At 63.9% G+C, this 57,671-nt stretch carries 45 protein-coding genes and 2 pseudogenes (1 of these 47 running past the window's edge); 28 read left to right on the forward strand and 19 right to left on the reverse strand.

Annotated features, from left to right (window positions below):
• From CFR78_RS11655 to CFR78_RS11670, 4 genes and pseudogenes are all read right to left on the reverse strand, one after another.
• A pseudogene (locus CFR78_RS11655) lies at positions 1 to 750 on the reverse strand (IS3 family transposase); the annotation flags it as partial.
• A 59-nt stretch (positions 751 to 809) separates the two neighbouring features.
• Positions 810 to 1,115: pseudogene (locus CFR78_RS11660) on the reverse strand (B12-binding domain-containing radical SAM protein); the annotation flags it as partial.
• Between the two features lie 580 nt (positions 1,116 to 1,695).
• Entirely contained in the window at positions 1,696 to 2,394 is a 699-nt protein-coding gene (gene arsH, locus CFR78_RS11665) for an arsenical resistance protein ArsH (RefSeq protein WP_034932738.1), read from the reverse strand.
• 103 nt (positions 2,395 to 2,497) lie between these two features.
• Positions 2,498 to 2,854 carry an ArsR/SmtB family transcription factor gene (locus CFR78_RS11670; protein ID WP_034932736.1) on the reverse strand — a complete coding sequence of 119 codons (357 nt, stop codon included), beginning with the start codon at positions 2,852 to 2,854 and terminating at the stop codon, positions 2,498 to 2,500.
• Between the two features lie 131 nt (positions 2,855 to 2,985).
• Here CFR78_RS11670 and CFR78_RS11675 point away from each other — a divergent pair, with 131 nt between their 5' ends.
• From CFR78_RS11675 to CFR78_RS11695, 5 genes are all read left to right on the forward strand, one after another.
• Positions 2,986 to 3,405 (forward strand): RcnB family protein, encoded by a 420-nt coding sequence (locus CFR78_RS11675; protein WP_167331807.1) that lies wholly within the window; start codon positions 2,986 to 2,988, stop codon positions 3,403 to 3,405.
• A 311-nt stretch (positions 3,406 to 3,716) separates the two neighbouring features.
• Positions 3,717 to 4,352, forward strand: coding sequence for an ABC transporter ATP-binding protein (locus CFR78_RS11680; protein WP_084149791.1), 636 nt, complete (start codon positions 3,717 to 3,719; stop codon positions 4,350 to 4,352).
• Complete coding sequence (locus CFR78_RS11685; RefSeq protein ID WP_034932734.1) at positions 4,349 to 5,158, forward strand: ABC transporter permease; 810 nt, start codon at positions 4,349 to 4,351, stop codon at positions 5,156 to 5,158. Before CFR78_RS11680 ends, CFR78_RS11685 begins: the two co-directional genes overlap by 4 nt.
• 425 nt (positions 5,159 to 5,583) lie before the next feature.
• On the forward strand, positions 5,584 to 5,844 hold the full coding sequence (locus CFR78_RS11690; protein WP_034932732.1) for a hypothetical protein: 261 nt from the start codon (positions 5,584 to 5,586) through the stop codon (positions 5,842 to 5,844).
• 100 nt (positions 5,845 to 5,944) lie between these two features.
• The gene (locus CFR78_RS11695) at positions 5,945 to 8,485 is read left to right on the forward strand and encodes an amino acid adenylation domain-containing protein (protein ID WP_110581186.1); all 2,541 of its coding nucleotides are present in this window, start codon (positions 5,945 to 5,947) and stop codon (positions 8,483 to 8,485) included.
• On the opposite strand, the gene CFR78_RS16025 is transcribed toward CFR78_RS11695, so the two are convergent.
• The gene (locus CFR78_RS16025; protein WP_146221283.1) at positions 8,466 to 8,801 is read right to left on the reverse strand and encodes a hypothetical protein; all 336 of its coding nucleotides are present in this window, start codon (positions 8,799 to 8,801) and stop codon (positions 8,466 to 8,468) included. The two genes, CFR78_RS11695 and CFR78_RS16025, sit on opposite strands and share 20 nt — an antisense overlap.
• Before the next feature lie 402 nt (positions 8,802 to 9,203).
• Here CFR78_RS16025 and CFR78_RS16030 point away from each other — a divergent pair, with 402 nt between their 5' ends.
• Together CFR78_RS16030 and tkt are read left to right on the forward strand one after the other, a co-directional pair.
• Complete coding sequence (locus CFR78_RS16030; RefSeq protein ID WP_146221284.1) at positions 9,204 to 9,626, forward strand: hypothetical protein; 423 nt, start codon at positions 9,204 to 9,206, stop codon at positions 9,624 to 9,626.
• A 258-nt stretch (positions 9,627 to 9,884) separates the two neighbouring features.
• The gene (gene tkt, locus CFR78_RS11705; RefSeq protein ID WP_051672164.1) at positions 9,885 to 11,972 is read left to right on the forward strand and encodes a transketolase; all 2,088 of its coding nucleotides are present in this window, start codon (positions 9,885 to 9,887) and stop codon (positions 11,970 to 11,972) included.
• Between the two features lie 241 nt (positions 11,973 to 12,213).
• Here the strand turns inward: tkt and CFR78_RS11710 are convergent, their stop codons facing one another.
• The gene (locus CFR78_RS11710; RefSeq protein WP_034932763.1) at positions 12,214 to 13,110 is read right to left on the reverse strand and encodes a LysR family transcriptional regulator; all 897 of its coding nucleotides are present in this window, start codon (positions 13,108 to 13,110) and stop codon (positions 12,214 to 12,216) included.
• 115 nt (positions 13,111 to 13,225) lie between these two features.
• On the opposite strand from CFR78_RS11710, the gene CFR78_RS11715 reads away from it, so the two are divergent.
• Positions 13,226 to 13,963 carry an SDR family oxidoreductase gene (locus tag CFR78_RS11715; protein WP_034932761.1) on the forward strand — a complete coding sequence of 246 codons (738 nt, stop codon included), beginning with the start codon at positions 13,226 to 13,228 and terminating at the stop codon, positions 13,961 to 13,963.
• Between the two features lie 29 nt (positions 13,964 to 13,992).
• On the forward strand, positions 13,993 to 14,910 hold the full coding sequence (locus CFR78_RS11720; RefSeq protein WP_034932728.1) for an SDR family oxidoreductase: 918 nt from the start codon (positions 13,993 to 13,995) through the stop codon (positions 14,908 to 14,910).
• 126 nt (positions 14,911 to 15,036) lie between these two features.
• Here the strand turns inward: CFR78_RS11720 and CFR78_RS11725 are convergent, their stop codons facing one another.
• A complete protein-coding gene (locus tag CFR78_RS11725; protein ID WP_034932726.1) occupies positions 15,037 to 15,873 on the reverse strand; it encodes an oxidoreductase in 837 nt (278 codons plus the stop codon).
• Between the two features lie 61 nt (positions 15,874 to 15,934).
• The gene (locus CFR78_RS11730; RefSeq protein ID WP_371440481.1) at positions 15,935 to 17,197 is read right to left on the reverse strand and encodes a serine hydrolase domain-containing protein; all 1,263 of its coding nucleotides are present in this window, start codon (positions 17,195 to 17,197) and stop codon (positions 15,935 to 15,937) included.
• Between the two features lie 113 nt (positions 17,198 to 17,310).
• Here CFR78_RS11730 and CFR78_RS11735 point away from each other — a divergent pair, with 113 nt between their 5' ends.
• A complete protein-coding gene (locus tag CFR78_RS11735) occupies positions 17,311 to 18,231 on the forward strand; it encodes a LysR family transcriptional regulator (RefSeq protein ID WP_034932721.1) in 921 nt (306 codons plus the stop codon).
• A gap of 18 nt (positions 18,232 to 18,249) precedes the next feature.
• On the opposite strand, the gene CFR78_RS11740 is transcribed toward CFR78_RS11735, so the two are convergent.
• A complete protein-coding gene (locus CFR78_RS11740) occupies positions 18,250 to 19,158 on the reverse strand; it encodes a LysR family transcriptional regulator (RefSeq protein ID WP_034932719.1) in 909 nt (302 codons plus the stop codon).
• A 124-nt stretch (positions 19,159 to 19,282) separates the two neighbouring features.
• Between CFR78_RS11740 and CFR78_RS11745 the strand changes: the two genes are divergently transcribed.
• Positions 19,283 to 20,386 carry an alkene reductase gene (locus CFR78_RS11745; RefSeq protein ID WP_034932717.1) on the forward strand — a complete coding sequence of 368 codons (1,104 nt, stop codon included), beginning with the start codon at positions 19,283 to 19,285 and terminating at the stop codon, positions 20,384 to 20,386.
• Positions 20,383 to 21,330, forward strand: a complete 948-nt coding sequence (locus CFR78_RS11750; RefSeq protein ID WP_034932715.1) for an alpha/beta fold hydrolase — start codon at positions 20,383 to 20,385, stop codon at positions 21,328 to 21,330. Before CFR78_RS11745 ends, CFR78_RS11750 begins: the two co-directional genes overlap by 4 nt.
• Before the next feature lie 219 nt (positions 21,331 to 21,549).
• On the opposite strand, the gene CFR78_RS11755 is transcribed toward CFR78_RS11750, so the two are convergent.
• Positions 21,550 to 22,464: a LysR family transcriptional regulator gene (locus CFR78_RS11755; protein WP_034932713.1), complete on the reverse strand. Its 915-nt coding sequence runs from the start codon at positions 22,462 to 22,464 to the stop codon at positions 21,550 to 21,552.
• Positions 22,465 to 22,581: 117 nt separating this feature from the next.
• Between CFR78_RS11755 and CFR78_RS11760 the strand changes: the two genes are divergently transcribed.
• The 3 genes from CFR78_RS11760 to CFR78_RS11770 all read left to right on the forward strand — a co-directional run bounded on the left by CFR78_RS11760 (position 22,582) and on the right by CFR78_RS11770 (position 25,339).
• On the forward strand, positions 22,582 to 23,415 hold the full coding sequence (locus CFR78_RS11760) for an SDR family oxidoreductase (protein ID WP_034932711.1): 834 nt from the start codon (positions 22,582 to 22,584) through the stop codon (positions 23,413 to 23,415).
• Between the two features lie 61 nt (positions 23,416 to 23,476).
• Positions 23,477 to 24,220 (forward strand): SDR family oxidoreductase, encoded by a 744-nt coding sequence (locus tag CFR78_RS11765; protein WP_034932709.1) that lies wholly within the window; start codon positions 23,477 to 23,479, stop codon positions 24,218 to 24,220.
• Positions 24,221 to 24,289: 69 nt separating this feature from the next.
• The gene (locus tag CFR78_RS11770; RefSeq protein ID WP_034932707.1) at positions 24,290 to 25,339 is read left to right on the forward strand and encodes an NAD-dependent epimerase/dehydratase family protein; all 1,050 of its coding nucleotides are present in this window, start codon (positions 24,290 to 24,292) and stop codon (positions 25,337 to 25,339) included.
• Between the two features lie 254 nt (positions 25,340 to 25,593).
• Here CFR78_RS11770 and CFR78_RS11775 read toward each other — a convergent pair whose 3' ends face one another.
• A complete protein-coding gene (locus tag CFR78_RS11775) occupies positions 25,594 to 27,810 on the reverse strand; it encodes a pyrroloquinoline quinone-dependent dehydrogenase (RefSeq protein ID WP_371440479.1) in 2,217 nt (738 codons plus the stop codon).
• Positions 27,810 to 28,190 (reverse strand): hypothetical protein, encoded by a 381-nt coding sequence (locus tag CFR78_RS11780; protein ID WP_034932704.1) that lies wholly within the window; start codon positions 28,188 to 28,190, stop codon positions 27,810 to 27,812. Before CFR78_RS11780 ends, CFR78_RS11775 begins: the two co-directional genes overlap by 1 nt.
• A 1,153-nt stretch (positions 28,191 to 29,343) precedes the next feature.
• Between CFR78_RS11780 and CFR78_RS11790 the strand changes: the two genes are divergently transcribed.
• The 5 genes from CFR78_RS11790 to CFR78_RS11810 all read left to right on the forward strand — a co-directional run bounded on the left by CFR78_RS11790 (position 29,344) and on the right by CFR78_RS11810 (position 35,996).
• Complete coding sequence (locus tag CFR78_RS11790) at positions 29,344 to 30,588, forward strand: TolC family protein (protein WP_371440482.1); 1,245 nt, start codon at positions 29,344 to 29,346, stop codon at positions 30,586 to 30,588.
• On the forward strand, positions 30,585 to 31,739 hold the full coding sequence (locus CFR78_RS11795) for an efflux RND transporter periplasmic adaptor subunit (RefSeq protein WP_034932699.1): 1,155 nt from the start codon (positions 30,585 to 30,587) through the stop codon (positions 31,737 to 31,739). The genes CFR78_RS11790 and CFR78_RS11795 overlap by 4 nt, the downstream gene beginning before the upstream one ends.
• Positions 31,739 to 34,813, forward strand: coding sequence for an efflux RND transporter permease subunit (locus CFR78_RS11800; protein WP_034932698.1), 3,075 nt, complete (start codon positions 31,739 to 31,741; stop codon positions 34,811 to 34,813). The genes CFR78_RS11795 and CFR78_RS11800 overlap by 1 nt, the downstream gene beginning before the upstream one ends.
• Before the next feature lies 1 nt (position 34,814).
• Complete coding sequence (locus CFR78_RS11805) at positions 34,815 to 35,486, forward strand: response regulator transcription factor (RefSeq protein WP_034932696.1); 672 nt, start codon at positions 34,815 to 34,817, stop codon at positions 35,484 to 35,486.
• Between the two features lie 66 nt (positions 35,487 to 35,552).
• Positions 35,553 to 35,996 (forward strand): RrF2 family transcriptional regulator, encoded by a 444-nt coding sequence (locus tag CFR78_RS11810; protein WP_258366085.1) that lies wholly within the window; start codon positions 35,553 to 35,555, stop codon positions 35,994 to 35,996.
• Positions 35,997 to 36,024: 28 nt separating this feature from the next.
• Here CFR78_RS11810 and CFR78_RS11815 read toward each other — a convergent pair whose 3' ends face one another.
• The 6 genes from CFR78_RS11815 to CFR78_RS11840 all read right to left on the reverse strand — a co-directional run bounded on the left by CFR78_RS11815 (position 36,025) and on the right by CFR78_RS11840 (position 47,566).
• Positions 36,025 to 37,401: an ATP-binding protein gene (locus tag CFR78_RS11815; protein WP_110581188.1), complete on the reverse strand. Its 1,377-nt coding sequence runs from the start codon at positions 37,399 to 37,401 to the stop codon at positions 36,025 to 36,027.
• Positions 37,401 to 38,177 (reverse strand): response regulator transcription factor, encoded by a 777-nt coding sequence (locus CFR78_RS11820; protein WP_225063402.1) that lies wholly within the window; start codon positions 38,175 to 38,177, stop codon positions 37,401 to 37,403. Before CFR78_RS11820 ends, CFR78_RS11815 begins: the two co-directional genes overlap by 1 nt.
• A gap of 198 nt (positions 38,178 to 38,375) precedes the next feature.
• Positions 38,376 to 39,920: an efflux transporter outer membrane subunit gene (locus CFR78_RS11825; protein WP_034932752.1), complete on the reverse strand. Its 1,545-nt coding sequence runs from the start codon at positions 39,918 to 39,920 to the stop codon at positions 38,376 to 38,378.
• A gap of 26 nt (positions 39,921 to 39,946) precedes the next feature.
• Positions 39,947 to 43,249, reverse strand: coding sequence for an efflux RND transporter permease subunit (locus CFR78_RS11830; protein ID WP_007398574.1), 3,303 nt, complete (start codon positions 43,247 to 43,249; stop codon positions 39,947 to 39,949).
• Position 43,250: 1 nt separating this feature from the next.
• Positions 43,251 to 46,412 carry an efflux RND transporter permease subunit gene (locus tag CFR78_RS11835; protein ID WP_110581189.1) on the reverse strand — a complete coding sequence of 1,054 codons (3,162 nt, stop codon included), beginning with the start codon at positions 46,410 to 46,412 and terminating at the stop codon, positions 43,251 to 43,253.
• Positions 46,412 to 47,566 carry an MdtA/MuxA family multidrug efflux RND transporter periplasmic adaptor subunit gene (locus tag CFR78_RS11840; RefSeq protein WP_007398576.1) on the reverse strand — a complete coding sequence of 385 codons (1,155 nt, stop codon included), beginning with the start codon at positions 47,564 to 47,566 and terminating at the stop codon, positions 46,412 to 46,414. The genes CFR78_RS11835 and CFR78_RS11840 overlap by 1 nt, the downstream gene beginning before the upstream one ends.
• Here CFR78_RS11840 and CFR78_RS16040 point away from each other — a divergent pair.
• Positions 47,552 to 47,905 (forward strand): hypothetical protein, encoded by a 354-nt coding sequence (locus CFR78_RS16040; protein WP_146221286.1) that lies wholly within the window; start codon positions 47,552 to 47,554, stop codon positions 47,903 to 47,905. The two genes, CFR78_RS11840 and CFR78_RS16040, sit on opposite strands and share 15 nt — an antisense overlap.
• Before the next feature lie 430 nt (positions 47,906 to 48,335).
• On the opposite strand, the gene CFR78_RS11845 is transcribed toward CFR78_RS16040, so the two are convergent.
• On the reverse strand, positions 48,336 to 49,697 hold the full coding sequence (locus tag CFR78_RS11845; protein WP_181417532.1) for a purine-cytosine permease family protein: 1,362 nt from the start codon (positions 49,695 to 49,697) through the stop codon (positions 48,336 to 48,338).
• Positions 49,698 to 50,137: 440 nt separating this feature from the next.
• Between CFR78_RS11845 and CFR78_RS11850 the strand changes: the two genes are divergently transcribed.
• The 7 genes from CFR78_RS11850 to CFR78_RS11880 all read left to right on the forward strand — a co-directional run.
• Entirely contained in the window at positions 50,138 to 50,923 is a 786-nt protein-coding gene (locus CFR78_RS11850; protein ID WP_034928713.1) for an SDR family oxidoreductase, read from the forward strand.
• 53 nt (positions 50,924 to 50,976) lie between these two features.
• Entirely contained in the window at positions 50,977 to 52,110 is a 1,134-nt protein-coding gene (locus CFR78_RS11855) for a pyridoxal phosphate-dependent aminotransferase (protein WP_034928710.1), read from the forward strand.
• Between the two features lie 34 nt (positions 52,111 to 52,144).
• Positions 52,145 to 53,569: an amidase family protein gene (locus tag CFR78_RS11860; protein ID WP_051672032.1), complete on the forward strand. Its 1,425-nt coding sequence runs from the start codon at positions 52,145 to 52,147 to the stop codon at positions 53,567 to 53,569.
• A gap of 83 nt (positions 53,570 to 53,652) precedes the next feature.
• Positions 53,653 to 54,657: a BMP family protein gene (locus tag CFR78_RS11865; protein WP_034928708.1), complete on the forward strand. Its 1,005-nt coding sequence runs from the start codon at positions 53,653 to 53,655 to the stop codon at positions 54,655 to 54,657.
• Positions 54,654 to 56,177 (forward strand): ABC transporter ATP-binding protein, encoded by a 1,524-nt coding sequence (locus CFR78_RS11870; RefSeq protein ID WP_110581191.1) that lies wholly within the window; start codon positions 54,654 to 54,656, stop codon positions 56,175 to 56,177. Before CFR78_RS11865 ends, CFR78_RS11870 begins: the two co-directional genes overlap by 4 nt.
• Positions 56,174 to 57,229, forward strand: coding sequence for an ABC transporter permease (locus CFR78_RS11875; protein WP_051672030.1), 1,056 nt, complete (start codon positions 56,174 to 56,176; stop codon positions 57,227 to 57,229). Before CFR78_RS11870 ends, CFR78_RS11875 begins: the two co-directional genes overlap by 4 nt.
• Positions 57,222 to 57,671 carry the 5' portion of an ABC transporter permease gene (locus tag CFR78_RS11880; protein ID WP_034928703.1) on the forward strand. It continues 444 nt past the right edge of the window, so 450 of the gene's 894 nt are visible here — the first part of the coding sequence; its start codon is at positions 57,222 to 57,224; its stop codon lies beyond the right edge, outside the window. Before CFR78_RS11875 ends, CFR78_RS11880 begins: the two co-directional genes overlap by 8 nt.

The following is a 57,671-nucleotide window of genomic DNA, read 5'->3' on the forward strand; positions in this document are numbered from 1 at the left end:
AGGACAGGACCTTGCGCGTGAACCAGTCCATGATCGCCACGAGATAGAGAAATCCCCGTTTCATGGGAATATATGTGATATCGGAACACCAGACCTGGTTAGGCCGATTGATGACCAGATCCCGTAGCAGATATGGATATTTCCGATGCTCCGGATGGGGCACGGTCGTGCGCGGCTTCTGGTAGATCGCCCGAAGGCCCATGATCGCCATGAGCCGCCGGACCCGCTTGCGGCCCACTTCATGTCCCAGGCGGCGCAGATGCCATGTCATCTGCCGTGAGCCATAATAGGGCGTTTCCAGGAACTGGGCGTCGATCAGCCGCATCAGCTCCAGATTGGCCTCGCTCTGTGGCACAGGCCGATAGTAGACGCCCGACCGGTTGAGTTGCAGCAGCGTGCATTGCCGGATTATCGGCAGACGCGCTCGCTTCGGGTCAATCATCTGCCGCCTCTGATCACGCCCAACCGAGCAGAGGCATCGCGTAAAAAATCCCGTTCCACGAGAAGCTCGCCTATCTTCGCGTGCAGTTTCTCCACATCAGCAGGGCTGACCGGGGGCTCCGCCACCGTCTTCCCGGAGAAGGTCGCCGCCATCCCCTCGATCGCCTGCCGTTTCCACTGGGCGATCATCGTCTGATGCACCCCATGTTTCGAAGCCAGTTCCGCCAGCGTCAGTTCCCCACGGATCGCTTCCAGGGCAACCCGTGATTTGAACTCCGCCGCATACCTCTTGCGCGTAACCTTGCCCATAAAACCCGTTCTCTCTCAGATCGGATTATAGCTTATCGCCCTGTCCGAAAAATGGGGACCACTTCTACCGGCCTGCCACGGGCGCGGCATGTTTCGATAATATGCAGGGTATCATTGCGTTGCGGCAGCATCCCGCCGGTCATCACGATATCGGCCCAGGCGAGATCGGCATCATCCAGTGTTTCGGTATTGCGGTTGACCAGCCTGACTTCCCAGTTTTCCGGCAGCAGGGCCGCCACGGTAATCAGGCCAAGCGGGGCAGCCGGATAGCGCGCGCCAGTCAGATCGCAGGCTTCCGTATAATTCCAGAACGAGTTTGCGTTAAAGAGCGGAAAGACCATCAGCACCCTGCACATGTCGGTCATCGTGCGGGAGCCTGCTTTCCCGGGGTGTGGCCCTGATCGGGGCGGATGCCGGCCGGTCCATTTCCACAGACCATGCGCCCGCGCAGGACGCCGCTTGACGGGAAGGGTGACATGGGGGGGACCCCTTTCGTAGTGGTATCGATCACGTAAGCGGGAATGACATCCGTGGCGGGCGGTATCGCGCCGCGGGCAGATGGCGGGGCGGGTCTGGCAGGGCGGGCCATCATTCTTCGGGCAGGCGGCTCCGGTTATCCCGCAAGGGCAGGGAGAGAGCGCGGGTTACAGGGCGCAACCGGGATGCGGCGCGTATCCGCGCACCGGCCGGGTGCGGGCACGCAGGCACACTGCCATGCGCCGGTGCCCGCCATGCGGGCCCGGCCTGTACTGCGTGGCCGGAGGGATGTTACTGTTTATGGCGCTTTTCAATGGGGGACATTCCATAACGCTACGCTTGCAACAAAGTATTTCTTTTTGTTTTTTACAAGCGCGCCGATAAAGCGACAAGATGATTGCATGAAGATTGGGATTTATTAATCCAGATCGCAGGGGCGGGAGGACCGGCCCCACCGCCCCTTCCGCTTCACGGTGCCTGAGAGGGGTCATGTGCCGGGCGCCGCTCGCTGTAACGATCCACAAGGTAGCTGGCCCTGTCACGCAGAAGCCATGTGAACTTCATCAGTTCCTCCATGACATCCACCATCCGGTCATAGAGTGGTGAGGGCTTCATCCGGTCATCGTCGCCAAACTGCGTATAGGCCATCGGCACGCTGGACTGGTTGGGTATGGTGAACATCCGCATCCACCGGCCCAGAACGCGCAGGGCATTGACGGAATTGAAACTCTGCGAGCCGCCCGAGACCTGCATGACCGCCAGCGTACGCCCCTGTGTCGGGCGGATCGCCCCCTGCGATAAGGGAAGCCAGTCGATCTGGTTCTTGAATACCGCCGTCATGTTGCCATGCCGTTCGGGGCTGCACCAGACCTGGCCTTCGGACCAGATCGACAGGTCCCGCAGTTCCTGCACCTTCGGATGCGTGGCGGGCACGGAATCTGCCACCGGCAGGCCGGTCGGGTCGAATACCCGCGTCTCGGCCCCCAGCATTTTCAGGATGCGTTCCGCCTCCAGCACCAGCAGGCGGCTGAAGGAGCGGGGCCGCAACGAACCGTACAGCAGCAGGATACGGGGCGGATGGTCAGAACGTGGCAATGCGTCCAGCCGTGCGGGATCGATCGCTTCGAGATACCCCGGGTGCAGGGCGGGCATTTCGGGTCTGGACATGGGTCCGTCTGGTCCTTCGGTCGTGTCAGGAATGGGGGCAGGGGCGTGTGCCGCACGCAGGGGGACGGGCGGGGCGCGCTTCCCGCCCTGGCGCCGTACGGGCCTATCCGGCGCCTGTCTCCCCGCCCGGACAGCAGGAACCCAGATGTGCGACAAGGGGCGCGCAGAGTTCGGGATTGCCCGCGCAGCAATCCCTGACAAGAAAGAGCATCAGGTCCCGCAGCCGGGCCAGGCTGGCGCGATAGACAATCAGGCGGCCACGGCGTTGTGACGCCAGCAGGCCGGCGCGGGTCAGGGTGGCAAGATGGGCGGAAATGGTGTTCTGCGGAACGTCAAGATGCCGCGCGACATCACCGGCGGGCAGCCCGTCGGGTTCATGGCGCACCAGCAGGCGGAAGATTGCCAGCCGCGTGGACTGTGACAGGGCGCTGAGCGCGGCAAGGGCCGATTCCGTATCCATATATCCTTGATTATGGATATATTAGGCCATGTCAATCCCGGCCATTGCATGGTCCATGCCGCAGGGTTTCCCACATTCACACAAAAGCCATGAGGGCCTGCGTTCCTTATATGCATGATTATGGAGGCAACATGACAAGACGATTTCCGGCCGCCATCCTGTCGGTCTGCCTGATCACGGCCAGCACGGCGGCATCCGCCGACCCGCCATGGGCGCGCGGGGAACAGGGTCATCATGGCGGGGAACGCGGCCATGGCCACATGCGGGACTGGCGGAAAGGGGAGTATTATTCCCGTTGGCGGGAGCAGCGGTGGCGGGTCCAGGACTGGCGCCGCTACCGTGGTCTGTGGGCGCCCCCATCCGGCTGTTACTGGATGCAGTCCGGGGGGCAGTACCTGCTGGTGGTGGCGGCAACCGGACTGATCGCGGGCGTGGTCGCCGCCACGGCCGGGGCGGTGCCCGCCGTTCCGGTGGCGCCTGCCTACCCGGCACCAGCCTATCCGGCCGTACCGGCCTACCCGGGGCAGCCAGCCTATCCTCCACCCTACTGAATGCGCCATTGATCGCAACGCCACTGCCAACTGGCGACGACCGCCCGCCAATCCGGGTCGGTCCGGAACCATGGCGGTGCCGGGTGATGCAGGGGCGGGTTCCCATGCTGCGGCAACCCGCCCGTAACAGGGCACGGGTTGCGGCCCGATCGTACCTTCCCCCCGGGTGGTGACATCCGGGACGGGGCGGCGGGGGTTCTGATGTTTCCATATATCGAAAAATGAAGATATATGGAAAAGTCCTGTGCCCGGATGGCGATGTGGCCGGTGCCTGCGCGCGAACAGGCAGGACCAGCCGTTCAGGAGGGCAAATGAGTGACGCGACCTATCCCCCCATGGCCGGGACATCGGGGCTGGCGGTGCAGGCATTGCGCTGTGCCCATGGCGGCCCGTTTACCTTCGTGGTCCCGAGGGGCGGATGCGTGGCGGTTACCGGGCCATCGGGAAGCGGGAAAACGGTGCTGCTGCGCATGATCGCGGATCTTGACCCGCATGAAGGCGTGGCGCGGATTGACGGGCTGGCCTGTCCGGCCATGCCCGCGCCGCAGTGGCGCCGTCTGGTGCAGTATGTCCCGGCGGAACCCGCGTGGTGGTCCGATGCCGTACTGGACCATATGGCGGATACGGATACGGTACGCGATCTGGTCGGGCGGCTGGGCCTTCGGGCGGACTGCCTGCACAGGCCACTGTCACGCCTGTCCACGGGGGAACGCCAGCGGCTGGCGTTGATCCGGTCACTGCTGCTGCACCCCCGTGCCCTGCTGCTGGATGAACCCTGTTCCGCACTGGACGCCGCCACGACGGACAGGGTTGAGGCCGTCCTGCACGCGGTACGGGAACAGGGTACGGCCATTGTCCTGGTTTCCCACGACATGCAGCAGGCAGGGCGCATGGCCGCAGGGCGGTTCCAGATGGCGCAGGGACATATGGAGGAAATCACGCCATGAGCCCCATCGTGCTGACGACAGGGGACATGCTGCTTGCCGCTGCCCTGATTGCCGCCGGCGCAGCCCTGTCGTTCCTGCTGTCGCTGGGGGTGCAGCGGACGCTGCTGGTCTGTGCCGTGCGCATGGCGGTACAACTTGCCCTGGTTGGCAGCGTGCTTCTGTTCGTGTTTGGCCATGCGTCCGTGTGGCTGACCGTCGGGCTGCTGGCATTCATGTTCGCCGCCGCCACCTGGGAAGCCGGGTCGCGCCAGCAGGTCCGCCTTGCGCCGGGCTGGCATTTCGGGATTGCGGGCATCGCCACGGTGGCCGGGACGGTTGTCGTGGCACTGGTCGGGCTGCTGACCGCGCTCCAGCCCCATCCGTGGTATGTGGCCCGTACGGCGGTTCCGCTGACCGGCCTGCTGCTGGGCAATGTCATGAATGCAACCAGCCTGTCGATGAACACGCTCCTGTCCACCATCATGCGTGAACGCCTGGCGATCGAGGCGCGGATCATTCTGGGGGCAACCCGGGCGCAGGCCATGAATGGCATGATCCGTCAGGCAATCCGGACGGCCCTGCTGCCCACGCTGAACCAGATGGCGGCTGCCGGGATCATCACCATGCCCGGCATCATGACAGGGCAGATCCTGGCGGGCATGAACCCGCTGGAGGCATCCAGATACCAGATCCTGCTGATGTCGCTGATCGTCAGTGGCAACCTGATCGGCGCGACATCCGCAGCCTGCCTGACAGCCTGGCGCCTGACGGACAGCCGGGGGCGGCTGCGGCTGGAACGGCTGCGCGCCCGATCCGCAAAGGGCTGAGGCGGGGGCACCGGACCATCATGCCGGTTGCGCCATCACGGTGAATGCGGAATGTGAACCGCAACGCACATCCGGATCAGTCGGTGGCCGGGCGGCACCGCATCCATGCCACCGCGCGGGCCTGCGCGCACCGGCGGGTATCGCACCCGTGACCTGGCGGATGGCCCGGTCTTGCACCATGGATGCAACAACCTGAATACCAGCAGGAAGATACTTTATCGCGCGTATATTTTATTGCCTGTACATTATGTATAATAATTCTTAATATCATAAATAGAGTACAAAGATACCGATTGAAAATTTTCCCGATGATTGCTCCCTGTCCTGAAACTTAACGGACATGCCTACGTTTTTACAGACGCCCGTCATGTAACGTGGCCACATTCTTGAAAATTCATGCCCGCTTTCGAACAGGAAGTCGTACCATGCCATTCTTTTTCACAAGATGGGATGCCACGCATGAGGGCGCCCATGCGCCACATGCGTGCAAACCGGACCTTTACCGTGAAAGCGGCATTTTTTTATTTATGGATTACGCGCAAAGCGAAGCGGTTTTTATCTTTTATTATAAAATACAGGAAAATCATTCAGGCACACCCATCCCCGACGGCAATGGACATTTCGCCATGCCGGCGGCAGTCAGGCGCTTCCCTGAATACAGTTCATATTTACCAATGGCCCCGTAAAACATGATGAAATCATGAATAATGACTTGATGTATATTTCATAGATCAGGCCGGGAACGAAGCATCCCGCCATGAATCCGTCCATGGGGTTTTGTACGCTATGCTGTCCCAGAAAGCATCCAGCCTTGCGGTCATTGATGAAGACATCCGGCATCAGGCCACACGGCGCATCCATCACCTGTTTGTCCGTCAGGCCCGCCTCCGGCCCGAGGGCGTGGCGCTCATCCATAAGGGGGACAGGTGGTGTTACCGCGATCTGGAAGAACGCTCCAATCAGCTGGCCCGGCATTTACGCGGTCACGGCGTATGTGCGGGAACACTGGTGGCCATATGCCTGGAGCGCTCGCCTGAACTGGTCGTGACCATCCTGGCCATCATGAAGGCGGGCGGGGCCTATGTTCCGCTGGACCCCGCCTATCCCGCCGGGCGCATCGAAATGATGCTTGCGGACTGCCTGCCCGCCCTTGTGGTGACGCAGTCCGCCCTGCCGCATGTGCCCGGCTTTTCCGGCTCGCGCCTGGCCCTGGATATCGAGGCGGGGATGATTGGCGCATGGAGCACGGCGCCCCTTGATGAAGGGGCCAACACCGTTGATCTGGCCTGTATTTTCTATACATCCGGCTCAACCGGCCGCCCGAAGGGTGTCGTACTGCGCCATACCGCGGGCGCGGTGATCGAAAGCCTGGCGGAAACGTTCCTGCCAGGGGACCTGGCATGTGGCGCGGCAACGACCTCGGTCTGCTTTGATCCCTCACTGCTGGAAATCTTCCTGCCCCTGAGTACCGGCGGAACCGTCCTGCTGAAGCGTGACCTGCTTGAACCTTTTTCCCCGGCTGAAAACCCGACCTGGCTGAATGGCGTTCCCTCCGCCCTTGCCCTGCTGGCCCGGGCGCGCCGCATCCCGGATTCCGTCCGCGTCATCAGCGTGGGGGGTGAAAAGCTGACAGCGGCACTGGCGCGGGAAATTTACGCCAGTTCATCCGTGCGGGCGGTCAGGAATCATTATGGTCCGACCGAAACGACCATCTGCGCCACCATCGCCCATGTGCCGCGCGATATTCACCTTGATCCCCCCATCGGGCGGTCCATAGCAGGGGCAAGGCTATACATACTGGATGAAAACGGGCGTGCGGTCACATCCGGTGAAACAGGGGAGCTGTTCATAGGTGGCCCGTTACTTGCCGTTGAATACCTGAACCAGCCCGCCCTGACGGCTGAACGTTTTGTGCCGGACCCATTCGTGCCGGGCGAAAGGATGTACCGTACCGGCGATATCGTGCGGCAAATGGATGATGGCAACCTGCTTTTCGTGGGCCGGTGTGGACGGCTGGTAAAATTCCGCGGGTTCCGGATCGAGCTTGACGAAGTGGAATCCACGCTGGCCCGTCTTCCCGGTATCCGTTCGGCAGCGGTCATTGCAATCGAGCATGAACACAAGACCGAACATCTCGCGGCCTTTGTGGTATCGGATCGGCCCATGACGCTGGCGGATGCAAGACGGGCACTGCGCACGATGCTGCCCGCCTACATGCTGCCGACCCGCCTGACGGTGCTGGACAGCCTGCCCCTGACCCCGGTGGGCAAGATCGATCGCATCGCACTGGGTGCGATGGACGTGGTGGGAACGCAGGACATGGCACGCTCCGATATCGCCCTGCGCCCGGTGGAAGAAGTCATTGTCGGCGTGTTCCGCGATATCCTCCGCCAACCCCTGCTGAGCCAGCATGATGATTTTTTTGATCATGGCGGGGACTCCCTGCTGGCGGAACAGGCCGCCACGCAGCTGGAGGAACTGCTGGGCCATGCCGTTCCGGCCGCGCTGCTGTATCACGGGCGCAATGCCGGAGCACTCGCGCCGATCGTGCAGCGCCAGGACAGGCGCCCGGCCCATGTCATGGCGCTTCAGGCGGGCGGGGGGGGCGTTCCCATATTCTGCCTTCCCGACATTTTTGGCAGGCCCCTCAGTTTCCTGACCTTCGCCCGATATTTTCGGGATGAACGCCCGGTTTACGGACTGGCGGCCGGCCCGCTGGAAGCCGACCTGATCAGGCGGCCCGTGCTTGGGGAACTGACATCCGCCTATGTAGCCGAAATACGGAAAATACAGCCAGCCGGTCCCTATGTCCTGATGGGATATTCCGCAGGGGCGATTCCGGCGGTCGACCTGGCCTGCGCGCTGGAAAACAGCGGCTGCGCGGTTACATTGATCCTGGTTGATCCCCGCGCGCGGCACATTGCCGTGGATATCCGGGACTGGCTGCGTCGTTACAGGCAGGCGGCCTGTACATGTATCCGGTCAGGATACCGGCAGGCCCGGAACGGATACCGGCAGCGGGAACTGCCGGACTGGATACCTGAAGCCTATCGTGAACTGGCCGTAGCCCTTGCCCGGGCAGAGACCGACTGGATACCCCGCGCGTTCGGTGGCCGTACGGTCATTGCGTTCTGCCGGCCCCGCTCACGCCTGACCGGTGCGCTCCTGTACTTCCGCACCACCATCCTGCGGCGTGCCCCGTATGGCTGGAACCGGGTGCTGAAAGGGAAAACCGTAACAGAAATATTCGATGTCGGTCATTACGACATCATGCGTGATCCGTTCATCCAGAACCTGATCCGGATGGTCAGGTTACATCTTGCATAAGGCCGGAACAGGTCAGGTCGCGCCGTTTTATTTCATGAAAATGCAATGGCGCATGAAAACAATAAAACAAAGGACCGGAACCATGAAGTACGAGCATATCTTCCTTCCCATGCCCAGGCACCTTCTGCAGGCGGACATATCGGTTGACCATGAATTCGGTCCCTGCCTTTTCAGGTACGCGGGCATGATGTCGGGCCATGCCGGGGACGGTGGAACAGACGCCTTCCCGGCCCATGATCCCGTCATGACCTGCGGGCCATATGCACTGGATCTGCACGACTACAGGATTCCCGATACCCAGCGTAAAGCCGACCATGCAATGTTTGACCGGTATTTTGGCATTGCGCGCGTTAACATGGATGTCAGTTCCGTTGATATGCTTGGCGCCTCATGCATTGTTGTCATGTCGGCCTTCATGGCCGTCAAACAGGCTGAATGGTCATATAATCCAGAACAGTCACGCTCCATCATCCACGGTATCCGTACCGTTCTGGAATGGGTCCTGCTACACCATGGGCCCGATCCGGGCCTACGTGGTCACGATACATTCCACCACGCGCGTGCCGCATCCCCGCTGGCCCCGGATTCACAGGGGAATGATGCCGCGCCCGCCCGTATTCTCAACCGATGGAAAGTCGGGCATCAGATTTTTTTTATCCTCATCCAGGGGATCCTTCTCTGTTCGCGCATGATTTCCACCGTATCGGACCCCGGAAAAGTGGATACCCTCATACAGGGCCTGCGGGATGTCCTGATCGCATCGCGCTCTGCCATGGAACTTGCGGGGGATATGCTGCCCGCCGATTATGTTTCCATCGTGCGCCCCCATATGTCACGGATGTCACCGTCGTTCAGTGGGCTGTTTCTTGAAGACCATGCCGTCATGCTGGTCGAGTTCAGGAAAATAAACCAGAAAATTGGCGCGGACAGCCGAAGCGCGCTGGTCGGCATCATATCAGAACTGTACGAAGCCCATGCGGGTGTGTGTGAACATGTAACGGGCAAGGACAGGCAAAGCCTGATGTCCGCCCGGCACAAAAGCGCAGGCCTGTCCGCGTCGCAGGACCTGCGTACCAAATGGCTGAAGCGCGCGATATCAAGATTTGAATCTCCTGACCAACCTGCCTCCTGTCCCTTTTAACGGGACACCTTATGTCGGGTTTGGGCTGACACATTAATAAATATACGTGGCGCCAGCCGCAGGCGCCCCTGTCCGCTTCCGATGACGGTCGGCCGGCCCGTTTTCATGCCTGCCCCCCCATGGCGCCGGTTTCCACCTCAAGAAAGCGTGTTCGGCCCTTATGACCGGGGAACAGGAAGGTTGATGTGGGTCAAGTAGTTAACCCGTATTTCATGACATTGTGAGCCGCAGGATCAGACAGAGCTGGAGCGCGGCCCAATGGATACCGTCAGTCACATGCCTCATCTGGATACATCGTCAGGCGGCATGGACCTCCTGGCCATCAATACCATCCGTACACTGGCGATCGATGCCATCCAGAAAGCCAATTCCGGCCATCCGGGTACGCCGATGGGCCTGGCGCCCGCGTCCTACGTGCTGTGGCGCGATATCCTGAAATACGACCCGGCGGCGCCGGGGTGGGTCAATCGTGACCGTTTTGTACTGTCGGTCGGCCATGCCTCGTCCATGCTCTATGCAACACTTTTCCTGGCGGGCGTGCGCGAGATGGCGGCCAGTGGCCATGTGACCGATCGCCCGGCCGTAACGCTTGATGACCTGCGGCAGTTCCGCCAGCTTGGCTCACGCACGCCGGGCCATCCCGAATACGGTGTCACGACGGGGGTGGAAACGACAACCGGGCCGCTGGGGCAGGGGCTGGCGGTTTCGGTCGGCATGGCAATCGCACGGGCCTGGCTGGGCAGGTATTTCAACCGGCCCGGCCATGACGTGTTCGACCATCACATCTATGCCTTTTGCGGCGAAGGCTGCCTTATGGAAGGCATCAGCGCCGAGGCCGCCTCCCTGGCGGGGCACCTGCAGCTGGGGCATCTTGTCTGGCTGTATGACTGCAACAGGATATCCATCGAGGGCAATGTCGACATCACCTTCACCGAAAACCTGGCGGCGCGTTTCCGCGCGGCCGGGTGGGATGTGCTGGAAGTTGCCGATATAAATGATCTGGAGACATTGCGCGCCACCCTGCGCGCCGCGCGCGATGACCTGACAAGACCCACTTTTGTCATCACGCACAGCGTTATCGGCTATGGCGCGCCGCATAAGGCGGGCAAGGCATCCGCGCATGGTGCCCCGCTGGGCGTGGAAGAGGTGCGCGAGACGAAACGCGCCTATGGCTGGCCGGAGGATGCGCAGTTCCTCGTGCCGGATGGCGTGCTGGAGCACATGCGCTCGGGCATGCAGGGCGGGCGGGCGCATGGGGCATGGCGCACCATGATGGATTCCTATCGCGCGGCCTGGCCGGATCTTGCCGCCGAACTTGACCGCATGGAACACGGTGGCGCGGACATGACGCGGATCATGAAGGCAGCGTGCCCGGATTACGCGCCCGATGCGGCTGGCAAGGCAACGCGCGAGACGTCGGGCGAGGTGCTGAACGCCGTTGCACAGGTCATGCCGTTCCTGCTTGGTGGTTCGGGCGATCTGGCCCCGTCGAACAAATCCGCGCTGACATTCGGGGGAACAGGCTGGTTTGAATCCCCCGCGTGGCAGGGTGATTACAGCGGCCGGAACTTCCATTTCGGTATCCGCGAGCATGCAATGGGCGCGATCTGCAACGGCATGGCGTCCTATCGCCTGCGTCCGTACGCCGCCACCTTCCTTGTTTTCATGGATTACATGAAAACACCCATCCGCCTGGCCGCCATGATGGGCCTGCCGGTCATCTATATCCTGACACATGATTCCATCGGCATGGGCGAGGACGGTCCAACCCACCAGCCCGTCGAGCATCTGCTCCAGCTACGCGGCATCCCGAACCTGCTGACCATCCGGCCGGCTGATGCCAATGAAGTGGCCGTCGCATGGCAGGTGGCCATGGAATCCTCCACCCGCCCGGTTGCATTCGCGTTGAGCCGACAGGCGCTGCCCACGATTGACCGTTCGCGCTACGGCGCGGCGGACGGGCTGCGCAGGGGCGGCTATGTGGTTGCCGACATGCCCGACCCGCAGCTTATCCTGATCGCGACGGGGGGTGAACTGCACCTTGCCATCAATGCCCATGAAAAGCTCCGGGCCGAAGGCGTGGCCACGCGTGTCGTCTCACTGCCATGCTGGGAACTGTTTGAAGAACAGCCCCAATCCTACCGGGAGTCCGTCCTGCCACCGGAAATGACCCGGCGCATTACGATCGAAGCCGGCAGCGGGATTGGCTGGGAGCGCTATGCGGGGGCGCAGGGCAGGATCATTGCCATGCAGTCCTTCGGGGCTTCCGCGCCCTATCAGGACCTGATGCGGAAATTCGGCTTTACGGACGATGCCGTGCTTGCGGTCGCGCGCGCCATGCTCTGAACCGGCATGTCCCGGCCATGAACGCATGGCGTATCAACCATCAGGGGGAGGCAAGGCGTCCTGCTCCCCCGCCCGCACGTCCCGTCAGGGGGGCGCTGGGCTGATGGCACGGGTTGCCGTCCGCGCCCGCGCATGGTCCCTGGTTGGCCTGACCGACATGCGCGATGCGCAGGCCGGGTCCCTTTTCCGCCGGGTTCTGTGCCCATGATGGAAACGGATTTCCCGGCGGGACGGGTCGGCATCAGGGACGGGTGCGATGGAAAATCTCGGCAACCCAGTCAATGAAAAGGCGCACACGCGGCGACATCTGCCGGTTATGCGGGTACAGAAGTGCGACGGGGGATGGGGTGGGCGGAAACGCCGCCAGGATGTCCACCAGTGTTCCGGCCATGAGGTCGTGCGCCGCGTGATAGCGCGGGATCTGGATGATGCCCAGCCCCGCCCGGGCAGCTGAAACATAGCTTTCCGCCGCGTTGACGGCCATGTGGAGGGGCAGGACCATATCACGCTGCTTTCCGTCAATGACGAATTCCAGCGGCAGGATGCGCCCCCGCAGGCTGGACTGGAAGCCGACCATGAAGTGGCCCTCCGCCAGCGCATCCGGGTGGGCCGGGATGCCATGGGCTTCCAGATAGGCCGGGGCGGCAAGGGTCACTTCCTCCAGCATGCCCAGTTGCCGGGCCACCATCCCGCTGTCTTTCAGTTCGCCCACCCGCAGCACGCAGTCCATGCCTTCACGGACGGGATCGACCAGCCGGTCGCCCTCGCTCATATGCAGTTCGATATCCGGATAGGCGGCAAAGAATGCCGGCAGGGCCGGGAGCAGGAAATGGCGCGCGAGCGTGCCATGCACATCGATCCGCAACGTGCCTTTGGGCCGGACAGTGCCGAATGCCGCCTCGGCATCCTCGATCTCGGCCACGATATGCCGGCAGCGGCGGTAATAGGTTTCGCCTTCCGGTGTCGGGCTGACCTGGCGCGTCGTGCGGTGCAGCAGGCGCACGCCAAGCCGGGCTTCCAGCGCCTTGATGACATCGGTCGCGGTCGAACGCGGCAGGTTCATGTCCTCTGCCGCCTGGGTAAAGCTCTCGCGGTCCACGATGCGCATGAACAGGCGCATGACGTCCAGCCGGTCCATGGACTGTTCCCTTTTTCCGAATGGCCTGTCCGGATTATGCGGGATTATCCGGCGGCCGAAAAGGGGCAGGGTTCCCTTCATGGTCCAGATGACCACAGGCAGAAGGAAAATGGATATGACACAGGACAGGAAAGTCGCGATCGTCACGGGCGCATCACGCGGGATTGGCGCCGCCATCGCTACACGACTGGCGAAGGACGGTCTGGCGGTTGTCATCAATTACGCGGGCAACGCTGCGCAGGCGGAGGAACTTGCAGGGCAGATCCGTAAGATTGGCGGCGAGGCCCTGCCGGTCAGGGCCGATGTGTCCGACCCGGCGGCCGTGACCGCGCTGTTCGATGCGGCGGAAAAAGCCTTCGGCGGGGTCGATGTGCTGGTCAACAATGCCGGGATCATGACGCTGGGCCGGATTGCCGATGTGGATGATGCCGCCTTTACGCGACAGGTTGACATCAACTTCCGCGGCACGTTCAACACGCTGCGCGAGGCGGGGAAGCGGCTTCGGCAGGGCGGGCGCATCGTCAATCTCTCGACCAGCGTCGTGGGGCTGAAATTCGAGAATTACGGCGTCTATGCCGCCACAAAGGCGGCGGTCGAGACCCTGACGGCCATCATGGCCAAGGAACTGCGTGGCCGGAACACCACGGTCAACGCGGTCGCACCGGGGCCGACCGGAACCGCGCTGTTCCTGGATGGCAAAAGCCCGGAACTGATCGAAAAACTCTCGAAGATGAACCCGCTGGAACGGCTGGGCACGCCGGATGACATCGCGGCGGCCGTGGCCTTCCTCGTGGGGCCGGATGGCGCGTGGATCAATGGCCAGACCCTGCGCGCCAATGGCGGCATGGTCTGAGGGCAGCGGTCGTGGAAGGAAAAAGCAGCATGGGCAGGCAGGTTGTCCTGATTACCGGGGCGTCGAGCGGGTTTGGCGCCATGACCGCGCGGGCGCTCGCCACTGCCGGGCACTGTGTCTATGCCGGTATTCTGGACCCCACGGGCAGGGGGAAAGCGGCGGTGGAGGACGCGGCCCGATTTGCAACGGACTGGAAGGTCGACCTGCGCACCGTCGAACTGGATGTGCTTCAGGACACACAGGTCGGGGCGGCGGTCAACCGGATCATCGCGGAACAGGGCCAGATCGACGTCGTGATCCATAATGCGGGCCATATGTGTTTTGGCCCGGCGGAAGCGTTCACGCCAGAGCAGCTGGCGGCGCTGTATGACGTCAATGTCCTGTCCACCCAGCGCCTCAATCGCGCGGCCCTGCCGCATATGCGCAAAAGGGGGCAGGGGCTGGTCGTGTGGGTCTCGTCATCCAGCACGCGGGGCGGCACGCCGCCCTTTCTCGGCCCCTATTTCGCGGCAAAGGCGGCAATGGATGCGCTGGCCATTTCCTATGCCGGTGAACTGACCCGCTGGGGGATCGAGACGACCATCATCGTGCCGGGCGCCTTTACCAAGGGCACCAACCATTTCCGTGATGCCGGTGCCCCGGCCGATCAGGCCGTGGCGCTGGCCTATATGGATGGGCCATACAAGGGCGTGGAGGAAAAGGCGCTAGCAGGGCTGGCGGCCCTCGAACCGGCCGATGCCGACCCGCAGAGCGTGGCCCGGGCGATCGAGACTGTCGTAGATACTCCGCGTGGCAAGCGCCCGTTCCGGGTGCATGTTGATCCGGCACAGGACGGGGCGGAAATCGTCAACGGCGTGGCCGACAGGATGCGGGCAGAACTGCTACGGCGCATCGGTCTTGAGGATCTGCTGCATATCGCAGCACCCAAACCATCGGCATCGCCCTGATCGTGCGTTAGGCGGTGTCTGAAGCCGCCTGTCTTTGCAGAGTAGGGCAGAAACAATAAATGTGCTCCGGGTGTCGTCCTTTATGGAAACGCGACACCCGGAAAATTTTATGTCCGTTTATCGGGGTCACGCATCCGTTGAACAGGACAGCGTCCGCCAGCGCTCGAATTCCGCCTGCAGGCGTGCCAGTTGATCGCCGACAAGCCGCACCGCGTCACTGCCCAGCAGCAGGTGCACAGGCGGCGCCTCGACCTTCAGGATTTCCAGCATTGCCCGCGCGGCCCGTTGCGGATCACCCAGATGAGGTCCGTCATTTTCGGCACGGCGTTCATGGAGCTGGGCAAAGACCGCATTATAGTCAGGGATGTGACGTTCCGCCCTGACCATGGACCGTCCGGCCCAGTCGGTCCGGAAGGCACCGGGTTCCACGGCTGTGACATGAATTCCCAAACCGGCCACCTCCTTGCCCAGGGCCTCGGTCATGCCTTCGAGGGCAAACTTGCTGCCATGGTAAAGACCCAGCCCCGGCATGGTGATCATCCCGCCCATCGAGGTCACATTGAGGATATGACCGGCCTTGCGCGCGCGCATATGCGGCAGGACCGCCTGGATCATTGCAATGGCGCCAAAGACATTGACCTCGAACTGCCGTCGTATTTCGTCCAGCGATGCCTCCTCGATCGTGCCTTCCAGCCCGTAGCCCGCGTTGTTGACGAGCACGTCGATCGGTCCCCGATCCGCTTCAATCCGGTCGATGGCGGGCTTGATGGCGGCATGGTCCGTAATGTCGAGCATAATGCCGGTTGCGCGGGCCCCAAGGGCCTCGAATGCCTCACGCGCCCGTTCGGTCCGGACGGTGCCTGTGACATCATGGCCGTCAGCCAGGGCCTGCTCGGCCAGGGCGCGCCCCAGACCGCTGCTGACGCCGGTAATGAGAAGGCGGCGCGTCTGTGTTTGTGTCATATCTGGTTGTGTTTCCATGTGTGTTACGAAGGTTCCCGGTCGGATAAGGGATGGCCGCAGGTCAGGCCGCATGGACCGCACGGCGCAGCGCCAGCGGAAACGGCCCGGTCATGCCGGCGACTGCCGTATTGGTGAGCGCCACGACACTCAGTTCGCGTACCGGATCGACCCAGAAGCCGGTTCCATACAGGCCCGACCAGTTCCATGAACCGGGTGAAAGCGGCAGTCCCGCCTTCGCCGGATCTGTCAGGACCGCAACGCCCAGCCCCCAGCCAAAACCCGGACCTGCCGCCCCGACCGGCAGGTCGCCGATGGCATTGCCCGTCATGGCGGCGACGCTTTCAGGCTTCAGTATCCCGGCACCTCCCGTCCGGATGGCCTCGGCAAAGCGCAGATAATCGGCGGCCGTGCCCAGCATGCCGACACCCCCGGACGGCCACGCCGCCGGATCGAAGGCGCGGGAGGGCGCATACACCACATGACCCGGCCCGAATTTCAGGCTGAACGGGTCTGTCATGCGCACGGCCCCCGCCGCCCCGCCATCGCCATACGGGATGGCGACCGGCGTGCCTTCAGGCACCGTGAAGGCCATGGTGTCCAGGCCAAGCGGGCCGGTCACGAGATTCCTGACCGCCGCAGGCAGATCATTACCAGTCACACGTTCGATGACCCCGCCCAGAACATCAATGGCGAGCGAATAATGCCATGCCGTTCCGGGGGCAAAGAGCAGGGGAACCGATGCGATCCGGGCGATGTTTTCTGCCAGCGTGAGAGCGGAATGGTCCAGCCCGTCCGACACGCCGGCCCGATGGCAGGGGCCGGTTTCAGGCTCCAGAAAGCCATAGCCAAGCCCCGCCGTGTGCGTCATCAGGTGCCGGATGGTGATGACCGGCCGCCTGCCGTCCGGCAGGGCAGGGCGGAAATCGGGCAGCCAGCGTGTTACCGGCGCGTCCAGTGACAGTCTGCCCCGTTCCATCAGGGCAAGTGCTGCAACGCAGATGACCGGCTTGGTCATTGAGGCCAGGCGAAAGAGCGTGTCCGTCCGCATCGCGACGCCAGCCTCACGATCGGCCAGGCCGACCGCGCGCTGATAAACGGTCCTGCCGCGTTCCGCGACCATCACGCTCGCCCCGACAATCATGCCCGAACGGACAGCCTGATCCAGAACACTGTCGATCGCGCCTGCGCGCGCACTGGCGGCTGATCCCCCCGCAGCCGATGCGGGGGAGAGCGAGGATGCCCACATGGCGGCCGGCAGGGCCGCACCAAGAATGCTGCGCCGCCCCATAGTGGCGTGATGCCGTGCCTGTGTTCGCTGTCGCATGCCTTCGCCCCTGCTGTTTTGTGCCATTGTCAGGGCGCTATCGTAATTCCTGCCGTTTCGGGACATAATCAGGCGGGAAATCAATTCAGTTTATACGGACAGTCATCAATCACATGCTCGACCGCATTACCGGCATGCAGCTTTTTTCCCGTGCCATGCAGATGGGCAGCATTTCGGCCGCCGGCCGGGCGCTGGGCCTGTCACCCGGCATGGCCAGCAGGCATCTGGATGCGCTGGAAAAGCGGCTGGGCGTGCGGCTGTGCCATCGCAGCACCCGCAGGCTCAGCCTGACCGAGGCGGGCCAGCATTATCTGGAACTGTGCCAGCGCCTTCTTCCCGAACTGGAGGAGGTCGAGGCGCGTATTGCCTCACAGCGTATCGAGGCGTCCGGCGTCCTGCGCTTCAATGTCCCGCTGTCTTTCGGGGTGCGGTATATCGCGCCGCTGATCCCGGCGTTTCACGCGCAGCATCCCGCGGTCACGGTCGATCTGGGGCTGAATGACAGGATTGTGGACCTGACGGGGGAGGGATGGGACCTGACCATCCGCATCGGCCGCCTCAGGGACAGCCGCCTTGTCACCCGCAGGCTGGCCGCGTGCGAACTGCTGGTCTGCGCGGCCCCCGATTACCTGACAGGACGCGGGCGGCCCCGATCCTGGGCTGACCTGTCGGAACATGACTGCCTGGGGTTTTCGCTCTCCGGCATCGCCAAGCCGGAAGAGTGGTTTTACGGGCGGTCACGGGAGCGGCGCGTTCCCGTGCGTGGCCCCCTGTGCGCGAATAATGGTGATGCGCTGGTTGCTTGCGCCAGCGCTGGACTGGGGATCATTTACGAGCCGGACTTCATCGTGGCCGATGCCATCCGCGCGGGCCGGCTGGAGGTTCTCACGCTTGATGCGCCACCCGCCGCACTGGGCGATATTCACCTGTTATATGCCCCGGACCGGACGCCGCCTGCCAAGGTGCGCGCCATGATCGACTTTCTGGTGCGCGCGTTCGATGGCACGGCCCCGTGGACCATGCAGCCGGTATAGCCAGACAGGTCAGCGGCATTAATCGAATGCGCCCTGTTTCGCCTCCACCTGCTGGATGATCTCCGTTACGAAATCCATGAACGCGCGCGCCCGCGCACTGGTCAGGCGCCCGGCGGGCAGCAGCGCCCACAGATCGACCGCCGGGAGTGTCCAGTCCGGCAGGCACCGCACGACCGCCTGCGTGCGCAGTTCGCTCAGGAACATCCAGTCAGCGGATACCGTCAGCCCCAGATCCGCGAGCACGGCCGCCCGCACGCCTTCCGCCGCGCTCAGGCGCAGGCGTGAGCCGAGTGTGACATCAACGCTTTCTTCTCCCCGGCGAAAGGTCTGCCTGAGTGTGCCGCCGCGTGTGTACAGAATGGCCTGGTGATGCATCAGGTCTTTCGGCGATATCAGGGCTGGCCCCCGGGCAAGGTAGGCTGGCGTGGCGATGACGGACCGCCGCCCGCGCGCCAGACGCCGCGCGACCACGGCACTCTCATGCAGTGGCCCCACGCGCAGGGCCACGTCGATTCCTTCCGCCACAAGATCGACGCGCCGGTCATCGAGTTCGATATCCACCTCAAGGCGCGGATGGGCCGACAGGAACCGCCCGAGCCGGGGAATGATCTGCAGGCGGCCAAATGTCGTGGGGGCCGCCACGCGCAACCGGCCGCTGAGATCGGCAAGACTGTTCCGCGCCAGCGCATCGGCTTCATTCGCATCTGCGATAACGCGGGCGACCCGTTCGAAATAGCGCTGGCCGGTATCGGTCGGTGTCAGGCCGTGGGTCGAGCGCAGGAGAAGCTGGGTGCCCAACTGCTGCTCAAGCCCGGCCACGATCTTGGAAACCGCAGGCTGGCCCATCCCCATCTGGCGGGCGGCGGCGGTGAAGGAGCCGGTTTCGACAACGCGTACGAACACGGTCATGGCCTGAAGGCGGTCCATGGTTATTCCTTTATGGAATGAGCATTAGGTCAATACAGGGTCTGCCAGCACAGGATCGGCATGTCTATCGTTCATTTCAGGGCAGGGAAGTGCCCATACAGTCCGCAAAACGAAAGACCGATTCATGACCGATCTGCTTTTCACCCCGAAATTTGTCGGCTCCATGCTGCTGAAGCACCGCGTTGTCATGGCCCCGCTGACCCGCATGCGCTCAAGCCCCGGCAACCTGCCCAATGACCTGATGCTGACATACTATACCCAGCGCGCGACCCCCGGCGGGCTTCTGATCTCCGAAGCCTCTCCCGTTGCCCTGTCCGGTTACGGCTTCGAGCGGGCTGCCGGCATTTATGACGATGCGCAGATCGCGGGCTGGAAGCGCATTACCGATGGCGTGCATGCCAAAGGCGGCCGCATGATCCAGCAGTTGTGGCATGTGGGGCGTCAGTCGGCCCGCATGCTCCAGCCCGGCGGTGATGCGCCGCTTGCGCCCTCGGCCATCCGGGCGGATGGCGTGGCATGGACCCTGCGGGGCACCGTGCCCTTCGATACGCCCCGCGCCCTTGAGCGTGACGAGATTCCGATGCTGGTGGCCGCCTATCGCGCGGCGGCTGAACGTGCCCTGAAGGCCGGGTTCGACGGTGTGGAAATCCACGGCGCGAACGGTTACCTGCCCGACCAGTTCCTGCAGGATGGCGCAAACCGGCGGACGGACGATTATGGCGGCCCGATCGTGAACCGCGCCCGTTTCCTGCGTGAGGTGACACAGGCGGCCATGGAGGTCTGGGGGCCGGCGCGCGTGGGCGTCAGGCTGTCCCCCAGCGGTTCGTACGGGTCGATGTCCGACAGCGACCGTCACGCGACCTTTGGCTATGTGGCAAGCATGCTGGAGGAGATGGGGGCAGGGTATATGCATATCGTCCAGCCCCGCCTCGGTCTGGATGCCGAGGACAACCCCGTGGATGCCGCCGCACTCCGTCCCCTGTTTTCACGCACGATCATTGCCGCGGGCGGGTTTGCGCATGACAGTGCGGACCGGCTGCTGGCGTCGGGGACTGCGGACCTAGTTGCCTTCGGGCGCGCATTCATCGCCAATCCGGACCTCGTGGCGCGGCTGCGGCATGGCTGGTCACTCAATGCCTATGATCGCACGACATTTTATGGCGGTGATGCGCATGGCTATACCGACTATCCTTTCCATGATGTCCCGGTGAAGGAAATGCAGGCATGACAGGTCAGATCATCGCAACAGTGGCGGTCGATACCTGTCCGCCATTCGATCCGGGGGCGTTCTGGAGCGTGTTCGGGCATGAAACGGCCCGGACGGGCGGGGTGGATCTTCACTATGTGGCAGGCGGGGACGGCCCACCCGTCCTGCTGGTGCCGGGCTGGCCACAGAGCTGGTACGCATGGCGGCATGTCATGGACCTGCTCCGTCAGGCCGGGCGGCGGGTCATCGCCCTTGATCCGCGTGGCATGGGCGATTCAGGCCGTCCCGCCAGCGGGTATGACCTCCAGACGGTTGCCGCCGATATTCATGGCCTGGTGCAGGCGCTGGGCCTTGCGGCAGATGGTCCCCTTGATGTGGTGGGGCATGACGTCGGAAGCTGGATCAGCTACGCCCATGCGGCGGACTGGCCGCAAGATGTCGGACGGCTGGCGGTCCTTGATGCGGCCCTGCCAGGCATCACGCAGGTGCCGGCCGTTGATGTCCTGCCGGATGCGGTCAACCTGAAAACATGGCATTTCGCCTTCAACCGCCTTGATGACCTGCCGGAAATCCTGCTGCAGGGGCGGGAACGCGAATTCCTGACATGGCTGTTCAGGGTCAAGGCAACCCGCCCATGGACCATCACGCCGACGGATCTTGAGGAATATGTCCGGGTCAACGCGGCGCCGGGGGCAACACGGGCGGCGCTTTCCTATTACCGGCATGTCTTCAGCCCCGATGGCCTGAACGCAAACCGGCGCCGCGCCGCGCGCCCGCTGTCCATTCCGGTGCTGGCACTCGGTGCGGATAACGGGGCGGGGAGCGTCCTGTATGAAACCATGAAGTCCGTTGCGACGGACGTGCGGGGTAGCGTGTTTGAAAATTGCGGTCACTACATGCCCGAGGAGGCGCCGCGCCGGGTTGTGAGCGAACTGTTGCAGTTCTGGGCGGAACGCGATGCATAAGAGACTGTTTGAAAACAAGTCATTGATAAAAAATAATAAAAGTTTTTTGGTGCTGCCTTTTTTCAAAAAGGCGGCGTTCTTCGAAGCTTTTTGAAAAAAGCTTCACCAAAAACTTCTTCATGATTGCTGAATGTCTTCCGGCCCAACTTTTCAAACAGTCTCTAATACGGCGCATGCATGAGATGGCGATGGTGGAGACAGGATACGGCCACAAACCATTCATGGCGTGACGATCTGGCGCGCCTGAAATTCCTTCACAACGTCTATAAAGGCCCGTAACGCGGGCGGGAGCAGCCGGTGTCCGGGATAATAGAGGGCATAACCGGGAAAGGCAGGCGACCAGTCATCCAGAATGATTGCAAGCCGTCCCTTTTCAAGGGCTTCCCGGGCCGTCTCTTCGGAGACAAAGGCGATACCCTGCCCCGCGATGGCCGCATCGACCATCAGATCCATGTCGTCCAGCGTCAGGGCACCGGCGACATCCATGACATGATCCTGCCCGTAACGCGCGAACTCCCAGCGGTAGAGCCGCCCGCCGGGCAGGCGAAAGCGGATACAGGCGTGGTGGAGCAGGTCATCAGGCGTGCGCGGGACACCATGCGTGGCAAGATAATCAGGCGAGGCAACGGCGACAAAGCGCCCATCAGCGCCAAATCGCACGGCGATCATATCCTGTGGCACAGCTTGAGCCAGACGGACGCCCGCGTCAAAACCTTCCGCCACAATGTCGATGAACCGGCCATTGGTCACAAGGTCAACATGCACATCGGGGTAGCGGTCCACAAAAATGGGCATGATGGCGCGCAGCAGGGCGCGGGCGGCATGTCTGGAGGCATTGATCCGCAATGTGCCCGAAGGGCGTGCCTTCAGCATGCCGATAGTGGCAAGCGTCTGCTCAAGGCTGGAAAGAATGGGGGCCAGTTGCGCGACAAGCTGCGCGCCCGCCTCTGTCGGGGCGACGCTGCGCGTTGTCCTGTGAAAGAGCCGCAGTCCCAGCCGTTCTTCAAGGGCACGGATCATGTGGCTGAGCGTTGAGGGCGAAAGGGCGAGTTCGTCTGCCGCAATGCGGAAGCTCTGGTGCCGCGCAACAGCAAGGAAGGCCGTCAGTTCCGGCAGGCTGGGCGTTTTATTCATGGTGTTTTTTCAATAGTTCATGCGCATTTCCGTGCATAGACCCAGCTATCGGGATGCGGCAGATTTCCTGCCGGTAGCCGCAACGCACCGGGCTTCGTGGATCGGGAAGGGATTTTGATGTCCAGAAACTGGCTTATTACGGGAACATCCTCGGGGTTCGGCCGTATCATGACCGAACGCCTTCTGGAGCGCGGAGATACCGTTGTCGCCACCTTGCGCCAGCCCGACAGGCTCCACGGTCTTCAGTCCCGGTATCCGGGGCGCCTGCATCTGGCGGCGCTGGATGTCACCGACACGCAGCAGGTCCGTCAGGTCGTGGACCGGGCCTTCGCGCGGCTTGGCCGGATTGACGTGATCGTCAGCAATGCCGGCTATGGGCTGTTTGGCGCGGCGGAGGAGGTCTCGAGCGCCCAGATCCGGCAGCAGCTTGATACGAACGTCATCGGATCGATCGAACTGGTCCGGGCGGTCCTGCCGCATCTGCGCGCACAGGGGGGCGGGCGTATCCTCCAGCTTTCATCAATGGGCGGACAGGTCGCGTTTCCGGGGCTCAGCCTTTATCACGCCAGCAAATGGGCGATCGAGGGGTTTTTCGAAAGCCTTGTGCAGGAAGTCGCCTCATTCGGGATCGAGGCGACGCTGATCGAGCCGGGGGCAGCCAGAACGCAGTTCGGCCGGGGCAGCATGGTCATGGCTACGCCAATCGCGGCCTATCAGGCGGTCCCGTTCAGCGCACGCCGCGCGGTTCTGGCCCGGGATTCCTACACGCCCATCGGCGATCCGGAAAAGATGGTCCACGAGATGATCGCCTGTGTGGATGTCACACCCGCGCCCCGGCGTCTGGCCCTTGGCAGTGACGCCTACCGGCTGATGCACGCGGCACTGGCAGCACGGCTTGCGCAACTCGAGGCGCAGAAAGACATTGCCCTCTCGACGGATGCCAGCCCGTGAAGGGCGGGCCGGGACCGGCACATTTCAACCCTTTAATCAAATACCATAAAGGACAGGTTTCATGAGCAATTCCCTTCAGGGCAGGGTCGTGGCCATTACCGGGGCCAGCAGCGGGATTGGCGAGGCCACGGCCCGGCTGCTGGCGCGCTCCGGCGCTTTCGTCGTGCTTGGCGCGCGCCGGATGGACCGGCTTTCCAGCATTGTGGCGGATATCGAACGCGAGGGCGGCAGGGCCATTGCGCTTGAGCTGGATGTTCAGCAGCAGGGGCAGGTTCAGGCGTTTGTTGACGGGGCTGTCAGGGAATTCGGCCGTCTGGATGTTCTCGTCAACAATGCGGGCGTCATGCTGGTCGCCCCCTTGGGTGACCTGAAGGTCGATCAGTGGGACCAGATGATCGACGTCAACATCAGGGGCGTGCTGTACGGCATTGCCGCGGCCCTGCCGGTCATGCAGGCGCAGGGTTCGGGCCATGTCATCACGGTCTCGTCGGTGGCCGGGCACAAGGTCGGGCCGGGTTTTGCCGTCTATTGCGGCACCAAATTCGCCGTGCGCGCGATTGCCGAAGGGTTCCGCCAGGAAGCCGGGCCGCACATCCGCAGCACGGTCATCTCCCCGGGTGCGGTCGCAACCGAACTGCCGAGCCATATCAGCGCAGGCCCGGCGAAAGACGCGGTGGAGGCCATGTATGCCACGGCGGAAATCAGCGCCGACGCGGTTGCCGGGGCCATCGTGTATGCGATCTCCCAGACGCCGGATGTCGATGTTAACGAGATTATTATCCGGCCGACGGCACAGACATTCTAAAGGCAATGACGGGCTGCGCCGGCATGGGACAGTACCGCGCAGGGCGGTCTTGCAGCAAGGAGAACGGAATTGGTTTACAAGGCACTTGTCGCGGGCGCGAACGGCATCATTGGCAAAGCCCTGCTGGAGGAACTGGCCCGCGCACCCGGCTGGGAAGCCCGTGGCCTGTCGCGCAGCCATGGCGATATCCGCGCGGACCTGACCGATGCCGCGCAGACGCGCGGGGCGCTGGAAGCAGCGGCGGACTGCACGCATCTGTTCTATGCCGCCTATGGTCCCGGTGGCGGGCTGGCCGGGGAGGATACGCGCAATGCGGCCATGCTGCGCAACCTGCTTGATGGACTGCAGCACGCTGGCGCACCGTTGCAGAGGGTTGTCCTGTATCAGGGTGCCAAGGTGTATGGCGTGCATCTTGGCCCGGTCTCGACGCCGTTTTACGAAGATGAAAACCCCCGCCCGATCGGCCCGAATTTCTATTTTACGCAGCAGCGTGAATTGCAGGCCCGCCATGAAGCCGGTGGCCCCGAATGGACCATCCTGCGGCCTGATGTGGTCGTGGGCGATGCCGCGGGCAATGCGATGAACATCGCAACCGTCATCGGTGCCTATGCCGCCATCTGTGCGGCTGACGGGGCCGCGTTCCGGTTTCCCGGTTCTTATAAAACGTATGACAGGTGCCTGGCACAGGTCACGGATGCCCACGCTCTGGCCCGCGCCAGCCTGTGGGCGGCAACATCCGGTGCGGCTGCCGGTCAGGCCTTCAATTACGTGCATGCGCCCTTCCGCTGGCGCCGGATATGGGAAGGTGTGGCGCGGCATTTCGGCCTGACCACAGGCGAGCCGATTCCGTTCTCGCTGGCCGGGCACATGCCCGCGCTCGCCCCGGTCTGGGACGCGATTGCAAGGGATCTGGTCCAGCCCGATTACGCCAAAGCCGTAGGCTGGGGGTTTGGCGATTTCGTGTTCGGGACACAGGCCGATGTCATCTCCGACATGACCAAGATCCGGCTGGCCGGATACGCGCAGGATGCCGATCCGCTCGCGGTCCTGATCGGCGCGATCGAACGCCAGCAGCAGAACGGCGTGATCCCGCGCATCATTAACGCTGACGTCGGATGATATGCGGCTGTATCCCGCCCGCGCAGAGCGGGGTGACCGGGTCCGGCCCGCAGGGAGCCTGAACCCGGCCTGTCGGAGACTGTTTGAAAAGTTAGGCCGGAAGACATCCAGCAATCATAAAGAAGTTTTTGGTGAAGCTTTTTTCAAAAAGCTTCAAAGAACGCCGCCTTTTTGAAAAAAGGCAGCATCCAAAAACTTTTATTATTTTTTATCAATGACTTGTTTTCAAACAGTCTCTTACAGTACGCACGGCTCTATCGTGCCGCCTGTGGCAGGGCGAAGACCACCAGCTGGTCCGTGACCGGCGTCATCATGAAGTGATGGCCGCCCGCCATGATCGCCACATACTGCCGTCCGTTGACCTCATACGTCATCGGGTTGGCCTGCCCGCCGCCGGGCAGCACATGGGACCACAGGACCCTGCCGGTGCGCTCGTCAATCGCGCGGATCAGGTTGTCCGTCGCGGCCCCGATGAACACCAGCCCGCCCGCCGTAACCACCGCGCCGCCATTGTTGGGCGTGCCGATCTCCCACGGCAGGCCGGTCGGCAGGCCCCACGGCCCGTTGGCGCGCGCCGTGCCCAGCGGGTGCTGCCACAGCACTTTCTGGCCGTGCTTCATGTCAATCGCGGTAATCATGCCATAAGGGGGCTTGTGGCACAGCATGCGCGTGAACGGGTCCCAGAACGGGGCGATGGTGATGGCGTAGGGCGTGCCCTCCATCGGGCCATTGCCCTCGGCAGCGCCTGCGCCGGGGTGGTAATGTGGGTCGTCGATCGGCATGAGCTTCAGCACATCGGCCTTGCTGCGGGTAATCAGCTGGGCATACATCGGCGATGCATTCCAGTTCGCGATCAGGATGCCGGTCTGCGGGTCATAGGCCATGGAACCCCAGTCGCTGCCCCCGTTATTGCCGGGATACATGATCCACGGCCTGTCCAGGCTGGGGGGCGTGAACTCACCCACATAATGGGCGCGACGGAACTTGATGCGGCAGTAAAGCTGGTCGATGGGGGACATGCCCCACATGTCCTGCTCCCGCAGGTCCGGCATATGCAGCGACGGCATGCCGACCGACCATGGCTGGGTGGGCGCGCGGGTGTCGCCCGCCACGTCGCCTGCCGGGGCGGGACGTTCTTCCACCGGCAGGATCGACTGCCCGGTGCGGCGGTCCAGCACGAAGGTCTGCCCCCGCTTGGTCGGCACGATGATGGCGGGCACCGTCTGGCCGTCGGTACCCGGCATGTCCATCATGGTGACCTGCGATCCCATGTCGTAATCCCAGACATCCTTGTGCACCGTCTGGAACACCCAGCGCGGGCTGCCAGTCCTGACGTCGAGCGCCACGATGGAGGTGGAGACCGCATTTTCAGCAGCACTGCGATAGCCGCTGAAATAATCCCCCGCCGCATTGCCCGTGGGCACGTAAACCAGACCCAGCGCGTCATCCCCGGTCATGGCGGCCCAGGAATTGGGGGTGCCGCGGCTGTAATGCCGGTTGCCTGTGGGCTGGTCGTGGTCATCGGGGTGCTTTACGTCCCACGCCCAGACAAAGCGGCCGCTTTCGGCATCATAACCGCGCACTACGCCTGATGGCGCCCAGCGCCGCTGCCCGTCAAGCACCTGATGATTGACCACGACCACGCCATTCACCACGGTGGGCGGCACCGTCATGGCGACAAAGCCGGGAACGGACTCGCCCATGCCCTGCATCAGGTTGACCTGCCCGCCATGGCCAAAGCCGGGGCAGAATTCTCCCGTTGCGGCATCCACCGCCACCAGCCGCATGTCCAGCGTGCCTTCAAGGATGCGGTTGTGGCAGGGCTGTCCCTGCGGCACCTGCGACGATGTGAAATACGTCACCCCCTTGCACGCGGCGGTATAGGGAATGGCTTCGTATTTTTCGCCAAGGTTGCGCCGCCAGATTTCCTTTCCCGTGGCCGGGTCCAGCTTCATGATGTCGTTCTGCGCCGAACACATGTACAGCCCGTCGCCCACCTTGATCGGCGTGGTTTCCGCCGCCCATTTGTTCGTCTGCCCCGGCCGGGGATAGCTGCCGGTGTGGTAGGTAAAGGCAACCTGAAGGTGGGATACATTCTCCGGCGTGATCTGGGCCAGCGGGGAATAACGGGTCTGCGCGTCATCCCGCCCATAGGTGGCCCAGTCACCCGGTGCCGGGGCCGCACCCGCCTGTGGCAGCATGGCGGGCAGGCTGTCGGCGGCAACACTCCCGATATCGGGCAGGTTCGCCGCATTCACGCCCGGCGCCTGCGGGGCGTAGGGGGAGGGACCGGCAAAATAGCCGGGATCGGCCGGGGCCTGTTCCGCCGGTTCATCGGCCCGGCCCGGCCCCGGAATGGATGCGCCCGGCGGCCCGCCAGACCCGGCGGCGGCGAACTGCGCGTGTGATGACACCGGCAGGCACAGCCATGCGGCCGCCATGCCCATGGCAAGGAAACGGTACCGGCGCATCAGCATATGCCCCCGATGGCGCGGCGCGTGGCCATCCGCCGCAGGACAGGAATGGAGAAGAGAACGGGCAGGCCCAGCAGGGTCGGGCCAAACGCGCGGGGCAGGAGGTCAACGGGGCTGAACCCCACCTCCCACACGGACCAGGCCCATGTATAGGCAAGGGCCGCAAGGTAAAGGAGCGCCCCCAGCGTGCGCCCCATCAACATGGCGGTTCCGCTGGCAAGCAGAACAAGGCCACAAAGCAGATAGTAAAGGGAACCACCCAGCAGCGCCAGTTCGGCCCCGCCGGCAACAAACACCAGACCAACAAGAAAAATGACGACGCCCAATAGCAGCACGAGCCATTCCACAAGGGGCTTGCCCCCATATTCACGCAACATGGATTGATGCCTTTTACATCATATGAATGAATATTTCCGTTACGCGTCCATATTCACTGCATGTGTTTTTGTTGGAAATATTGAAGTGATATGTTTATTTTATATTTTGATGTGCTTTACATAAAATGAAGCGTGCCCGCGCGCCGGTTTTTTACAAGACCCGACCCGCCGGTTCGCTTTCATTCAAGGCGAGGGGATATACGCTCCGCATTTTTCTGTCGCGTAAAAATAGGGGACAGGCGTTCAACAATGTTGAATTTAGCCGGAATTCCATCGGCCGCATGATCATCATCCGGCCGGGCGCCCGGGCGACACCACATATCCGGTTACGGATGGCCATCGGACCTGCCGCGTTGTGGATTGCCAGATGGCTCCATCATGTTTTTTATAGTAATTTATAAAAAAATAAAAAATTTCAACACTATTAAATTTTATATTCAAGCAGATTTATATTGATTGTATTGCAATTTATTTAAAATTGAAACTTTCAGACTTTAATATGGTCATTTCCAAATGAAATATATCGGGCAGGCGCCGCGACAATCGCAACGCGCAGCCTGAAGCCACATTCCCCACGACCGGCACCATGGTATCGGGCGCTGATAGCGCCCAAGGGCATGGAAAATGGCCAGCGCAGACCATGCCGCGTGCAGTAAGTCGGGCACCAGAGGGCGCACCGGAACCGTTTCCGGTCCCGAACCCTGCCGGCAGGCTGTCATCCCGATGGGCGTATTCCGGGGAACGCGGGTCCTGACCAGAGGCCGTGGGCGGATAAGGTACTGTCCGGACGGGGTGATGGACATGACGCACCTGTTTGTAATGATAATCATTATTATAATATTGTTTTACGAATTATTGACCGCAGCGAATTCGTTCAGGTTCGCGTCAGCTTTTCCTGCTATCAGCATGGCATCATCATTGTGATGATATGGGTTTATATATGCTGAGGAATAGACACATAACACTATGCGAAGGCTATCGCTGCCCCGTCTGTCCGCAACCCGCCCTGTCTTTCCGGCCACCCGTCCCGCCCGGGCGGGACGTCCCTGCCTGACCCCCTGGCGGGGCATCCGGCCGTACGGGGGCAGTCCCCCCATACGGATCAGCCATGGCCACGCGCTCATTGCATGATGGACGACGCGTGAGACATTCCATGCCGCCCATCGTCCTGCCTGTAGCCCTGGCCTGCGCCATGTTGTGGGCATTCCCCCTGCGGGCGCAAGGGGTGCAGCCCGCCCCGTCGTTTCACGAGGCGGTCAACATGGCCTGGGCCATCGACCCCGTCCGCACCGAACTGCAGGTCGGCCACCATTCCGCCAGGGCCCGCGCCAGTGCCGCGGGGTCGTGGTTCGCCGGCGGCCCGACCCTGTCGGGTGAATATATGGATGACCACATGCTGGGCAGTAATGAAGGCTACACCACCTATCAGGGCGGCGTGTCCGTGCCGCTATGGCTGCCGGGGCAGGGCAGTGCCACCCGGCAGGTGGCCACCGCCGAAGCGGATTCCCTGGATGAACAGATCAATGTCGAACACATGGCCCTGTCCATCCGGGTGCTTGACGCAACCGCCGCCGCCCTGATCGCCAGCACCCGGGTGACGGTTGCGCGCGCCCTTTACGAAGCCGTGGCGCGCATGGGGGCCAGCACCGCCCATGCGGTACACGGGGGCGAACTGGCCGCGACCGACGGGCAGATGGCGCAGGCGGCAGTGGAAAACGCCCGCAACGAACTGGCCCTGGCGCAGGAGGAGGCACAGGACACCCGTGCCGCGCTGGAGGTCCTGCTGGGCCACCCGGTCATGCCCGACCTGACCCGCTATGGCGGGGGCGACGTAACGCGCGCGCGCTTTGTCAGCCCGCGTGACATGGAAGATAACGACCCCCGCATCAAGGCCGCGCACCGCAGCGTGGAGGCCGCCGAGGCCAACATGAAGCTGGCCCGCCGGTCCTTCATGCCCAACCCTGAAATTGGCGTGGATGCCATCCATGAAAAACAGTACGGCAGCCCGTGGGATGACCGGGTGGGGCTGAATTTCAGCATTCCCCTGCCCAGCGAGGTCCGTAACACCCCCATCATGTCCGAAGCCCGCAACCGGCTGGCCGCCGCCACCAGCCAGGAAACGCAGGCCAGGCGCATGGTCCATCTGGAACTGACGCGCGTGCGTGAACGCCTGATTGCGGCCACGACCGCGCGGCAGGCGGGCATTGCCGCCGCCGAAAGCATGGAAAAACGCGCCATCGCGCAGGAACATGCCTGGCGGCTGGGGGAAACGGGGCTTGATACGGCGCTTGCGGCCCGTCAGGCGGCCTGTGCCGCCCGCCTGACGCGCGTGCGCGCGGAAGTGGAATGGCATGTGGCCAGTATCCGCATGCTCATCGCCACGGGTATCGTGCCATGAGACGCCCGACCATCGCCCTGTTCCTTCTCGCACTGTCCTGCCTGCCCGCCCGGGCGGAGGAAGAGGGTGCCCTCCCGCCGGTAGTGAAGCTGGACGCGGCGGCGGCAGGCAACGAAGGCATTGCCGTCACCCTGTCCACGCCGGGCACGCTGGCCCCCGTGCTGCCGGTCATAAGCCGGGTCATGCCCGATACGACGCGGGTGGTGCATATCCACCCCGCCGGCAGTGGCAAGGTGCTGGCGGTACTGGTGCAGCCGGGCACGCATGTCGCGCGGGGGCAGGCGCTGCTGCGCTATCAGGACCATTCACTGCATGTCGCCCGCCTGCAGGCCGTCCAGATGCGTGCGGCCCTGACCGCCGCCATCGCGGCACGCAGTGATGCGGCGGCCGCCGTGCAGCGTGCCCGGGCGCTGGCGGGGGAGAGCATATCCTTTGCCGAACTGCGCCGCAGGCAGGACGCGCTGGCACAGGCCGATGCCACCATGCGCGCCCGCCAGGCGGATGTGGACACGCTGGGCCACCGCTTTGCGGAGGAGTTCAATTCATCCTCCGAACAGGACAGCCAGGGCGCGGAGGACGAGACCTCGACCCTGATTTCCCCGGTCGATGGCGTGGTGCAGGCGATCAGTACGTCGGTGGCGGGCGACGTGGACCCGACCATGGACGTGGCGACCGTGGCCGACCTGTCCAGCATATGGATCGTATCGGATATCGCCCCCGATCAGGCCGCCCGGATCGCACCCGGTGGCCAGCAGGTGACACAGACCGCCGGTGGCCCGCTGGTATCGCGCATCGACACGGTGGATGGCATGGCCAGCCCGCTGACCGGACTGGTCCGGGTCATAAGCCGCGTGGCCAACCCCACCGGCGCGCTGGTGCCCGGCATGGTGCTGGATGCCACGCTGGCGCAGCGTGACAGTGTTGCGGGCATTGTCGTGCCGTCCGAAGCCATCCAGCGCATTGACGGGCGCAGCATCGTGTTCGTGCGCGCAAGCGGGACCGATTACCGGCCCGTGGTGGTTGATGTGGCGCTGGATGACGGCACACACGCGGTGCTACGCGGCGGCCTGAGGGGGGGGGAAGCGGTGGTGGGCCACGGCAGCTTCGCCCTGCGCTCGGTCATCGGCCTTGCCGGAATGGATGCGGACTGATGGCGCGCCGGTATCTTGAATCCCTGCTGCGTGCGCGCATGCTGGTGCTGGGCGGGCTTGGCCTGCTGCTGGCGGCCGGGCTGATGGCCGTTCTGGGCCTGCCGGTGGAGGCCGTGCCCGATATTTCGCCCAGACAGGTGCTCGTCTCGGTCGTGGCGCCCGGACTGGCTACGGAGGAGGTGGAAAAGCTCATCACCTTCCCGCTTGAGGCCAGCATGACCGGCATTCCCGGCATGACCGACCTGCGCTCCGTCTCCCGCGGGGGGGTATCGGTGGTGTATGTGCAGTTTGCCGATGACACCGACATCAACCTTGACCGCACCCGCGTGAACGAACGCATACAGCAGGCGCGCTCAAGCATATCCGTGCCCGGCATTACCGTCAGCATGGGGCCGCTGGCCACCGGCATGGGCGAGATCATGCAGTTCCAGATCCGTGGCGCCGGGCGCTCGCTCATGGACCTCAACCGCATCATGAACTGGACCGTGGTGCCACAGATGCGCCTTGTGCCCGGTGTGGTTGACGTCAACGTCAATGGCGGGGCGGAAGAGACATACGAGGTGACGCTGGACCCCGCCCGGCTGATCGGCGGCAACCTGTCGGTGGGGGAGGTCTACCGCGCGGTGGATGCGAACAACGCGGCATCGGGTGGCGGATGGATCACCCATCATGCCGAACAGCAGAGCGTGGTGGGGCGCGGGCTGGTGGGCAGCCTTGCGGATTTTGGCAACATCGCGGTGCGTACCAACCCCGATGGGTCCGCCGTGCGGCTGCGTGACCTGGGCCGCATCACCACGGGGGCACGCACCCGGCTGGGCGCCGTGACCCGTGACGGGCAGGGCGAGATCGTGATCGGCGTGGTCATGATGGAAAGCGGGGCCAGTTCCAACGCCACCCTTGCCGCGATAGACCACGCCCTGCCGGGCATCAGGCAGGCGCTGCCCCCCGGGGTCACGATCGAACCCTACTACACCCGCGCCACCCTGACCGGGCAGACCATCGCCACCGTGCGCGACAACCTGGCCATGGGGGCCGTGCTGGTGGTGGGGGTGCTGGTGGTGGTGATCGGCAGCTGGCAGGCGGCGCTTGTCATTGCCTCGGTCATTCCGGTGGCGCTGGTCTGCGCCATGGCGGGCATGCGGCAGTTCGGCATCTCGGCCAACCTGCTCAGCCTGGGCGCGATCGATTTCGGCATGATCGTCGATGGCTCGCTGGTGGTGATCGAGCATGTCCTGTCGCGGCGGGAGGAGGAGCCGGAGGCGGAATTCATCCCGCTCGTGGTCTCGTCCGTGCAGCAGGTCATGCGCCCGGTGGGGTTCGCCATACTGGTCATCATCATGGTCTACCTGCCCATCCTGACCCTGCAGGGGATCGAGGGACACATGTTCCGCCCCATGGCGCAGACGGTCATCATGGCGCTGCTGGCGTCGCTTGCCTACTGCTTCATCTGCGTGCCCGTGCTGGCCAGCCTTGCGCTCGGGCGTATCCGTCCCGCGGGTGATACCAGGCTGATCGCCTTTCTGCGCCGCCCCTATACGGTCATGGTGACGTGGGGGGAGGGGCATCCGCGCATCCTGTTCGGCGGCACGCTGGCGGTGCTGGCCGTATCGGCGCTCCTTGCGGCACGGCTGGGGGGCGAGTTCATTCCCCAGCTGGATGAAGGCGCGCTTGCGGTCACCACCACGCGGCTGCCCTCGGCCTCGCTCGATACGGTTCTGGCCTCGGTCATGAAGCAGGAGCAGATCCTGCGCCGCTTCCCCGAAGTCCGTTCCGTGGTCAGCAATACCGGCACGTCCGCCATTCCCACCGACCCGATGGGCGTGAACGAGACCGACAGCTTCATCTTCCTCAACCCGCCCTCCACATGGAAGACCGCCCGCACGCAGGCCGGCCTTGTGGCGGCAATGGATGAGACCCTGAAGCGCGAACTGCCCGATGCGCTGTATTCATGGAGCCAGCCGGTGCAGATGCGCATGGATGACCTGCTGTCGGGCGTGCGCACGCAGATTGCCGTCTCGATCTTTGGCGATGACCTGGCCACGCTGGCCAATCTGGGGGACCGGGTAGTGGCGGCCATGTCGGGCGTGAAGGGCGCGGCGGACGTGGCGGCGGCGGGTGATGGCACGGTGCCGCTGGTCGTGGTCGATATCGACCGCACGCAGGCCGCCAGCCGCAACGTGGCGGTGCAGGACATCCTGGACACGGTGGAGGCCATAGGCGGGCATATCGGCGCACGGCCGGTCATCGTGGACAACGCCATCATCAGCACGCAGGTGCGCCTTGATGCCCGCAGTGCCGCCTCGGCTACCGCAATCGGCATGCTGCAGGTCCGGCGGATGGACGGGGCGGGGAACGTCATGCTCTCGCAGGTGGCGCATGTGCATGAAGTCGACGGCCCGCCCCGCATAAGCCGCGACCGGGTGCGCCGGCGCATGGTGGTGCAGGCCAATGTGCGCGGGCGCGACCTGGCCTCCTATGTGGCCGAGGCGCAGGCCCGCGTGGCGCGGGACGTGAAACTGCCCGCAGGCTATACCATGCAGTGGGACGGACAGTTCCGGAACCTGCAATCGGCCATGCAGCGGCTGGAAATCGTGCTGCCCATTGCCCTTGGCCTGATCTTCGCGCTGCTGGTGGTGGCGTTCGGGGCGGTGCGGCCCGCGCTGCTGGTGTTTGTCAACCTGCCGGTGGCGGCAACCGGGGGCGTGGTGGCGCTGACGCTGCGTGGCATGCCGTTCAGCATTTCGGCGGGCATCGGCTTCATCGCGCTGTTTGGCGTGGCGATCCTGAACGGGGTGGTGCTGGTCAGTGAAATCGCGGCCCTGCGGGCGCGCGGCATGGCGGTGGCGCAGGCGGCCTTTGCGGCGGCGGAATCGCGTTTCCGCCCGGTCATGGCCACGGCGCTTGTGGCCAGCCTTGGCTTTTTCCCCATGGCGTTTTCCGAAAGCGCGGGGGCCGAGGTCGAACGCCCGCTGGCCAGTGTGGTGATTGGCGGCCTGGTCACGTCCACGCTCCTGACCCTGCTGGTGCTGCCATCGCTTTATGCCCGCGTCATGCGAGAGAGGGATCTGGACTGAAATGCGTATCCTTATTGTGGAAGATGAACATGACCTGGGGGCGGCCGTGCAGGAATGCGTGCGGCTGGACGGGCATGCGGTGGACTGGTTCACCACCATAGAGGATGCGCGCGCGGCCCTGGCCACGGTGGCGTATGACTTCATGCTGCTTGACCTGGGGCTGCCCGATGGAAACGGGCGTGACCTGCTGCGTGAAATCCGCCGTACATCGTCTGATATCGCCATTCTCGTCACCACGGCGGAGGACCAGGTAAGTGACCGGATTGCCGGGCTGTCGGACGGGGCGGATGACTATATCGTCAAGCCCTATGACCTGAACGAACTGGTTGCCCGCATTGCCGCCGTGGCGCGGCGCTATGCCGCCCCGCGCAGGCAGGCGCAGTACCATATTGGCGATATTACGATAGACCGCGAAAACCGTTCCGTATCGCGCGCCGGGCAGGGGCTGGACCTTACCGCGCGGGAATGGGCCATCATGGAACTGCTTTCGCGCAGTCCGGGGCGGATCTATTCACGCCAGCAGATCGACACCGCGCTGTACGCGCTGGACCAGGACGTGGACAGCAACACGGTGGAGGTGTTCATAAGCCGCCTGCGGCGCAAGGTGGGCAATACCGTCATCCGCACCATACGTGGGCGGGGCTACTGCCTGGATGAAAAAAACGGTTCATGAAAAGCTGGTGCCCTTGAATAGCAGATTTCCGGTTCAGGCCGCGCCTGCCGGCGCATGGGGGTGCTGATGCGCCTTTCCCTGCGTACCGACTACGCATTCCGCGTACTGATCCACCTGGCGGCCAATCCCGATACGCGCGTTACCATCCGGGCCATTTCCACGCTGCACCGCATCTCCCACAACCATCTCATGAAAGTCGTGCACCATCTGTGCCTGTGTGGACTTGTGACGGGAACCCGGGGGCGTACCGGCGGAATTCACCTGGCCATGTCGCCCGGACACATCATGGTGGGTCATGTTATCCGGGTAATGGAAACGCAGGGCGAATTCATGGCCGGGCATGCACCATCTGGCAACAGCCGGTTTCTGGCGGCTGATGCCCGCCCGCTTTGCCACCTGACGGCAAGGGCCATGGATGCGTTCATGGCGGTTCTGGAGGACATGAGCATACAGGACCTTGTGGGCAGCCCGGAACTGGTGCGGTCGGTCTGTGCCGCGGGCGCCGCGTGAAGGCAGGCGCGCAGGGCCGCGGGGGCGGTCAGTGGGCGGTGTGGGTCTTTCCGGTGCCACGGGCCACGCCGTGCGGGCCAAGGGGCAGGGTGATGCGCACCCGCAGGCCGTGTGGCCGGTTGTGGTGGAAGGTCACGCTGCCGCGATGGCGCTGCACGATGTCATGGATGATCGAAAGCCCCAGTCCCAGCCCGCCATCCGAACTGCGGGCAGGGTCCAGCCGGGCAAAGGGCAGCAGGACGGTATCGTGCATTTCGGCGGGAATGCCGGGACCGTCATCCGCCACGTCAATCACGGCCGTGTCCCCGTCGCGCTGTATGCCGACCTGCACCCTGGTCCCGTATTTGCAGGCGTTGTCGATCAGGTTGTTGACCACGCGCGCCAGGGCGACGGGCTGGCACAGGCAGGTCAGGCCCAGATCCCCCTGACAGGTGACCTGCCGGCCGGTGGCCTCGAATTCCGCGCATACGCTTTCCACCAGCGCGCCCAGGTCGACCGGTTCCGCCGGTTCCGTGTCACCCTGGCCCTTCAGGAAGACCAGTGCCCCGTTCAGCATCCGGTTCATCAGCCACAGGTCATTGCGCAGGGCGGCGGGAGCGGCGTCATCGCCCCCCATTTCAATGCGCATGGACAGTCGTGTCAGGGGCGTGCGCAGGTCGTGGCCGATGGCCATGAGCATGCGGGTCCGCTCCTCGGCGGCGGCGGCAATGCGGGCCTGCATGCGGTTGAAGGCGCGCGCCACGCGGCGCAGTTCCACCGGTCCCTGCTCGGTCAGGGGTTCGGGCGTTATGTCATAGCCAAAGTTTTCCGCCTTGTTGGCCAGTACCTTCAGCGGGCGGTTGATGCGCCACAGGCTCCATAGCGACAGCGCGCCCATGATCACCAGCAGCGACAGGAAGGACACGATCAGCGGTAGCGTGGCGCGCATGAGCTGGGGCAGGTGATGGTTGATGCCGTTATGCAGGGTGATGAAAATCCCCTCACGCGGCATGTCGATATGGGTGGAGGTCATGCCGCTGGAATCGGCCGCGCAGGTCGAGACGCGGATCAGCGCGTTGCGGTTGCCCGCCTGCGCCTGCAGGATACGCCGCAGCAGGATGGAAAAATGCCCGGTCGGCACCGGCACGCAGGGGAAGGGGGCGGTGGTCTGGAACCCGGCATCGGGCGAGGACATGCCGCGTGCAACGGCCGCGCGCGCCTCGGGCGGGCTGGCGCGCAGGGCGTCGATTGCGGTTTCGATCGCCAGCGCGTTCGGCCATGGCCCCTCGGGCAGGGGGGGGACCGCCGGGCGCAGCGCGAAAACCAGAACGGCCACGACAAAGATGGTGACCAGCATGCTGCTGATCACGATCGCGCCCATCTGCCCGTAAACCGTGCGCGGCAGCAGGGAAAGGCGGCGGCGCATCACTCATCCATCCTGTTCGGGTCGAACACGTAGCCATCCCCCCGGACGGTGCGCAGCATTTCAAGCTGGCGGCCGCCATGGGCCAGCTTGCGGCGCAGGCGGCTGACCAGCAGGTCGATGCTGCGTTCCTCTACCGCGCCGGGCGCGTTGTAAAGCAGTTCGATGATGCGCTGGCGGCTCAGCAGCTGGCCGGCATGGTTCCACAGCAGCAGCAGCAGGTCGGTCTCCGCCCCGGTCAGGGTCATGCGCACGCCCTCGGTGCTGTACAGCGCGCGCTTGTGGGGGGAAAAGGTCCAGCTGCCGAAGCTGTAGCCGCGCGGCTCATCGGGCAGGACGGGGGCGGCAAGGGGCCTGCGCAGCACCGCGCGGATGCGGGCTGCCAGTTCACCCAGGTCAAAGGGCTTGCTGACATAGTCATCCGCCCCCAGGTCAAGCCCCGCGATCCGTTCACGGATATCGGCCAGGGCCGTGACCATGATGATCCGGGTGGCGCAGCGGGCGCGGATCAGGCGGCAGATGTCATGGCCACTTTCACGCGGCAGCATGAGGTCAAGCAGCACGATATCGGGTGTGCGGGCCGCCAGGATGGCCAGCACTTCCGACGCCGTCATGGCAGAGGCGACGTCATGCCCCCCATGGATGAGGAAACGGGTCAGCAGGCCGCGGATGTCCATGTCATCTTCCACCACCAGTACCAGCGGGCGCGCGCCACCCGGCGGCAGGCTTCCGCCACTGTGCCCCCCGTCGGGGTGATCCGTTCCTGCATGCCCAGTCACCAGTTCCGTGCTCCGCACCCGTTCATGACCCGATCCCATGAACATGGAGTATACGCCCCCGCTCCCGCCGCGTAGCGGCCGGGGGGCGGGCAGGCGCATTTATGTCAGGATTGACAAAAAGCCGCATGCCTGCGCGCCCGTCGCGGCGGTGATGGTGAATACGGGACACATGCGCCAGCCCGCCGGCAGGGCTGGCGTTCATTCCTGTCGCGGGTGTTTTTCAAGGAACGAGGGAACCAGCGGGTTGTCGCGCTGGAGCGAATTCTTGCTGGGCAGTTGCGAGACATCCCACCCGCCGCCCAGGTCGGCAATCAGCTTGACACTGGCCAGCAGGCGGTTTTCCTGAATCTGCAGGGCACTTTCCTGATCCCCCAGCGCGGTCTGCTGGGTGGTGATCACGGTGGTGTAGATGGCGGTGCCAAAACGGTATTCGTTCATCGCCACGTCAACGGCCTTCACCGCCGCGCGCACGGCGGCATCCTGCTGGCCGGCCTGCTGTTCAAGGATGCGCAGGCTGGAAAGCTGGTCTTCCGTATCCTGCAGGGCCGTCAGCACGGTCTGGCGATAGGTGGCGACCGCGTTGTCATAATCGGCATTGGCTTCCTGCACGGCGGCCGTCCGCGCGCCGCCTTCGAACAGGGTCTCGCTGCCCGCGGCCCCCAGTGACCAGATTCGGTTGGCGACCTGGATCAGCGACTGGACCGGATTGCCGCTGTAGCCATAGGCGGCGGACAGGGTGACATCGGGATAGAAGGCGGCGATGGCGGCCCCGATTTCCGCATTATATTCCTCCATGCCCCGTTCGGCCGCGGCAATGTCGGGACGGCGTTGCAGCAATGTGGCCGGCAGCGTGACCGGCACGGCCGGAATGGCCGAAGGCATGGCCGCGCGCGCAATGGTCAGGTCGGCGGGCGGGCGGCCCACCAGCACCGCAATCGCATGTTCATATTCCGACCGCGCCACATCCGTTGCGGTCGCACTGGCGCGGGTCTGCTGCAGTTCGGTTTCGGCCTGCAGTTCGTCGCCTGCGTTCAGCGTGCCGCCTTCGTGCTGGTTACGGATGATTTCAAGATTATGCGCATACAGCGCCGCCGACTGGTCCAGCAGCGATTTCAGGGATTCCTCATAGCGCATTTCAAAATAGTCCTGCGCCAGCTGCGACTGGTAGGACAGGCGGGCATTGGCAATATCGGCGGCACTGGCCTGTGCGGCGGTCACCTGTTCCTGTATCTGGCGGCGGATCTTGCCCCACAGGTCCAGATCCCAGTCGGCACTCAGTTCAGCGGCATAGGTGTTGCGCGTGGAGCCGGTGCTGTAGGTGGTGCCGCTGGTTGATGTCGCAGTGCTGCCCTGACTGTTGCGCGCAAAGCTGAGATCACCGGAAAGCGTTGGATACAGGCTGGCCTTCGCCGCGTTCACCATGGCGCGCGCCTTGCGGTACTGGGCTTCGTATTCCTTCAGGTTCTGGTTGGACAGCGCCACCTGGTCCTCCAGCGCGTTCAGGGTCGGGTCATTATAGACCAGCCACCATTTACCCTTCGGTATGGCCGCCATATCCGGCTGGCTGACCGTCCATCCGGGGGCGGGCTGCAGTTCCTTGAACCGGGCCGAGATGACGGGTGCGGGGTGTTTATAGCGCGGGCCAACCATCAGGCAGCCCGACAGCGTGAAAGCCGCCAGCAGGGACGTCGTGCCGCGCAGGGCCGCGCGCAGACGGGCGGAAAGGGAAGAAGGATACGACATGGAACTGTCCTGATACGTCATTACGCTCATGGGGAACGGGCAGGGCGCACGGCGCGCGCAATGGCATGGAAAATGGCGGGAAGGCGCTGACGCCCCCACTGGCCCAGACGGTCGAGATACAGGTACACGACCGGCGTCGTGTACAGTGTCAGGATCTGGCTGAACAGAAGCCCCCCCATGATCGCGATGCCCAGCGGGCGGCGCAGTTCCGCGCCATAGCCGTTACCCACGACAAGCGGCAGCGCCCCCATGGCGGCGGCCAGGGTCGTCATCATGATGGGGCGGAAGCGCAGCAGGCAGGCGGTATGGATGGCATCCTGTGCCGGGCGGTTGTGGGTGCGTTCCTCGGTAATGGCGAAGTCCACCAGCATGATGGCGTTCTTCTTCACGATCCCGATCAGCAGGATCAGCCCGATCAGCGCGATCAGGTCAAACTCCTGCCCGAACAGGTAAAGTGCCAGCAGCGCCCCCACCCCGGCCGAGGGCAGGGTGGACAGGATGGTCAGCGGATGGACGTAACTTTCATACAGGATGCCCAGCACCAGGTAGACCGCACCCAGTGCCGCCACGATCAGCAGCGGTTCATCACTGGCCGAACTCTGGAACTGGGCGGCGGTGCCGGCAAAATGTCCGTGGACGGAAGCCGGGATCTGCAGTTTCACGGTTTCTTCATTGATGATGCGCACGGCATCCGACATGGACGCACCCGACGCCAGGTTGAAGGACAGCGTGGCCGCGAGCGACTGCCCCTGATGGTTGACACTGAGCGGCATGGTGGCGGACTGCATGCTGGACACGACCGAAAGCGGCACCATCGTCTCTGCCGTAGACGACACGGCCGACCCGCTGGACGCCCCGCTGCCGCCAGCCAGGCTGTTCTGGATCTGGTTGGCAAAGGACTGGCTGCTGAGCGAGGACGTGGTGGTGGACGTGGTGGAGGCGGACGTGACCGTGATCGTATTGCTCTGCGTGCTGCCGCTGGCCGTGCCGCCAGACGTGCTGACCCAGAGCTGCTGCAGGATATCGGCATTGTCCCAGTATTTCGGCAGCACGTTCATCACGACGCGATACTGGTTGAGCGGGTTGTAGATCACCGAGGCCGCGCGCTGGCCAAAGGCGTCATAGATCGTGTTGGAGATCAGCTGCGGGGTCAGGCTCGTCCGCCCCGATACGTCACGGTTGATCATGACATTGGTGGAAAGCCCGCCCTGCTGCACGTCCGATGAGATGTCACGCAGCTGCGAATGGTGCTGGAGTGCCGTCTGCAGGCGTGGAATCCAGTGGTACAGCGTCGCCGCGTCATCGCTTTGCAACGTGTACTGATAGGCCCCGTTGGCCTGCCGCCCGCCCGAAGGCAGCAGGCTGGGCAGCATGGCGATGAAGCGCGCGCCCACGATGTCATGCGTGCGGTGCGCAAGGTCGGCCAGTGTCTGGCCGATGGGGATCGTGCGCTCGGCCTTGTCGGTCAGTTCCAGGAAGATGTTGGCCTGGTTGGTGGCATTGCGGCCACCGATGAAGCCGGTCACCGCCTGGACCTGTTTATTTTCCAGAACCCTTTTTTCCACCTCGTCAACCTTGCCCATCATGTCCTGGAAGGACGTGGCCTGGTCGGCAACCAGATGCGCCATCATCATGCCGGTATCCTCGGTCGGGAACAGGCCCTTGGGCATGATCACGAACAGAAGCCCCATCGCCCCGACCGTTGCGGGAAGCGAGAGCAGCACCAGCCTGCGATGGTACAGCGCCCGGCTGAGGGAGCGGCCATAGGCGTCCTCCACATAGGCAAAGCCCCGTTCCAGCCGGTCGGACAGGCGCGACCAGATGGTCGGTGGCCTGTCCGGGCGCGGGCCGCCCGGCGGCAGGATGCGCGCGCACATCATGGGGGTAAGCGTCAGCGACAGCCCCATGGACACCAGCACGGTGACCGAGATGGTCACCGCGAATTCGTGCAAAAGGCTGCCAATCAGCCCCCCCAGCATGAGAATGGGCAGGAACACCGCCACCAGCGAGACGGAAACCGACAGCACGGTAAAGGCCACTTCCTGCGCGCCCTGCAGCACGGCAGTAGCGCGGGTCGCCCCCTGTTCCATGTGGCGGCTGATATTCTCGATCACCACGATCGCATCATCCACCACGAAGCCCGTCGCAATGGTCAGCGCCATGAGCGAAAGGCTGTCGAGCGAATAATCCATGAGCTTCATCACGCCAAACGTCGTGACCAGCGAGGCCGGGATGACAATGGCGGGCACGATGGTCGTGCGTGGCGAGCGCAGGAACACCAGCACCACGCCCACCACCAGCAGCACCGACATGACCAGCGTGGCCTTGGTATCGGCCAGGGCCGCGCGGATGGTGGCGGAGCGGTCCATGCCCACATGCAGTTCCACATCGGCGGGCAGGGCGGCCTTCAGGGCCGGAAACTGCGCGCGGATCTGTGCAATGGTCTGGACCACATTCGCCCCCGCACGCGGGAAGACAATGGCCAGAACGGCGGGCCTGCGGTTGAAGAAGCCGCCATTTTCAACATTTTCCACCCCGTCGGTCACCTGCGCCACATCTTCCAGCCGGACGGGGCGGCTGCTGCGATAGGCCACGATCAGGCCCTTGAGGTCCTTTGCACCGTGCACCTGGTCATTGGTCTGCAAGATCAGGCGCTGCCTGCCGCGATTGAGGAACCCCTTGGGCGTATTGGCATTGGCCGATGACAGCGCGGCACGGATGTCCTCGAACCCGATGCCGTATTTGAACAGGGCAAGGGGATTGAGTTCCACCCGCACGGCCGGCAGCGCCGCGCCGCCCAGCAGGAGCTGCCCCACGCCATTGATCTGGGAGAGATGCTGTTCCAGCACGTTGGTCGCCACGTCATAGACCTGCGCGGGCGTCCGGGTGTCCGATGTCAGCGCCAGCACCATGACCGGCATGCCGGCGGTATTGGCCTCCACATAGGTGGGGTTCTGCCGCAGGGTGGCGGGCAGGTCCGCGCGGGCGGCCACGATGGCCGCCTGCACGTCGCGCGCGGCGCTGTTGATGTTGCGTGAGGTATCGAACTGCAGCGCAATGCTGACCTGCCCGCTCACGGACTGCGATGTCATTTCGGTCAGGCCCGCAATCGTGCCCAGATGCCGCTCCAGCGGTTCGGCAATCGTGCTGGCGATCTGTTCGGGCGTGCCACCCGCCTGCTGGGCCTGTACCTGAATGACCGGCAGGTCCACATTGGGCAGGTCGGATACGGGCAGCAGCCAGTAGCCGATGGCACCGGCGATCATCATGCCGATCACGATCAGCGTGGTGCCGATCGGGCGCTTTATGCACAGGGCGACGATCGACATCTCAGCCTGCCCCCCCCGAAGGCGCGGACGCATGGCGGGCGCGCAGGGCGGCAAAGCGCAGGCGTACCCGCTCCATGAACAGGTAGATGACCGGCGTGGTGAACAGGGTCAGCAACTGGCTGACCGCAAGGCCACCGACAATGGCATAGCCCAGCGGGCGGCGCAGTTCCGACCCGGTTCCGGTGCCCATCACCATGGGCATGGCGCCCAGCATGGCCGCCAGCGTGGTCATCAGGATCGGGCGGAAGCGCAGCCGGGCGGCGCGGGTGATCGACTGCACGGAATCCAGGCCCTCCACCCGTTCGGCCTCCAGCGCGAAATCGATCATCATGATGGCGTTCTTCTTCACGATGCCGATCAGCAGCACGATACCGATCACCCCCATCACATCCAGCCCCGAACCCGTGACCCACAGCACCAGCAGCGCACCGATGGCGGCCGAGGGCAGGGTGGACAGGATGGTCAGCGGGTGGATGAAACTTTCATACAGGACACCCAGCACGATATAGACGGCCACGAGGGCGGCCAGCACCAGCCAGGCCTCGTTGCTCATGCTGCCCGCGAACACGGCGGCCGTGCCCTGAAAGGATGTCTGCATGGTGGCGGGCAGGTGCAGCGACTGCTCCACCCGCGTGATCGCCTCGGTCGCGGCCCCCAGCGAATAGCCCGGTGCGACGTTGAACGAAATGGTGGCAGCCGGGAACTGCGCCACATGGGTAATCAGCAGCGGCGCGGTGGATGCCGTCGTGCGGGTCACCATGCTCATGGGCACAAGGCCGGATGACGGATCACGGGTCGGGCCGGACGTGCTGGTGGCCCCGCTGCCGCTGGCGGCCAGGTACAGCCTGTCCAGTGCCTCGGGCGTGGTCTGCAGCGTGGGGTCGGCCTCCAGGATCACGCGGTACTGGTTGGACTGGGTATAGATGGTGGAAATCTGGCGCTGGCCGAAGGAATCATACAGCAGGTTGTCCACCGTTTCCGGCGTGATGGAAAAACGCGCCCCCGTGGCGCGGTCCAGTGTGACACTGGCGGCCAGTCCCTGCGCCTGCAGGTCGGATGTGACATCGGCCAGGGCCGGTTCCCGGCGCAGGGCATCAATCAGGCGCAGCACCCATGTGGACAGGCGGCCGCTGTCGGAATCCGCCACCAGAAACTGGTACTGGGTGGCCGATACGTTGGTGTTCAGCGTCAGGTCCTGCACCGGTTGCAGGTAAAGCTGGGTTCCGGCTATGCCCGCTGTCTCGCGCTGGATGCGCTGGGCCACCCTTGCCGCCGTCAGGCTGCGTTTGTCATGGGGCGTCAGGTTGATTTCAAAACGCCCCCGGTTGAGCGTGGTGTTATCCCCATCCACACCAATATAGGAGGACAGGCTGACAACATCCGCATCCTTCGCAATCGCTGCCCCCAGCTTCTGCTGCATCTCGCGCATCGCATCGAACGAGATCGAGGCATCCATCACCGACACGCCCTGAATGACGCCGGTATCCTGTTCGGGGAATAGCCCCTTGGGAATGACCGCCACCAGCAGCCCGGTCAGCACCAGTGTGGCCACGAACAGGGCCAGTGTGGCGCGCTGGTGGCGCAGCACGCGCGTCAGCCCCCGGTCATAGGCATCGATGACCCGGACAATCAGCCGGTCGGTCGCCTGTGCCCAGCGCGGCTTGGTTACGGCGTGGGCCTTGTCCTTGAGCAGGCGGGCGCACATCATCGGCACCAGCGTCAGCGAGACCACGGCGGACAGGATGATGGTAACGGCCAGCGTCACCGCGAATTCATAGAACAGCCGCCCGATCACATCGCCCATGAACAGGAGCGGGATCAGCACGGCGATGAGCGAGATGGTGAGCGAGACGATGGTAAAGCCGATCTCGCCAGCCCCCTCCAGCGCCGCGTCCATCCGGTCACGGCCCATTTCGATATAGCGGGCGATGTTCTCGATCATGACAATCGCATCATCCACCACGAAGCCGGTGGAAATGGTGAGCGACATGAGCGAGAGGTTGTCGAGCGAAAACCCCATCATGTCCATCACCGCCAGCGTGCCGATAATGGACAGCGGCACGGACAGCGCCGGAATCACGGTGGCCGACGGGTCATGCAGGAACACGAAGATCACGCCCACCACCAGCGCCAGCGCCAGGCCCAGTTCGAATTCCACATCCGCCACGGATGCGCGGATGGTGGTGGTCCGGTCGGTCAGCGGCGTGATGGTGACGCCACCGGGCATGTCCTGCTGCAATGATGGCAGCGTGGCCTTGATGGCGTTGACGGTGTTGATGATGTTGGCCGAAGGCTGGCGGCGGATGTTCAGGATGATGGCCGGGGTCTGGTTCGACCATCCGGCAAGCTGGGTATCTTCTGCCCCTTCCACCACCGTTGCGATGTCACGCAGCCGGACCGGCCCCTGGCTGGTATCGGACCAGCCGACCACCTGGTTGAGCAGCTGGTCGGTGCTGGAAATCTGGCTGTCGATATGGATGGTGCGGTTCAGCTTTTTGCCATTGAAGCTGCCGGTGGGGGAATTGACGTTCACGTTGCCGATCGTGGTGCGCAGCGTATCAAGGTCAATGCCCAGCGCGGTGGCCTTGGGCACATTCACCCGCACGCGGTAGGCCTTCTTGTTCCCGCCTGACAGCGAGACCTCGCCCACGCCGGAAATTTCGCTGATCTTCTGCTGCAGGCGTGTCGTCACGTAATCCTGCACTTCGGGCAGCGACAGGGTGGTGGACGTGACCCCCAGGATCATGATGGGGGTGTCGGCCGGATTGACCTTGGAATAGATGGGCGGCGCGGGCAGGGCGCTGGGCAGCAGGGAATTGGCGGCGTTGATGGCTTCCTGCACTTCCTGTTCCGCCACATCCAGCGATATGGACAGCCCGAAGCGCAGCGTGATGACCGACGCCCCGGCCGAGGACTGGGATGTCATCTGGTCCAGCCCCGCCATTTCCCCCATCTGCCCTTCCAGCGGGGCGGTGACGGAAGTCATCATCACATCCGCACTGGCGCCGGGGTAGAAGGTGCGGACCACGATGGTGGGGTAATCCACTTCAGGCAGGGCCGAAATGGGCAGGAAGCGGTATCCGATCAGCCCGGCCAGCATCAGCGCGACCATAAGCAGCGTGGTGGCGACGGGCCGCTTTATGAACAGGCGGGAGGGATTCATCATCCCCCCTGCGTCGTGCTGGCGGGGATGGTGATCTTTGCCCCCGCGTGCAGGCGGTCGATGCCGGATGTGACCACCTGCTCATCCGCCTTCAGGCCGGCGGTGACGACAACCGTATCCCCCTGGCCTGTGCCGGTTTTCACCGGCCGCACGGCCACGGTGCCATCGGCCTGCGCCACATAGACAAAGGGACCATTGGGGCCGGACTGGATGGCGCTGGTGGGGGCAAGCAGCACGTCGTGCTCGGTATCGACCAGCAGGTGGGCATTGACGAACTGGTTGGGAAACAGCGATTCATCGGTATTGGGAAACAGCGCGCGCAGCCTGACCGTGCCGGTGGATGTATCGATCTGGCTGTCCAGGCTGCTGACCGCACCGTCGGTCAGCTTTGTGGTGTCCGTGCTGTCCCATGCCTCGACCGGCAGGGTCTTTGCCGTGCGCAGCCGCTTCCAGACCATGCCCAGCTTGTCCTGCGGCAGGGTGAAGATGACCGAGATCGGCTGCATCTGCGTCAGGACCGCAAGGCCGCCGGACTGGGCTGCGGTAATGTAATTGCCCCGGTCCACCGCGCGGATGCCGACACGGCCGCTGACGGGTGCGGTGATGTGGCAGTATTCAACATCCAGCCTGTAGGTATCGACCAGTCCCTGGTCGGCCTCCACCGTGCCTTCAAGCTGCTTGACCTTGTACTGCTGGTCCTGTGCCGTCTGGGTATCGATGCTGTCACGTTTGAGCAGCTTCTGGTAGCGGATGTTATCCATCCGCGCTTCATCAAGCTGCGCCTGATCGGCGGCAAGCTGCCCGGAATACTGCTTCAGTTCCGCCTCATAGGGGCGGGGGTCGATCACCGCCAGCAGGTCGCCTTCATGCACTTCCTGCCCTTCGGTAAAGAGCACCTGCGTCAGATAGCCGTCGACACGGCTCTGCACGGTTACGTTGGTGACGGGGATGACCGTGCCCAGTTCACTCAGCACAACCGGCATGTCACCTGATTTTATGGTGGCGACGGAAACCGGAATGCCCTGATCCGCCGCTTTCGTGGCCGCATGCGCGCCATACGGGCCGGTCACGATCAGGGCCGCCAGCACGGCGGTACGACAGGCAAGGCGGCCATGCCGCGCTGCGGGGAAAGGAAAAATATGGATACGCTGCATTACCGGGGGGATCCGTCCGTATGGTGGCGGGGCAGGGCGGGCGAGGGGGGGACTGCCGGTACGGCGGCGTTGCTGTCGGCCGTACCCGCCATGGAACGCCTGCCAGCCGACATGGCGCAACGGGACATGCATGCCGTGGCAACGACCGGCCGTGTGAACGCGTTCGTGATGGATGTGGCTGTAGGCTCCGGTCTCAATCCTGATTACTCCGCGCCAAGGCATTTACTCCCTGCAATGGCGCGAGGTTATCGTCATGGTGCCGCTGTCAGCCAGTGCATAAAGGATGGTCGGAGGTTTTATTTCAAAAATGACAAAAAATCGTCTGGGGGATTAAAATAAATTTCATTATTACGCTATTTTTTTATGAAAATAAATAACAACGAAGTAAATCGAACAGTTTTGTTACAAAAAAGCCCTTAAACCCGCCCCCGGAAGATGCTTGTCTGAAGCGGCGAATTCGGTTGTGCAGCAGCCCTTATGCAACCGGATTTTCGTAACGGGCAGGGGCACCATGCTGCCCCCCGGCTGTTTCTGGTGCCTCTGCCCGACCGGAAAGCGTATTCCCCTGATCCGCGCCCCCTTCAGGCATGAACGGACAGGCTTCCCCATGCCGTGCCACCCGTCCGCTCCGACGGAACCGGGGGTTTACAGTGCCGTCCGGTCAGGCCGCGCCGGATGTCGCGCCGGGTCGGGACATGCAGCCGGGCAGCCGCCGGGGCCGGATGCCGGGACGGGGCGGATCAGGCGGGGAGATGCCCGTACCGGACCATCAGTGCCGCGCCACGGTTCCGGCGCGCTCAAATCCGGAGAGCAGCATATAGGCCCCCCCGGTTACCACGAATGTCAGGAGCGGCTTGAGCAGGGAAGGGGGAATGACAAGGTAATACAGCACCATGCCACCCGCCATGCACGCCAGCGCGCTTCTGTTGAAACCATGCCAGTACCAGTAGGGACCAGCCGGGTCAAACAGCTGGCTGGTATTGATGCGCCAGCGGTGCAGGTACACGATATCGGCAATGATGATGCCCGAAATGGGGGCGAACATGCTGCCGATCACGTCGATATACTGGATAAGGTGGGAGACGACATCCTGGCTGCCCGAAAGGAGTATGCCCACCACGCTTACCGCCATGGTGGCGGTAGCGCGGTTGAGGGCGGGCAGCATGTTCTCCAGCGCCAGGCCGCCGGTATAGATGTTCAGCGAGTTGATGGAGACATTGTCCAGCAGCAGCAGCACGAAAATGACCACCAGCACCCCCGCCTGCGGGTAGGTGGAACTGAGGATGGTGAATACGTTCCCCGACGTGCCCAGCACGCAGGCCGCCGCATAGGCCCCGAACACGGCCGCGACCAGCGTGCCGCATACCGATGCCAGCCCCACCCCCCAGTAGGTCGCGCGCCGGCTGCGCGAATACCGGCAGAAATCGGCCGCATCGGTAATCATGCTCAGCCACGACGAACAGCTTGTATTGAACCACACCGCGATGATCCCCCACGACCACGGCTGGCTACCCTGGTAATGCCATACCGCCAGCGGGCGGAATTCCGGCCCGGGATGCGTGGCCAGCAGTCCCGCCAGATAAAGGATGGCGCACAGCTTGAGCGGCAGCACGAAACGCGACATGGTCTTGAGCCAGTCATACCCCAGCACGGCAAACAGGATCTGCAGCACGCCAAACAGCATGCCGATCAGCGAAAGCGGCAGGTCACGCCCCGTTGCCTGTACGAACAGGGTATGCAGCGCGATCGTACCGATCAGGGTATTGAGCGCGAAAAAATAGATGGAACAGATGACACGCGCGGCCGAGGGAATGAGCTGCGCCCCACGGATGCCGAATGAAATGCGCGCCGCCACCTGGCCCGGAATGCCATAATCCACCCCGATACGGGTCATGACCGTATAGGGCACCAGCGCGGACAGGGTGCCAACCCCCACCGCCAGGCAGGCGGCCTGAAAGGACAGCCCCATGGCAACCGCGGCACCACCATGCAGCATGACGCTGGGATTGATGAGAAAATTGATGAAAATGGAAAACTGGTCCCAGAAACCGACCGTTTTCAGTCCGGCCGGAACGGGTTCGATACCGCAGCGCTCCACTGGGACGGTACTGGCGTGGTGGCCTGCTTTCATGCTGGTCTCTCTCCACAATTCGTATGGCCGCCAGGGGCCGGAATGTGTCTCTGTCAGGCGGTTTTCTGGCACGTCAGGCCCGCCTGGCGGTCCCTTGCGCATGAAGCGGCTTTCCCTGCCGGGCGAATCCCGGCAGCATGTAATTGCGATACTGTAACAATATGGTGTGTGGCAGGTGTCCTGTAAGCAGACGGCCGTTCATGCGTGAAGGGGGATATGTATTCAACTGACCAAAGTTTTGCATACGAAATGTCATCTGACAATACATGGATCAGGCAAAACCTGCCGTTTGCCAAAGCGGCGCCCGCAAGGCCGGATTACGGGTGCGGTGAAGCCGCAAGGGCAGGAAAAGTTCATTGCGGCGCAAGAACGTGCTTCCGGTTTTGATATTTGTATGCGAAATATGTCGTGTTGTATGCATTTATCGGAGCGAATGATCCATGGACCTCAAACTCGCGGGTAAGTCAGCCCTTATCACCGGCGCTTCCAAGGGCATTGGTCTGTCCGCCGCCCGGGTGCTGGCCGCGGAGGGATGCACGCGCCTGCACCTTGCCGCCCGTAATGGGGAAGCCCTGAACGCGGCCCGGCAGGAACTGGAGGCACAGTACGACGTGGCCGTGCATGTCCATCCCATGGACCTGGGTGCGGCCGGCAGCATGGACGCGCTGGCCGGCGCGGTGGGGGAGATCGACATTCTGGTCAACAACGCAGGCGACGTGCCCGCCGGCCCGCTGGACACCCTGAGCGAAGCCGACTGGCGGCGCGGCTTTGACCTCAAGGTCTTTGGCTACATCCTGCTGTCACGCATTTTCTATGCGCGCATGAAGGCCGCGTCGGGCGGGGTGATCGTGAACGTGATCGGCAATTCGGGCGAAAACTGGGATGCCAGCTACATTGCCGGCAGCACCGCCAATGCCGCCATCATGTCCTTTACCAAGGCGCTGGGCGGGCGCAGCCTGAATGACGGGATTCGCGTCGTGGGCATCAACCCCGGCCCGGTCGATACGGACCGCATGCTCAAGATCATGCGGCGCAAGGCCATCGACATGCTGGGCGATGAGAACCGGTGGAAGGAACTCTATTCCCACTACCCCGCCGGCCGCGCCGCAACAGCCGAGGAAGTGGCCGACCTGGTGGCCTTCCTGGCCTCGCCGCGTTCGGATTACACCACGGGCACCATCGTCACCCTTGATGGCGGTATTGCAGCACGCGGCTCCGTGATCTGAACCCCGTCACCTGACGCCCTTTTCCGGCGCCCCCATCTCTGTCAGGAGGAACCATGTCCATCGAGGACAGGAACCGGTATTTCGATACTCTGTTTGCAACCCCCGGGCTGTTGTGGCTGGGGCAGAACACCAATCATATCCCGCCACACCCCGCCGTGGTCGCGGCCATGAAGCAGTCCATCGACGCGCAGGAATTCACCGCCTACGCGCCGCCGCTGGGGTTTGAGGCATTGCGGGCCGCAATCGTTGCGGACATGGGAGTTGCCGGGCTGCGCGCGCTGGTAACCGAAGGCGGGGTCTCGGCCCTGTCCATGATCTGCCGGGCACGGTGCAGGCCGGGCACCAACATGGTCACCACCGACCCGACATGGAAGTGGCCCTGCCTGTTTGCCGAACAGGCCGGCGCGCAGGTGCGCCAGATCCCCATCTACAACCCCGCGCATGACTACAGGCTGACACCCGACCAGCTTGCCGCCACGGTGGATGAAAATACGGCGCTGATCTACCTGGTGGACCCCAACAACCCGCTGGGCGTGACCTATACGCGGGCGGAACTGGAAGCCTTCGTTGCCATCGCGCATTCGGTTGGCGCGCTGTTCGTGCATGACTGCACCTATCGTGATTTTGCGGCCAGCCACACGCCGGTCGTATCCATTTCCACACGCGATACGGTCGTGACCAGCAGCTTTTCCAAATGGCTGGGCCTTGCCGGCATGCGGATCGGCGCGCTGGTGGCCGAAGCACCGCTTATGGCGGAATTCGCCGCCCATTCCCCCGGCGTGCTGGGCGCCAGCGTGATCGCGCAGCGCGCGGCCCAGGCCGGGCTTGCCATCAAGGCGGGGTGGATGGAAACCGTCCGCGCCATCAACCTGGCCAATCAGGCCCATGTGCACGCGGCGGTGGCGGCCATACCGGGGCTGCACCTGCCCATCTATCCCTCCAACGGCAATTTCCTTGTTGTCGAAACGCCCGATGCGGGGGTTGCACCGGAGGCACTGGTCGAATGCTACCGGCAGGAAGGGATCATGATCCGGCAGGGCACCTATCACAGTGCAACCTTCGGGCACCGCTTCATCAAGATCAGCACGTCCGTGCCGGAGGACTGGATCACCCGCTTCTGTGACCTGCTGCCCACAATGGTTGCCCGCGCGCGTGAAATGGGCACCGTCAGCACGGGCCAGTTCTGAACGCAACGCCCCCAGCGCATGGAGTATGCCGCCAATGCCCCCAGCTCTTATCCCGCGTCACGACACGGTGGCACTTGCCGCGGCCATCAGCCGTGCGGAGGTCACGGCGGAGGCCGTGGTGACGGACGCCCTGAACACGGCCCAAAGCCTGCAGGCTGGCAACATCCTGTGTGCGGTTGCGGCCGATGCCGCCCGCACGGCCGCGCATGCTGCGGACAGGCGGGTCGGGCAGGGGGGCGACCTGCCGCCGCTGCTGGGGGTGCCGTTTGTGGTCAAGGACAATATCGACTGCCTTGGCTCGCCAACATCATGCGCAAACGCAGCACTGGCGGCCAACATGCCAACCCGCACGGCACCGGTCATCCGCCGGTTGCTGGATGCGGGGGCAATCCTGCTGGGCAAGGCCAACCTGCATGAACTCGCCTCTGGCGTAACGGGGCTGTACCCATCCGCGCCAGAGCGCAACATCCTCAATCCGCACGACCCCACGCGCATGGCGGGTGGCTCATCGGCGGGAAACGCCGCCGCCATAGCGGGCGGGATCGTGCCATTTGGCATTGGCACCGATACCGGCGGGTCGCTGCGCATTCCCGCCGCCTGCTGCGGCGTGACAGGCTTCCGCCCGTCATGCCACGTACCTTCGGGCAGCGTGCGCTATAACCGCGAGGGGATCTTCCCCGTCAGCCCGCGCCATGACACGCCGGGGCCGATGGCCCGCTCGGTGCGCGACATCATCGTGCTGGACCGGGTCCTGTGTGGCCGCGCGCCTGCGCCCATGCCCACAGCACGGCTGCCACGGCGCATCGGGCTGCCCACCGTGTTCTGGAAAGATGCGGACCCCGCCATGGCGCTCCCCGCCAAGCGGGTGGCCCGCGCGCTGGAGCGGCAGGGCAGCACACTTGTAAGCGCGGACATGCCGGACCTCATGGCGCTCAACCAACGTGTCTCGCCGGTCATCAACGTGCATGATCCCGTGCAGGCCATTCCCGCCTATTTTGCCGAAAACGGCCACGATGGCCCCACCCTGGCGCAGATTTACGCCAGCATACAGGACCCGTGCGCAAAAGCCCTGTTCGCCGCCAGCCTGCAACCCCATGATCGCGCGGCCTATGACCGCGCCATCACCCATGACGGCCCGGCCCTGACCATGATGATCGCGCACTTCATGGACCGGCACGGGCTTGATGTCCTGCTGTATCCCACCCTTGTCCTGCCGCCATGGCGCGTGGGTGTGCCCATGCCCGACACGGTGCAGGTGGGTACCGCCCGGACCAGCCTGTTTGCCGCCTACATCCACAACACCACCCCCATCAGTTCCGCCGGCATGCCCGCCATCACCCTGCCGCTGCCCATGCAGGGCGGGCCGCCCGCAGGCGTGGAACTGTGCGCGCGGGTAGGGGCGGATGACCACCTGCTGGCAACCGCCCTGACGGTGGAGGCCGCAGCGCGGGCGGCGTGAAAAAAGGACTGGCCGCGCACCGGGCGGCCGAACATTATGCGATAATACGATAGCGTATCATTCCTGCGTGGAGCATCGACAGTGTGAGCGGTTTCCTGTCCAGACGGCTGTTTCTTGGCGCATCGGTCCTTTCGGGACTGCCCGGCGTGGCGCGGGCCGCACCGGCACGGGTGTTCCGTGTCGCCCTTGTCATGACGTCCTCCATCGCGGATGGGGGGTGGAACCACCTGGCTTTCCTGGGCCTGCGGCAGGCACGCGATGATTTGGGCGTGCATGTGGCTTATGCCGAAAACGTGGCGCAGGCGGAAATAACGGAAGTCACGCGCGGCTATGCCGATGATGGCTATGACCTGATCCTGGGCCACGGCTTCCAGTTCGGCAGCGCCTTTATCGAGATCTGCCAAGAATACCCCCACCAGCAGTTTTTCGTCACATCCTATGCCCCGGCGGGGGAGGCCGCAGCCAATGTCCGCTTCATTGACCTGGCCTATTACGACCTGGCCTTTGATACCGGCGCGCTGGCGGCCCTGATTTCAGCCGGGGGCGGGGTGGCGTTCATTGGCGGGCAGGACAACCCCGCCCAGAAGCGCGTCATGCAGACTTTCCAGGATGGCGCGCGCGCCGCACGCCCCGGCATGCTGGCAACCGGCATCATCACGGGTGACTACAACAATGCGTCACGCGGGCGTGAGGCGGTTGAAAGCCTTGTGGCCAAAGGGGTGGATGTCATCTGGCATACATCCGATGTCACGGGGCTTGGCGTGCTGCAGGGCGCACAGGTGGCGGGCATCAAGGCCATAGGCTGCTATACAGACCAGAGCAGCATGGCGCCCGCCGCGGTGGCGACCAGCACGGTCCTGCAACTGGCATGGATGGTCCATACGGTCATAGCCGACACACTGGCGCAGGCCGCGCCCACCGGCGGCGAATGGAAGCCGGCACTTGAACAGTTATGGGCTTATGACTGGAAGGGCCAGATGTTCAACCCCGCGCTGGTTTCCGCCCCGATGCAGGCGGGCTTCGCAACCTTCCGCCATGACGAGCACGCGGGCCTTTACCCCCGGCCCGCACAGGGCGACACGCCATGACCGCGCAGCCCGACCGGCACAGCGCCGCCTATGGCCTGCATGATGTCACGCGCCGCTTTGGCGCGGTCACGGCGGTGGATCACGTCTCGCTCTATCTGGCGCGCGGGGAGATCCATGCCCTGCTGGGTGAAAATGGCGCGGGCAAGAGCACGCTCATGCAGATCCTGTTCGGCCTGTACCAGCCCGACAGTGGCAGCGTGATCATGGATGGCGCGCCCGTCCGCCTTGCCTCGCCACAGGTGGCGTTCCGCCATGGCATTGGCATGGTACATCAGGAATTCATGCTGGTGGATACCCTGACCGTGGCCCAGAACGTGATCCTCGGGCTGAAGGACGAAGGGCTGTTCCCCAACATGCGCAGGGTCCGTGCCCGCGTACGCGAACTGGCCACGGCGCATGGGCTTGAGGTTGATCCCGACAGCATGGTGGGCGACCTGTCGATCGGGATGCGGCAGCGGGTGGAAATCCTCAAGCTGCTGTACCGGTCCTGCCGCCTGCTGATCCTCGATGAACCCACGGCCGTGCTGACCGGGGCCGAGACCGCCCATCTGCTGCGCCTGCTGGGGCAGTTGCGCGCGCAGGGCTGCACGGTGCTGCTGGTTACCCACAAGCTGGCCGAAATCCTTGAAGTGGCCGACCGGATTACCGTCATCCGCAAGGGCCGCATCATCCAGACCGTACAGAAGGGCAACCTTGTGGCAGCCGACCTGGCGCGCATGATGATCGGGCGTGAGGGCGGGCCTGCGGCCCCACCGGCCAGGCAGGGCGCCATGCCTGCGGGGGAAGGCGTGCTGTCGGTGCGGGGCGGGCGTATCCATGCCGAAAGCCCGCCCATCGGGCTGGACATCCACGGGGGCGAGATCGTGGGCATTGCGGGGGCGGATGGCAACGGGCAGACGGAACTTGCGGAACACATCGCGGGCATTGCCGCGCGATGGGTGGTGCCGGGGCAGATCCATCTGGCCGGTCAGGCCATGACGGGCCTGGGCATTGCCGCGCGCCGCGCGCTGGGGCTGCGCTACATTCCCGCCGACAGGGCGCGCGACGGCAGCATCGCCGCCGCAACCCTGCTGGAGAACGCTGTGCTGGGCGCCCCCATGGCGGAAGATGGCCTGTGGTGGAACCTGCCCGCCCGGCGCGCGCGCACCGGGGCCATCATGGCGGCGGGCCACGTCGTGCCACCCGATATGGACCTGCAGGCGGGCAACCTGTCGGGGGGGAACCTGCAGAAGCTGATCGTGGCGCGCGAGGCGCGGGACGGGCCGCGCTGCATGATTGCGGTCTATCCCACCCGTGGGCTCGATATCGGCGCGGTGGAGGAAATATGGGCGCTGCTGCGCCAATTACGGGATGCGGGATGTGCCATCATGCTGATTTCCGCCGATCTGGACGAGATCATGGCCCTGTCCGACCGGGTGGCGGTGCTGTATCGCGGTAGCCTGTCATCACCCGTCCGGGCCACCGAACTGGGCATGGATGATGTCGCGGCCATGATGTCCGGCACGGGAGGGGCGGCATGAGCAACCATAAACCCGGTGGCGTGGAGAAAGGTACATTGTGGCGGCGGTTCATGCCCTTCCTGCCGCTGGTGGGAGCGGTGGCGGTCTGCATCGTGATCCTGCTGCCGTTTTCGCGCCAGCCGGTGCAGGCGTTCATGGATATCTGCCTGTATCCGCTTGCTTCCCGTGCGGGCCTGTCGGCCACGCTGATCCGGGTCACACCGATTGCGGCCTGCGCGCTTGGCACCATCGTTGCGTGGAAGAGCGGACTGTACTACCTGGGCTTCGATGGCTGTTATCTGGCGGGGGCGCTGGCCACAACACTCATGGCGCTGTTCTGCCCCATGCCGGCATGGGCCTTCCTGCCGCTTTCACTGCTGGCGGCCTTTGCACTGGCCGGGCTGTGGGCGCTGCCGGTGGGCTGGCTGCGGGCGCGCTTTGGCGGGAGCGAGGTGCTGACATCGCTCATGCTCAACTACGTTGCCGTCCTGATCGTGCAGTATGCGGTGACAGGGCCGATCCGCGCAGGCCAGGACCTGCCGGAAACACGGCTGTTCCCCGCCAGCACCTGGCTGCCACGGCTGCCGGGGCTGCATGCCCACTGGGGCATTGCCGTGGTGGCCGCCTGTGCCGTGGCGGTTGCCGTGGTGCTGTACCGGCTCAATGCCGGGTATTTCATGCGCATGACGGGTCTGAACATGCGGGCCGCGCGTCATGCGGGCATGAATGTGGGGGCCATCATGGTTACGGTCTGCGCCGTGGCGGGCGGCCTTGCGGGCATGGGGGGCTGGGCGGACACGCTGGGGCTGCAGCACAGGCTGATTGACGGGGTGGGCGTGGGCATCGGCTTCCATGGCATCGTGGTGGCCATACTCTGCGCGATGGAACCGCTGGCCGTGCTGCCCGTGGCGTTTGTCTATGCCGGGCTGATGGTGGGCGCACAGGCCATGCAACGTGACTTCCAGGTGCCGGCCGCCATCATCAACATATTCGAAAGCCTGCTGGTGCTGGCGGTCATGGCCATGCCCATCCTGAAGCAGCGCTACGGGGCGGGAGCAAAAGACCATGCATAACGGCGTGATCCTGACCATTATCCTGACCGGCCTGCGGCTGGGCGTGCCGGTCATGCTGGCGGCCATGGGGGAAGTCTTCGGTGAAAGTGCCGGGGTGCTTAATGTCGGGCTGGAGGGCATGCTGCTGCTGGGCGGCATTACGTCCTTCATGGTGGCGGCCAGCACCCATTCCGCCCTGCTGGGCACGCTGGCGGTCATACCCGTGGCCCTGCTGGCGGCCGAACTGCTGGGGGTGTACTACATCCGGCTGGGGGCCAGCCAGATCGTGACCGGCATTGTTTTCAACCTGCTGTCACTGGGTGTAGCCAGCTACGCCTACAGGCTGTACTGCCCGCCCGGCACCCTGGCCGCGCGGATCCAGACGGTGGAAACCACGCTGTGGGGCATTCCGCTGCCGGTTTTTCCCGTTATCGCACTGTGTGTCATCATGCATCTTGTACTC

The sequence above is a fragment of the Komagataeibacter rhaeticus genome (assembly GCF_003207855.1).
In the GTDB taxonomy this organism is placed as follows: domain Bacteria; phylum Pseudomonadota; class Alphaproteobacteria; order Acetobacterales; family Acetobacteraceae; genus Komagataeibacter; species Komagataeibacter rhaeticus.

Bases quoted from the DNA above. Each gene is read 5' to 3' on its own strand.
- CFR78_RS11870 (WP_110581191.1), top strand. From the start codon at position 54,654: ATGACCGCGCAGCCCGACCGGCACAGCGCCGCCTATGGCCTGCATGAT.
- CFR78_RS11735 (WP_034932721.1), top strand. From the start codon at position 17,311: ATGCTCGACCGCATTACCGGCATGCAGCTTTTTTCCCGTGCCATGCAG.
- CFR78_RS11715 (WP_034932761.1), top strand. From the start codon at position 13,226: ATGACACAGGACAGGAAAGTCGCGATCGTCACGGGCGCATCACGCGGG.
- CFR78_RS11760 (WP_034932711.1), top strand. From the start codon at position 22,582: ATGTCCAGAAACTGGCTTATTACGGGAACATCCTCGGGGTTCGGCCGT.
- CFR78_RS11675 (WP_167331807.1), top strand. From the start codon at position 2,986: ATGACAAGACGATTTCCGGCCGCCATCCTGTCGGTCTGCCTGATCACG.
- CFR78_RS11835 (WP_110581189.1), bottom strand. From the start codon at position 46,412: ATGAATCCCTCCCGCCTGTTCATAAAGCGGCCCGTCGCCACCACGCTG.
- CFR78_RS11755 (WP_034932713.1), bottom strand. From the start codon at position 22,464: ATGAATAAAACGCCCAGCCTGCCGGAACTGACGGCCTTCCTTGCTGTT.
- CFR78_RS11850 (WP_034928713.1), top strand. From the start codon at position 50,138: ATGGACCTCAAACTCGCGGGTAAGTCAGCCCTTATCACCGGCGCTTCC.
- CFR78_RS11840 (WP_007398576.1), bottom strand. From the start codon at position 47,566: ATGCAGCGTATCCATATTTTTCCTTTCCCCGCAGCGCGGCATGGCCGC.
- CFR78_RS11725 (WP_034932726.1), bottom strand. From the start codon at position 15,873: ATGACACAAACACAGACGCGCCGCCTTCTCATTACCGGCGTCAGCAGC.
- tkt (WP_051672164.1), top strand. From the start codon at position 9,885: ATGGATACCGTCAGTCACATGCCTCATCTGGATACATCGTCAGGCGGC.
- CFR78_RS11795 (WP_034932699.1), top strand. From the start codon at position 30,585: ATGAGACGCCCGACCATCGCCCTGTTCCTTCTCGCACTGTCCTGCCTG.
- CFR78_RS11745 (WP_034932717.1), top strand. From the start codon at position 19,283: ATGACCGATCTGCTTTTCACCCCGAAATTTGTCGGCTCCATGCTGCTG.
- CFR78_RS11710 (WP_034932763.1), bottom strand. From the start codon at position 13,110: ATGGACCGGCTGGACGTCATGCGCCTGTTCATGCGCATCGTGGACCGC.
- CFR78_RS11790 (WP_371440482.1), top strand. From the start codon at position 29,344: ATGCCGCCCATCGTCCTGCCTGTAGCCCTGGCCTGCGCCATGTTGTGG.
- CFR78_RS16025 (WP_146221283.1), bottom strand. From the start codon at position 8,801: ATGGTCGGCTTTACGCTGGGTATCGGGAATCCTGTAGTCGTGCAGATC.
- CFR78_RS11800 (WP_034932698.1), top strand. From the start codon at position 31,739: ATGGCGCGCCGGTATCTTGAATCCCTGCTGCGTGCGCGCATGCTGGTG.
- CFR78_RS11855 (WP_034928710.1), top strand. From the start codon at position 50,977: ATGTCCATCGAGGACAGGAACCGGTATTTCGATACTCTGTTTGCAACC.
- CFR78_RS11730 (WP_371440481.1), bottom strand. From the start codon at position 17,197: ATGCGACAGCGAACACAGGCACGGCATCACGCCACTATGGGGCGGCGC.
- CFR78_RS11845 (WP_181417532.1), bottom strand. From the start codon at position 49,697: ATGAAAGCAGGCCACCACGCCAGTACCGTCCCAGTGGAGCGCTGCGGT.
- CFR78_RS11825 (WP_034932752.1), bottom strand. From the start codon at position 39,920: ATGTCGTATCCTTCTTCCCTTTCCGCCCGTCTGCGCGCGGCCCTGCGC.
- CFR78_RS11750 (WP_034932715.1), top strand. From the start codon at position 20,383: ATGACAGGTCAGATCATCGCAACAGTGGCGGTCGATACCTGTCCGCCA.
- CFR78_RS11680 (WP_084149791.1), top strand. From the start codon at position 3,717: ATGAGTGACGCGACCTATCCCCCCATGGCCGGGACATCGGGGCTGGCG.
- CFR78_RS11765 (WP_034932709.1), top strand. From the start codon at position 23,477: ATGAGCAATTCCCTTCAGGGCAGGGTCGTGGCCATTACCGGGGCCAGC.
- arsH (WP_034932738.1), bottom strand. From the start codon at position 2,394: ATGTCCAGACCCGAAATGCCCGCCCTGCACCCGGGGTATCTCGAAGCG.
- CFR78_RS11815 (WP_110581188.1), bottom strand. From the start codon at position 37,401: ATGCGCCGCCGCCTTTCCCTGCTGCCGCGCACGGTTTACGGGCAGATG.
- CFR78_RS16040 (WP_146221286.1), top strand. From the start codon at position 47,552: ATGGATACGCTGCATTACCGGGGGGATCCGTCCGTATGGTGGCGGGGC.
- CFR78_RS11780 (WP_034932704.1), bottom strand. From the start codon at position 28,190: ATGTTGCGTGAATATGGGGGCAAGCCCCTTGTGGAATGGCTCGTGCTG.
- CFR78_RS11775 (WP_371440479.1), bottom strand. From the start codon at position 27,810: ATGCGCCGGTACCGTTTCCTTGCCATGGGCATGGCGGCCGCATGGCTG.
- CFR78_RS11690 (WP_034932732.1), top strand. From the start codon at position 5,584: ATGCCATTCTTTTTCACAAGATGGGATGCCACGCATGAGGGCGCCCAT.
- CFR78_RS11875 (WP_051672030.1), top strand. From the start codon at position 56,174: ATGAGCAACCATAAACCCGGTGGCGTGGAGAAAGGTACATTGTGGCGG.
- CFR78_RS11830 (WP_007398574.1), bottom strand. From the start codon at position 43,249: ATGTCGATCGTCGCCCTGTGCATAAAGCGCCCGATCGGCACCACGCTG.
- CFR78_RS11740 (WP_034932719.1), bottom strand. From the start codon at position 19,158: ATGGACCGCCTTCAGGCCATGACCGTGTTCGTACGCGTTGTCGAAACC.
- CFR78_RS11810 (WP_258366085.1), top strand. From the start codon at position 35,553: ATGCGCCTTTCCCTGCGTACCGACTACGCATTCCGCGTACTGATCCAC.
- CFR78_RS11805 (WP_034932696.1), top strand. From the start codon at position 34,815: ATGCGTATCCTTATTGTGGAAGATGAACATGACCTGGGGGCGGCCGTG.
- CFR78_RS11720 (WP_034932728.1), top strand. From the start codon at position 13,993: ATGGGCAGGCAGGTTGTCCTGATTACCGGGGCGTCGAGCGGGTTTGGC.
- CFR78_RS11670 (WP_034932736.1), bottom strand. From the start codon at position 2,854: ATGGATACGGAATCGGCCCTTGCCGCGCTCAGCGCCCTGTCACAGTCC.
- CFR78_RS11860 (WP_051672032.1), top strand. From the start codon at position 52,145: ATGCCCCCAGCTCTTATCCCGCGTCACGACACGGTGGCACTTGCCGCG.
- CFR78_RS11685 (WP_034932734.1), top strand. From the start codon at position 4,349: ATGAGCCCCATCGTGCTGACGACAGGGGACATGCTGCTTGCCGCTGCC.
- CFR78_RS11695 (WP_110581186.1), top strand. From the start codon at position 5,945: ATGCTGTCCCAGAAAGCATCCAGCCTTGCGGTCATTGATGAAGACATC.